General features: G+C 72.6%; 8 protein-coding genes and 3 pseudogenes (1 of these 11 cut by a window edge). All 11 read left to right on the top strand.

Annotation, left to right across the window (positions count from 1 at the left end):
* Positions 1-698 (top strand): annotated as a pseudogene (locus BFN33_RS46640) (AMP-binding protein); the annotation flags it as partial.
* Positions 699-709: 11 nt separating this feature from the next.
* Positions 710-7,024 carry an amino acid adenylation domain-containing protein gene (locus BFN33_RS55035; RefSeq protein ID WP_370743389.1) on the top strand — a complete coding sequence of 2,105 codons (6,315 nt, stop codon included), beginning with the start codon at positions 710-712 and terminating at the stop codon, positions 7,022-7,024.
* A gap of 7 nt (positions 7,025-7,031) precedes the next feature.
* Positions 7,032-11,846, top strand: a complete 4,815-nt coding sequence (locus BFN33_RS53765; RefSeq protein WP_256123058.1) for a non-ribosomal peptide synthetase — start codon at positions 7,032-7,034, stop codon at positions 11,844-11,846.
* Complete coding sequence (locus tag BFN33_RS46630) at positions 11,843-25,072, top strand: non-ribosomal peptide synthetase (RefSeq protein ID WP_069766299.1); 13,230 nt, start codon at positions 11,843-11,845, stop codon at positions 25,070-25,072. Before BFN33_RS53765 ends, BFN33_RS46630 begins: the two co-directional genes overlap by 4 nt.
* 41 nt (positions 25,073-25,113) lie before the next feature.
* A complete protein-coding gene (locus BFN33_RS46625) occupies positions 25,114-27,204 on the top strand; it encodes an amino acid adenylation domain-containing protein (protein ID WP_141758076.1) in 2,091 nt (696 codons plus the stop codon).
* Positions 27,113-27,852, top strand: a pseudogene (locus BFN33_RS55750) (condensation domain-containing protein); the annotation flags it as partial. The gene BFN33_RS46625 and the pseudogene BFN33_RS55750, both read left to right, overlap by 92 nt.
* A gap of 1 nt (position 27,853) precedes the next feature.
* Positions 27,854-28,562: pseudogene (locus tag BFN33_RS55745) on the top strand (condensation domain-containing protein); the annotation flags it as partial.
* 120 nt (positions 28,563-28,682) lie between these two features.
* On the top strand, positions 28,683-33,023 hold the full coding sequence (locus tag BFN33_RS55740) for an amino acid adenylation domain-containing protein (RefSeq protein ID WP_370743388.1): 4,341 nt from the start codon (positions 28,683-28,685) through the stop codon (positions 33,021-33,023).
* Positions 33,020-40,171, top strand: a complete 7,152-nt coding sequence (locus BFN33_RS46605; protein ID WP_069766294.1) for a non-ribosomal peptide synthetase — start codon at positions 33,020-33,022, stop codon at positions 40,169-40,171. The genes BFN33_RS55740 and BFN33_RS46605 overlap by 4 nt, the downstream gene beginning before the upstream one ends.
* Before the next feature lie 89 nt (positions 40,172-40,260).
* Positions 40,261-40,479 (top strand): MbtH family protein, encoded by a 219-nt coding sequence (locus BFN33_RS46600; protein WP_069766293.1) that lies wholly within the window; start codon positions 40,261-40,263, stop codon positions 40,477-40,479.
* Between the two features lie 106 nt (positions 40,480-40,585).
* Positions 40,586-42,608, top strand: partial view of a penicillin acylase family protein gene (locus BFN33_RS46595; protein WP_069766292.1) — the 5' portion only. Its footprint extends 419 nt past the window's final position; 2,023 of the gene's 2,442 nt are visible here — the first part of the coding sequence; its start codon is at positions 40,586-40,588; the stop codon falls past the right edge of the window.

Here is a 42,608-nt window from a genome sequence, read left to right as displayed (position 1 = left end):
TGCCTCGTCCTGGGCGGCGAGGCGCTCTTCGGCCCGGCGCTCGAGCGCTGGCGGGCTCGCCACCCGGACGCCGTGGTCTACAACGCATACGGCCCGACCGAGGCGACCGTCAACTGCCTCGACCACCGCATCCCGCCTGGCGCCCCCGTGCCCGACGGCGCCGTGCCGGTGGGTCGTCCCTTCCGCAACACGCGGGTGTTCGTGCTGGATGGTGCGTTGCGGCCGGTTCCGGTGGGTGTGGCGGGTGAGCGGATGTATCGCACGGGTGATGTGGTGCGGTGGTCTGCCGGTGGGGTGTTGGAGTTTGTGGGCCGGGTCGACGATCAGGTGAAGGTGCGGGGTTTCCGTGTCGAGCTGGGTGAGGTCGAGGCGGTGCTGGCGGCGCATGAGGCGGTCGCGCAGGGTGTGGTGGTGGTGCGGGAGGACCGGCCGGGGGATCGGCGGTTGGTTGCGTATGTGGTGGCTGACGGTCTGCTGGAGCCTTCGGGTTTGAGGGCTCATGTGGCCGTATCCCTGCCGGAGTACATGGTGCCGTCGGCGTTCGTCGTCCTCGACGCGTTGCCGTTGACGCCGAACGGGAAGCTGGATCGTGCGGCGTTGCCGGTTCCTTCCTATGAGTCGGGCGTGGTCTCGCGTGCTGCTCGTGATGCGCGGGAGGAGATCCTGTGCGGTCTGTTCGCGGAGGTGCTCGGGGTCGGNGGAGTACATGGTGCCGTCGGCGTTCGTCGTCCTCGACGCGTTGCCGTTGACGCCGAACGGGAAGCTGGATCGTGCGGCGTTGCCGGTTCCTTCCTATGAGTCGGGCGTGGTCTCGCGTGCTGCTCGTGATGCGCGGGAGGAGATCCTGTGCGGTCTGTTCGCGGAGGTGCTCGGGGTCGGGCGGGTCGGGATCGATGACGACTTCTTCGAGCTGGGCGGGCACTCCCTGCTCGCCACCCGCCTGGTCAGCCGCATCCGCACGGCACTGGACGCCGAGCTGACCATCCGTGAACTCTTCGACGCCCCCACCGTCGCCGGGCTCGCCGCCACCCTCGACCAGGCCGGCCGGGACACCGCGGCCCCGCGCGCCCCGCACCGCGTCCACCAGCGGCCGGAGCGCATCCCGGCCTCCTTCGCGCAGCATCGCTGGTGGTTCCTCGACCGCCTCGACGGAGCCAGCGCCACCTACAACATCCCCGCCGCCCTGGAGCTGTCCGGCACCCTCGACGTGCCCGCGCTGCGGGCCGCCCTGGCCGACGTGGTGGCCCGTCACGAGCCGCTGCGCACGGTCTTCGCGGAGGACGGGGACGGGCTGCGGCAGATCGTGCGCACCCCGGAAGCGGCACCGGTCGCCCTGGACGTGGTCGCCTGCGACGCAGGACACCTCGACGAGGAACTGGCTGCCGTCGTCCGCTACCGCTACGACCTCACGCGGGACACCCCGCTGCGCGCCCACCTGTTCACCTTCGCCGACGATCCGCGGCGGCACGTGCTGCTCCTGCTGCTGCATCATGTCGCGGGTGACGGCTGGTCGATGGACCGCCTGGTCCGCGACCTCGCCACCGCCTACACCGCACGGGCCGCGGGGACGGCGCCCGCATGGCCCGAACTCCCCCTGGACTACGTGGACTTCACTCTGTGGCAGCACCGCGTCATGGGATCCGAGAGCGACCCCGACAGCACCGTCGCGCGACAGCTGGCGTACTGGAAGGACGCCCTGGCCGGCATCCCGGACGTCCTGGAACTGCCCACGGACCGGCCCCGACCCGCCGTGGCCACCCACCGGGGAAAGCGCCTGGAGTTCAGTGTGCCCGCGGCTCTGCACGCCCGCGTGCGGGCGCTCGCCGAGGAGACCAGGACCAGTGTCTTCATGGTGGTCCAGGCCGCCCTGGGCGCACTGCTGACCCGGCTGGGCGCCGGCACCGACATCCCCATCGGCAGCCCCATAGCGGGCCGCGTCGACGGCTCGCTCGAAGACCTCGTCGGCGTGTTCGTCAACACCATCGTGTTGCGCACGGACACGTCGGGTGCCCCCGCCTTCCGTGAGCTGCTGGAACGGGTCCGGGCCACCGACGCCGCGGCGTACGCCCATCAGGACGTGCCCTTCGAGTCCCTGGTGGACGCCCTCAACCCGGATCGCTCGCTCTCCCGGCACCCCCTCTTCCAGGTGATGCTCAGCTACCAGAACACCTTCCGCCAGGACGGCATGGACGCCCTGGGCCGGATCCCCGGCATCGAGGCCGAACTGCTCGACACCGACACCGGGGGCGCCGAGTTCGACCTGTCGATCGACCTCGGTGAGCGCTTCGCACCGGACGGCACCGCGGCCGGCATGGACGGCGGGATCCGCTTCAGCAGCGACCTCTACGACCCGGACACCGCCATGCTCCTGGTCGAACGCCTGCTGCGGGTCCTCGACGCGGCCGTCGCCGACCCCTCCCGTTCGATCCGGGAGCTGGAGATCCTGGACGCCGCGGAACGGCGACGCACGCTCGTCGAGTGGAACGCCACCGACCGGCCCGTCCCGGACGCCACATGGCCCGACCTGTTCACCGCCCAGGCCCGCCGCACCCCTTCCGGCACCGCCGTCGAGTACCAGGGGGAAGAACTCGACTACGCCGCACTCGACGCCCGCTCCAACCGGCTGGCCCGCAGACTGATCGCCCTCGGCATCGGCCCCGAAAGCTTCGTGGCCCTGGCCGTACCCCGCTCGCTCGACCTCGCGGTGGCCGTGCTCGGGGTCCTCAAGTCGGGTGCCGCCTATGTGCCCGTCGACCCCGAGTACCCGCGCGAGCGCATCCGGCAGATCCTGACGGACGCCGCCCCCGCCGCCGTGGTCACCGTCTTGGCGGTGCGCGACCGGCTCCCCGCCGAGTCCACGGCCCCGCTGGTTCTCCTCGACGACCCAGCCGCACCGCCGACCGTGTACGACGACACCGAAGTGACCGACGCTGAACGCACCCGGCCCCTGCTGCCTGCCCATCCGGCCTACGTCATCCACACCTCCGGCTCCACCGGCCGCCCCAAGGGCGTCGTGGTGTCGCACACCGGGATCGCCTCGCTCGCGGCCACGCAGATCACGGGCTTCGGCGTCGACGCCACGAGCCGGGTGCTCCAGTTCGCCTCGGTGAGCTTCGACGCGTCGGTGTCCGAGTTCTGCATGGCGTGGCTCGCGGGCGCCACCCTGGTGATCGCGGCACCCGAGGAGCGCGCCGCGGGCGAGCCGTTGGAGCGGCTGCTCACCGAGCGCCGCATCAGCCACGCCACGATCCCGCCCGCCGCTCTCGGCCTGATGTCCCCCGACGCGGTCCCGGCGGGCCTCACCGTCATCCTCGCCGGCGAGGCGACGGCACCGGATCTGGTGGCGCGCTGGGCGGACCGCCACCGGCTCTTCAACGCCTACGGTCCCAGCGAGACCACCGTCGACGCGGCCTTCCACCCCTGCCGTCCCGGCGCGACAGAAACCGTTCCGATCGGCCGCCCGTCCGTCAACACCCGGGTGTTCGTGCTCGACGAGGCGCTGCGGCCGGTGCCGGCCGGCGTGGCGGGCGAGCTGTACGTCACGGGAGCGGGCCTGGCCCGCGGCTATCTGAGCCGGCCGGGTCTCACGGCCGAGCGCTTCGTCGCCGATCCCTTCGGCAACACCGGGGAGCGCATGTACCGCACCGGCGACCTGGTGCGCTGGACGCGCGGCGGCGTCCTGGAGTTCGTCGGCCGGACCGACGGCCAGGTCAAGATCCGCGGCTTCCGTATCGAGCTGGGCGAGGTCGAGTCCGTGCTCGCCGGGCACCGGGCGGTGGCGCAGTGCGCCGTCGTCGTACGGGAGGACCGCCCCGGCGACCGTCGCCTGGTCGCCTACGTCGTCCCGAATGGCGAACCGGCCGGGACCACCACCCTGCGCGCCCACCTGGCCGCCGCACTGCCCGAGTACATGGTTCCCGCCGCCTTCGTGACGCTGGATGCCCTGCCGGTCTCGCTGAGCGGAAAGCTGGACCGGGCCGCCCTCCCCGAGCCGGAGCACGAGGGCGAGCAGCGTGGCCGCGGCCCGCGCGACCCCCGCGAGGAGATCCTCTGCGAGCTGTTCGCCGAAGTCCTCGGCATCGCCCGGGTCGGCATCGACGAGAGCTTCTTCGACCTGGGCGGCCACTCGCTCCTCGGCACCGCCCTCGCATCCCGGATCCGCTCCGCCTTCGGCGCGGAGATCACCATCCGCCAGCTCTTCAAGACCCCCACCGTGGCCGGACTCTCCGCCGTCCTCGGCGAGGCAGGCACCGCGGGGCCCGTACGCACCGCGGTGACCGCCACCGGCCGGCCCGACCGGATCCCGCTGTCCTTCGGACAGCAGCGCCTGTGGTTCCTGCACCGCCTCGAAGGACCGAGCGACACCTACAACATCCCGCTCGCGCTGCGGTTCACCGGCGGCCTCGACCCCGACGCGCTGCGCGCGGCCCTCGCCGACACCGCCGACCGGCACGAGGTCCTTCGCACCCGTTTCTCCGAGGACGACGACGGCGCCCACCAGGTCCTGCTGGACGGCCCGTCCGCGCACGCCGAGCTCAGCGTGGTGGCGACCACCGGGGACCGCCTGGAGGAGCAGCTGCGGGAGGCGGCGCGCCGCCCCTTCGACCTGTCGACCGAAGTTCCCTGGCGCGCCTTCCTGTTCACCCTGCCCGGCGGGCACAGCGTGCTGCTGTTCGTGGTCCACCACATCGCCGGTGACGGCTGGTCCCTGCCGGTGCTGGTCCGCGACGTTGCCACGGCGTACGACGCCCGACGGGCCGGGCTCACCCCCGGACGGCCGCCGCTGCCGGTCCAGTACGCCGACTACGCGCTCTGGCAGCGCCGCGAACTCGGCTCCGAGGACGACCCGCGGAGCTTGGCCGCCCGTCAACTCGACCATTGGACCCAGACCCTGCGCGGTCTCCCGGAGGAACTCGACCTGCCCTACGACCACCCGCGGCCGGCCACGGCCACCTACCGGGGCGACCGGATCACCTTCGACATCCCCTCCGACGTGCACGAGCGCATCGTCAAGGTCGCCCGGGACTGCGGTGCCAGCACCTTCATGGTGGTGCAGGCGGCGCTCGCGGTACTCCTCTCGCGGCTCGGCGCGGGCGACGACATCCCGCTCGGCACCCCGGTCGCGGGGCGCACCGACGAGGCGGTGGAGGACCTGGTCGGGTTCTTCGTCAACTCCGTCGTGCTGCGCACGGACGTGTCCGGCGACCCCGCCTTCGACGCACTCGTGGCCAGGGTGCGCGAGACGGACCTGGCGGCCTACGCCCATGCCGACCTGCCGTTCGAGCGGCTGGTGGAGGTGCTCAGGCCCCGGCGCTCGCAGAGCCGGCACCCGCTGTTCCAGACCATGCTGACCTTCGACACGACCGAGGACCGGGTGGCCGACGGGAGAGTGAGCGAACTCTTCGGCGCCGACGCCGAGTTCTGGCCCGTGGACGCCCCGGTCGCCAAGTTCGACCTGCTCTTCGGCTTCGCCGAGCGCAGATCCGCCCAGGGCGCGGCGGCCGGGCTGCGCGGCGCGCTGCTCTACAGCACCGACCTCTTCGACCCCGGCACCGCCCATGCGATGACGACCCGGCTGGTGCGCCTGCTCGACCTGCTGACCGCCGCCCCGCAGCGACCCGTCTCGGCCGCCGGGATCCTGGCGCCCGCCGAGCACCGCCTCCTGGGGGAGTGGAACGACACCGCACACCCCGTGCCGGACACCACCCTCGCCGCCCTCTTCGCCGAGCAGACGGCCCGCACCCCGGACGCCGTAGCCGTCGTCTTCGAGGACCAGGTGCTGACCTACGCCGAACTCGACGCCCGGGCGGGCCGGCTGGCGCACTGGCTGCGGGATCGGGGCGCCGGGCCCGAGAGCGTGATCGCAGTGACGCTGCCCCGCGGCCTGGATCTGGTCGTCGCCCTGCTGGGTGTGCTGAGATCGGGCGCCGCCTATCTGCCCGTGGACCCCGGCTATCCTCCGGAGCGCGTCGCCTTCATGCTCGACGACGCCGCCCCGCTGCTGACCCTCGACCGACTTCCCGACACCGCCGGTCTCCCCGTCGCGCAGTCACCGCAGTCGCTGCGCCCGCACCACCCCGCGTACGTCATCTACACCTCGGGTTCCACCGGCCGTCCCAAGGGCGTCGTCGTTCCGCACCGCGGGATCGTCAACCGGCTGTTGTGGATGCAGGACACGTATCGCCTCGGCGCCGACGACCGGGTGCTGCAGAAGACCCCGGCCTCCTTCGACGTGTCTGTCTGGGAGTTCTTCTGGCCGCTGATCACGGGCGCCGGCCTGGTGGTGGCGCGACCCGAGGGCCACAAGGACCCCGCGTATCTCGCCGAGCTCATCCGGCGCGAGCGGGTCACCACCGCGCACTTCGTGCCGTCCATGCTGGCGGCGTTCCTGGCCGAGCCCACTTCGGCGGACTGCGCCCCGCTGCGCCGGGTGATCTGCAGCGGCGAGGAACTGCCGACGAGCCTGGCCCGTCGCTTCTCCAGCTCGCTCGACGCGGAGCTGCACAACCTCTACGGCCCGACCGAGGCGTCGGTGGACGTCACGGCCTGGCCCTGGTCCGCGGACAACGGCCGGTCCGGCGTACCGATCGGCCGCCCCGTGTGGAACACCACGGCCCACGTGCTCGACAGCACGCTGCGGCCGGTTCCGGTGGGTGTGCCGGGTGAACTCTGCCTGGGTGGCATCCAGTTGGCGCGTGGGTATCTGCGGCGGCCGGGGTTGACGGCGGAGCGGTTTGTGGCGGATCCGTTCGGGGGTGCGGGTGAGCGGATGTATCGCACGGGTGATGTGGTGCGGTGGTCTGCCGGTGGGGTGTTGGAGTTTGTGGGCCGGGTCGACGATCAGGTGAAGGTGCGGGGTTTCCGTGTCGAGCTGGGTGAGGTCGAGGCGGTGCTGGCGGCGCATGAGGCGGTCGCGCAGGGTGTGGTGGTGGTGCGGGAGGACCGGCCGGGGGATCGGCGGTTGGTTGCCGTTGACGCCGAACGGGAAGCTGGATCGTGCGGCGTTGCCGGTTCCTTCCTATGAGTCGGGCGTGGTCTCGCGTGCTGCTCGTGATGCGCGGGAGGAGATCCTGTGCGGTCTGTTCGCGGAGGTGCTCGGGGTCGGGCGGGTCGGGATCGATGACGACTTCTTCGAGCTGGGCGGGCACTCCCTGCTCGCCACCCGCCTGGTCAGTCGGGTGCGTTCCACGTTCGGGTGCGAGTTGTCGGTGCGGGGACTCTTCGACGCCCCGACCGTCGCCGGCATCGCCACCGCCCTCGACCGGTCGACCGGTCCCGTACGCGCAGGGTTGCGCAGGGCCGAGCCGCGCCCGGAACGCATCCCGCTCTCCCCGGCTCAGCGGCGCCTGTGGTTCCTGGACCGGCTCCACGGCCCGAGCCCCGTGTACCACATCCCGGCCGGTCTGCGCCTGACCGGCTCCCTCGACGTCGCCGCGCTGCGGGCCGCCCTGGCTGATGTGGCGGAGCGGCACGAGGCACTGCGGACGGTCTTCGCGGAGGACGAGGACGGCCCGTACCAGGTCGTGCTCGACCACACCGCGGCCCGTCCGGACCTCAGCCCGGTCCTCTCCGGCGAGGACCTCCTCGACCGGCAGCTCCAGGAGGCCGCGCGGCGGCCCTTCGACCTGACCGCGGAAGCACCCTGGCGCGCCCGGCTGTTCGTGCTCGCCCCCGACGAGCACGTCCTGCTCCTCGTGATGCACCACATCGCGGGCGACGGCTGGTCCATGCCACGGCTGGCCCGCGATCTGACGCTCGCCTACACCGCCCGGTGCGAGGGGGAGGCGCCCGAGTGGGCGCCGCTGCCGGTGCAGTACGCGGACTACACCCTGTGGCAGCGCGAGATCCTCGGCTCGGAGAGCGACCCGGAGAGTGCCGTGTCGCGTCAACTCGGCTACTGGATGGAGCAGTTGCGGGACCTCCCCGAGGAGCTGGAGCTGCCGGCCGACCGTCCGCGTCCGGCCGTCGCCTCCTACCACGGCGGTGAGGTGACGGTGGTGCAGGCGGCGTTGGCGGTGTTGTTGACGCGGTTGGGTGCGGGGACGGATGTTCCGGTGGGCACGCCGATCGCCGGTCGTACGGACGAGGCCCTGGACGATCTGGTCGGCTTCTTCGTCAACACGCTGGTGCTGCGGACGGACACCTCCGGTGACCCGAGCTTCGCCGAGCTGGTGGAGCGGGTGCGGGAGACGGATCTGGCGGCCTACGCCCACCAGGACGTCCCCTTCGAACGCCTCGTGGACGTGCTCGCTCCGGAGCGTTCGCTGGCCCGTCATCCGCTCTTCCAGGTCGCCCTCTCCTTCGACGCAGCGGACCAGCAGGCCGCCCTGGAGACCCTCGGACAGCTGCCAGGACTCGATCTCGCCCACCACCGGGTGGGTGTCGGCGCCGCGAAGTTCGACCTCTCGTTCGCCTTCCTGGAGCAGCGGGACGCCGCCGGAGCACCCGCGGGCATGCGTACCACGCTCGCCTACCGCACCGACCTGTTCGACCACGCCACGGCCGGAGCGCTCACCGAACGGCTCGTGCGTCTCCTCGACGTCCTGACCGAGCGTCCCGAGGAGCGGATCGGCGCACCCAGTCTTCTGGACGAGGCCGAACGCCACCGGGTCCTGACGGCGTGGAACGACACCCGGCGCCCGGTTGCCGCCGCCACCGTGCCCGACCTGTTCGAGGAGCAGGTGGCCCGCACCCCCGCGGCGATCGCCCTGGAGGACGGCGAACTCAGCCTCACCTACAACGAGTTGAACAAGCGGGCCAACCGCCTGGCGCACCGTCTGATCGCCGACGGCATCGGACCGGAGGACCTGGTCGCGGTGCGGATGCCCCGGGGGGCCGACACGGTCGTCGCCGTCCTGGGCGTGCAAAAGGCCGGCGCCGCGTATCTGCCCCTCGACCCGGAACTGCCCCCGGCCCGCGTCCGGTCACTGCTCGCCGACACGCGGCCGGCCCTCGTCCTGGACGAACTGCCCCCGCAGGAAGAGGGGGACTCGGACCGCAACGCACGTGACACGAACCCGGGTGACGCGGACCGGAGGCGGCCGCTGAGGCTGGAACACCCGGCCTACGTCATCCACACCTCGGGCTCGACCGGGACGCCCAAGGCGGTCCTCACCACGCACGCCGGCGCGGCGAGCCTCGCCACCCTGGCACCCGGACACGGGATCGGCCCCGGTCACCGGATCCTGCACTTCGCCTCGTTCAGCTTCGACGTCTCCGTCCTGGAGATGTGGACCGCGCTGTTCACCGGCGCCACGCTGGTCCTGGCCCCGGCTGACGCCCGTACCCCCGGAGCGCCGCTCACCGACTTCCTCGCCGAGCGGTGCATCGACTTCGCCAAGCTGCCCGCGTCCGTGGTCGCGGCGCTGCCCCCGGAGGCGGAACTGCCCGTGTGCCTGACCACCCTGGTGGTCGGCGGTGAGCGGAGCAGTGCCGACACCGTGCGCCGCCATGCGCGGGGCCGGGCCGTGATCAACGCCTACGGACCCACCGAGTACACCGTGAACGCGGTGGTCAGCGCCCCCCTGACGGGGGTGGGCACGGTACCCATCGGCCGGCCGCTGGCCAACGTGCGCACCTACGTGCTGGCCCCCGATCTGACCCCGGTCCCGGTCGGCGTGCCCGGTGAACTGCACCTCGCGGGGCCCGGCCTCGCCCGCGGCTACCTGGGCCGCCCCGCGACCACCGCCGAACGGTTCGTCGCCTGCCCCTTCGGCGCACCGGGCGAGCGCATGTACCGCACCGGCGACCTGGTGCGGTGGCGCTCGGACGGCACCCTGGAGTACCTGGGCCGTACCGACGACCAGATCAAACTGCGCGGGTTCCGGATCGAACCGGGCGAGGTCGAGGCAGCCCTGACCCGACTGCCCGACGTGGCGCAGGCCCGGGTCGTGGTCCGCGAGGACCGGCCGGGCGACCGGCGCCTGGTGGCCTACCTGGTGGGCGACGCCGCGGTGGAGCCCGCCGCACTGCGCAGCGCGCTGGCGGCCACCCTGCCCGACTACCTGGTGCCCGCCGCCTTCGTGCGCCTGCCGGTCCTTCCACTCACCCGCAACGGAAAGCTCGACCGGACCGCCCTGCCCGCGCCGGACTACGGAGCCGGGTCCACCGGACGGGCCCCGCGCACGGACGCCGAGGAGTTGCTGTGCGGACTCTTCGCCGAGGTGCTCGGCCTCGAAGAGGTGGGTGCCGACGACGAGTTCTTCACCCTGGGCGGGGACAGCATCATGTCCATCCAGCTGGTCAGCCGGGCGCGCCGCGCGGGCCTGGTCCTGTCGGTGCGGGACATCTTCGCCCACCGCACCCCCGCCGCCCTGGCCCTGGTTGCCACCGCGGACGAACACACGGAGGCCGAGACCGAGGACGGACTGGGCGTCGTGCCGCTCACCCCGGTGATGCGGTCGTTCGCGGAACGGGGCGGCCCCGTGGACCACTTCAGCCAGTCCCATGTGCTGCGGGTGCCCGCGCAACTGGAGCACCGACACCTCGTCGCGGCACTGCAGGCCGTACTCGACCACCATGACGCGCTCCGCGCCCGGCTGAGCACCGACGGCCCCGAGTGGCAGCTGGAGATCCCGGCCCCGGGTTCGGTGTCCGCCGAGCACTGCCTGCGCCGGGTGGACGCCGAAGCGGTGACCGACGAGGCATACGCGCTGCTCCTGGTTGCCGAGGGAACCGCGGCCAGGCGGGAACTCGCCCCCCGGGACGGGCAGATGCTTCGGGCGGTCTGGTTCGACCGCGGGCCCTCGCGGTCCGGCAGGCTGCTGCTCGTCGCCCATCACCTCGTCGTCGACGGAGTCTCCTGGCGCATCCTGCTGCCGGACCTCGCCGAGGCCTGGCAGGCCGTGTCCGAGGGCGGCACGCCCCGGCTGCAGCCGGTGGGGACCTCCCTGCGCGGCTGGGCGCTCGGGCTGCGCGCCCGGGCCGGCACACCGGAACGCGAGGTCGAACTGCCCCTGTGGACCGACACCCTGGGCCGGGACGAGGCCCCGCTCGGCGCCCGGCGGCTCGACCCGACGCGGGACACGCACGCCACCGCGGGCCGGGTCACCGTGACGGTGCCGAGTGCGGTGACCAAGGCGGTCCTCGGCTCGGTCCCCGCCGCCTACCAGGCGGGTGTGGACGACGTCCTGCTGGCCGCCTTCGTGCTCGCCCTCACCGAGTCGCTGCGCGGCTCCACCGTCCTTGTGGATCTGGAGGGCCACGGCCGCGAGGAGGACACGGTCGGCGGCGCCGACCTCTCCCGAACCGTCGGCTGGTTCACGAACGCCTATCCGGTACGGCTCGACGCGGGAACCCTGGACCGTGCCGACGCGTGGGCCGGCGGGGCCGCCGCCGGCCGACTGCTCAAGACGGTCAAGGAACAGTTGCGCGGCTACCCCGACCACGGGATGGGCTACGGCCTGCTGCGCCACCTCAACCTCGGCACGGCAGCCGTTCTGGAGGCGTTGCCGCGTCCCGAGATCGGCTTCAACTACCTTGGCCGGTACCGCGTCGGGGGCTCTGAGCAGACCGACTGGACCATCGAGACGGGCGTGGCCACCGGGCCCGAACACGACCCGGCGATGCCGCTGTCGCACGTACTGGAGCTCAACGCCGCCACCAAGGACGCTCCCGAGGGCGCCGAACTGGTCGCCACCTGGACCTTCGCGGAACGGCTGCTCCCGCCCGACGACGTGCGGGAGCTGGCACGGGCGTGGGTCCGGGCCCTGGAAGCCCTCGTCACCCATGCCGAGCACCCCGACGCGGGCGGACTGAGCCCCTCCGACGTGGCTCTGTCCTCGATCGGCCAGAGCGAGATCGACGACTTCGAACAGGAACTGCAAGAGGAGTGGGGAACGCTGTGAGCCGAGCACAGACGACCATCGAGGACATCCTGCCGCTCACTCCGTTGCAGGAGGGTCTGCTCTTCCACCACGTCTACGACGAGTCCGGCACCGATGTGTACACCGGCCAGGTCGTCTTCGACCTGGCGGACCCGCTGGACGCGGACACGCTGCGCGCGGCCTGCGCGGCCCTGCTCGACCGGCACACCACCCTGCGCACCTGCTTCCGGCAGCGCAAGTCAGGCGAGTGGGCCCAGCTCGTCCTGCGCAGCGTCCCGCTCGCCTGGCACCAGGAGGACCTCGCCGGCCTGGACCCGGCAGCCCGCGAAGAGGCCGCCGGACGCATCGTCGAGGCCGACCGGCTCAAGAGGTTCGACCCGGCGGTCCCGCCCCTGTGGCGGTTGACCCTGATCGGCCTCGGCGAGGGCCGCCACCGCTTCGTCCTGACGTTCCACCACACGCTCGTCGACGGCTGGTCGCTGCCCGTCCTCGTACGCGAGCTGATCGCCCTGTACGCCGCGGGTGGCGACCCGTCCGTCCTGCCCGCCGCGCGCCCCTACCGCGACTACGCGGTCTGGCTGACCGCGCAGGACCGGGCCGCGGCGGCGGACGCATGGCGGGACGCGCTCGCGGACGTCACGGAACCCACACTGGTGGCGCCCGGCGCGCCCCGCGCCCCGGTGATCCCGGAGCGTGTGCCCGGCGAACTCCCGGAGGCGGACACACAGCGGCTGACCGCCTGGGCCCGGGGCGCCGGACTGACGCTCAACACGGTGGTCCAGGGCGCCTGGGCACTGCTCCTCGCCCAGCTGACCGGCAAGGACGACATCGTCACCGGCACCACCGTGTCCGGACGCCCGCCCGAGGTCGACGGCATCGAGTCGATGGTCGGCATGATGATCAACACCGTGCCGCTCCGGGTGCGGGTCCGCCCCGCGGAGACGCTCGCCGGCCTCCTCGCCCGGATCCAGGACGAGCAGTCCAGGATGCTGCCCCACCAGCACCTCGGTCTCGCCGAGATCCAGTCGCTGGTCACCGCCCCAGGCGGCGGCGAACTCTTCGACAGCCTCTATGCGTTCCAGAACTACCCCTCCAGCGGTGCGGGCCGCGACAGCCTCGGGGACACGCTGCGGATCTCCTCGGTGCGCACCCAGGACGCCGCCCACTACCCCCTGACCCTGGTGGTCGGCCCGGGCCGCACCTTGCGCTTCCACTTCGACCACCGCCCCGACGTCCTGCCGCGCTCCCGCGTCCAGGCCCTCGCCGAGGCGTTCACGCGCCTGCTCGCCGCCCTCCCCGACCGGGCCGACCTCCCCGTCGGCCGCCTCGGCCTCCTGGACGCCGTCGAGCGGGAGCGGTTGCTCGCCCTGGGCGCGGGGCAGGAGGGACCGGCCGAGGAGGCCACCCTGGTGGGCCTGTTCGGGGAGCAGGTGCGGAGTCGTCCGGACGCGGTGGCCGTGGTGAGCGGAAGCGAGGCCCTGACGTATGCGGAGCTCGACGCCCGCGCGGGCCGCCTCGCGCACTGGCTGACGGCGCGGGGCGCCGGCCCGGAGACCTTCGTGGCACTGGCCCTGCCGCGCGGCGTGGACCTGGTCGTCGCCGTGCTGGGCGTCCTGAAGTCCGGCGCCGCCTACGTGCCCATCGACCCGGACCACCCCCGTGACCGGGTGGCGTTCATGCTGGAGGACTCCCGCCCCGCGCTGGTGCTCGACGCCCTGCCCCCCGAGGTCACGGACGCCGCCGCACCCGTGGCCGAAGCGTCGGACGGCCTGCGTCCCGACCACCCCGCGTACGTGATCTACACCTCCGGTTCGACGGGCCGCCCCAAGGGCGTCGTGGTGCCGCACCGGAACGTGGTGCGGCTCTTCTCGGCGACCCGCCACTGGTTCGGCTTCGGGTCCGACGACATCTGGACGCTCTTCCACTCGTACGGATTCGACTTCTCGGTCTGGGAGCTGTTCGGGGCGCTGCTGCACGGCGGACGCCTCGTCGTCGTCCCGTACGAAGTGAGCCGCTCCCCCGAACGCTTCCTGCGGCTGCTCGTCGACGAACGCGTCACCGTCCTCAATCAGACCCCCTCCGCCTTCTACCAGCTCATGCAGGCAGACGCCGAGAACCCGGAACTCGGCCGTGAACTCGCGCTGCGTCACGTGGTGTTCGGCGGTGAGGCGCTGGAACTCGCCCGGCTGGAGGAGTGGTACACCCGGCACCCGGACGACGCGCCCGTCCTGGTCAACATGTACGGCATCACCGAGACGACGGTGCACGTCACGCACCTCGCGCTGGACGGGGAGACCGTGGCCGGACGGCCCGCGAGCCTCGTCGGCGCCGGCATCCCGGACCTGCGGGTCCGCGTGCTCGACAGCTCCCTGCGGCCCACACCGGCCGGCGTCACCGGTGAGCTGTACGTCGCCGGTGCCGGACTCGCCCGCGGCTACCTGGGCCGTCCCGGGCTGACCGCCGAGCGCTTCGTCGCCGACCCCTACGGCCCCGCGGGCGCCCGGGTCTACCGCACCGGCGACCTCGCCCGCTGGAACGCCGAGGGGGGTCTGGAATACCTCGGCCGCGCCGACGATCAGGTGAAGGTCCGCGGGTTCCGTATCGAACTCGGCGAGATCGAGGCCGTCCTCGCCGCACATCCGGCCGTCGCCCAGTGCGCCGTCGTGGTCCGTGAGGACCGGGCAGGCGACCGCCGGATCGTGGCGTACACCGTGCCCTCGGACCCGCCCGCGGACGCCTCCGCCCTGCGGGAACACGCAGCGGCCGAACTCCCCGACTACATGGTGCCGGCCGCGTTCGTGTGGCTGGACGCCCTGCCGTTGACCGGCAACGGCAAACTCGACCGCCGCGCCCTGCCCGAGCCGGAGCAGTCCCCGTCCACCACGGTCCGCGGTCCGCGTACCCCGCGTGAGGAGATCCTCTGCGGTCTCTTCGCCGAGGTGCTGGGCCGAGCCACGGTGGGGATCGACGAGAACTTCTTCGAGCTGGGCGGCCACTCGCTGCTGGCCACCCGGCTCGCGAGCCGGGTCCGAGCCGTGCTCGACGTCCAGCTCTCGGTGCAGCAACTGTTCGACGCGCCGACCGTCGCGGGGCTGGCGGCCGCCCTGGACGCGGGCGCCGGGAGTGCCCGTTCCCGGCTGACGGCCGGGGCGCGGCCGGAGCGGCTGCCCCTCTCCTTCGGCCAGCAACGGCTGTGGTTCCTCAACCGCTTCCAGGCTGCGGACGCCACGTACAACATCCCGGTCGTGCTCCGGCTGGACGGCCCGGTCGACCCGGCCGCGCTGCGGGCCGCGCTGGACGACGTAGTGTCCCGCCACGAGTCGGTGCGCACCGTCTTCGTGGAGGACGAGACCGGGCCCCGGCAGAGCGTGCTCGACCCGGCGGCGGCCGAACCCGAGTTCCACCACATCCAGGCCGGTGACGAGGAGGCGGCGGCACTCGTCGCCGGTCTCACCGGACGCGGCTTCGACGTCTCCCGGGACGTCCCCGTGCGCGTCGCTCTGCTCAGCCATGCCCACGACCGCCACACCCTGGTGGTCGTGGTGCACCACATCGCCGCCGACGGCTGGTCCCTGCCCGTCCTCGTCCGCGACCTGGCCACTGCCTACGCCGCGCGCCGCGCGGGCGGCGCACCCGCCTGGTCCCCGTTACCCGTGCAGTACGCCGACTTCGCCCTGTGGCAGCGCCGCGAACTCGGCGCGCCGGACGACGGGGAGAGCCTGCTCGCCCGCCAACTGGAGTACTGGCGCGCCGCACTCGCCGACCTCCCCGAGGAACTGGCCCTGCCCACCGACCGGCCCCGCACCGCGGGCACCGCGCACCGCGGCGAGCGCGTCGAGTTCGACGTGCCGGCCGCCCTGCACCAGCGCGTGTCGGACATCGCCCGCTCCCACAACACCAGCGTCTTCATGGTCGTCCAGGCCGCGCTCGCCGTGCTCCTGTCCCGCCTGGGCGCCGGGCAGGACATCCCGATCGGGGCCCCGGTCGCCGGGCGCACCGACGAGGCCGTGGAAGACCTGGTCGGCTTCTTCGTCAACAACCTCGTCCTGCGCACCGACCTGTCGGGCAACCCGACGTTCGCCCAGCTCCTCGGCCGGGTCCGGGAGACGGACCTGGCCGCGTACACGCACCAGGACGTGCCGTTCGAGCTCCTGGTGGAGGACCTCAACCCGCAGCGGTCACTGGCCCGCCACCCGCTGTTCCAGGTGCTGCTCACCGTGGAGACCGCGGACCACCAGGACGTTCCCGACGCTGTCGGTGAACTCTTCGGCGTCCGGGTCTCGCCCGCCGTCGCCGAGGCCGGCGCGGCCAAGTTCGACCTGCTCTTCGGCTTCGGCGAACGCCGTACAAAGGACGGGGCGCCCGCCGGGATGCGTGGCTCCCTGCTGTTCGACACCGATCTGTTCGACCGGACGACCGCCGATGCCATGGCAGGCCGGATGGTACGGCTGCTCGACGCGCTGACCGCCGAGCCGCGGCAGCACGTCGCGGACGTCGAGATCCTCGACCCCGGTGAGCGCGTACGGGTGCTGACCGAGTGGAACGACACGCGACAGCCCGCGCCCACCCCCTTGACCGCACGGTTCGCCCGCGCGGTGCAGGAGACCCCGGACGCCACCGCCCTCGTCGCGGGGGACGAGGAGCTCTCGTACGCGGCCCTCGACGCGCGGGCGGAGCGGCTCGCCCAGCTGCTGCGGGCACACGGAGCCGGACCCGACACCCTCGTCGCCGTCGCACTGCCGCGCACGGCGGATCTCGTGGTGGCGCTGCTCGCCGTCCTCAAGTCCGGTGCCGCCTATGTACCGATCGACCCCGACTACCCCGAGGACCGCATCGCCTGGGTCCTGGCGGACGCGGACCCCGCGCTGCTGCTCACCACCCGCGCGGCGGGCTTCGCGTCCGCCGGTACGGGGATCCGCCGCATCGACCTGGACGCCGAGGAGACCCGCGCCGCGCTCGCGGTCCTCCCCGACGGCGAGCTCCCCGCCGTGCACGGCGCGCACGCCGCCTACGTCATCTACACCTCCGGGTCGACCGGCCGCCCCAAGGGCGTGACGGTCACCCGTGCCGCCCTCGACAACTTCCTCGCCACCATGCAGGACCGGTTCGCGCTCACCGCCGCCGATCGGCTGCTCGCGGTCACCACGGTCGGTTTTGACATCGCGGGTCTGGAGCTCTACCTCCCCCTCACGGCGGGCGCGGCCGTGGTGCTCGCCGGTCCCGAACAGGTCCGGGACCCGGGCGCCCTGTGCGCGGAGGCCGAGCGGACCGGTACGACGGTGCTGCAGGCCACCCCCGGACTGTGGCGGGCACTCGCCGAGCAGGGCGGTGCCTCCCTCACCGGGGTCAGGGTCCTGGTCGGCGGCGAGGCGCTGCCCGCGGACCTGGCCCGTCTCCTGCTGGACCGAGGCAACTCCGTCACCAACCTGTACGGTCCCACCGAGACCACCATCTGGTCGACGGCGGCAGAACTGACCACCGGCACCACGGTCCCCGGACCGGTCCCCGCCTCGGCCGCGTCTTCCATCGGGCGGCCCATCGGCAACACCCGCGTCTTCGTGCTCGACGAGCGGCTGCGTCCCGTGCCCGTGGGGGTGCCGGGCGAGCTCTTCATCGCTGGTGACGGTCTCGCGCGCGGCTACCTGGGCCGCCCCGGTCTGTCCGCGGAGCGTTTCGTCGCCTGTCCGTTCGACACCCTCGGATCCCGGATGTACCGCACCGGGGACGTGGTGCGCTGGCGGGCCACGGGCGAGCTGGAGTTCCTGGGCCGTGCCGACCAGCAGGTAAAGGTGCGCGGCTTCCGCATCGAGCCCGGGGAGGTGGAGACGGCCCTGGCCGCCCACCCCGGCGTCGACCGGTGCGTGGTGACGGCCCGCCCGGACGGCTCCGGCAGCACCAGGCTGGTGGCGTACACCGTCGCGGCCGACGCGCAGTCGCCGACCGCGGGCGAGCTCCGTGACCACCTGGCGGGGCTGCTGCCCGCGTACATGGTGCCCTCGGCCTTCGTCCCGCTCGACGCCCTGCCGCTGACCCCGAACGGCAAACTCGACCGCAAGGCGCTGCCCGAGCCCGAGTTCGGCTCGGCCGGCGCCCGCCGGGAGCCGCGCGGGCCCCGCGAGGCGCTCCTGTGCGGCCTGTTCACCGAGGTGCTCGGCGTCGAACGCGTAGGCATCGACGACGACTTCTTCGACCTGGGCGGGCACTCCCTGCTCGCCGCACGACTGGCCGGGCGGATCCGCGGGGCTCTCGGTATCGAGCTGAGCCTGCGCGAGCTGTTCGAAGCGCCGACGGTGGCCGGGATCTCCGCGGTACTGGAACGCAGCCATCCCGAGGTGGACGGCCGCCCCGCCGCCGCCATCGCGCTCACCCCGGCCCAGCGGCGGCTGTGGTTCCTGCACCAGTTGCAGGGCGAGAGCTCGCTCTACAACGTCCCCACCGCCGTGCGCCTGTCGGGCCCCGTCGACGCCGAGGCCCTGGGCCGGGCGCTGACCGACGTGGCCGAACGCCACGAGGTGTTGCGCACCGTCTTCGCCGAGGACCGGCACGGCCCGTACCGCACTCCGCTTGACGCCGCACCGGACCTGCTGGAGGTGACGGACACCTCCGAGGAGGCGCTGACCGAGCGCCTTGAGGAGGCCGCCCGCCGTCCCTTCGACCTGACCGCGGGCCCCGCCTTCCGCGCCCTGCTGATGCGGACCGCCGACCACGACAGCGTGCTTCTTCTGGTGACCCACCGCATCACGGGCGACACCCTCACGGCTGCCGGAACGGCCCGCGACCTCGCCGCCGCCTACGCGGCCCGCCGTGCGGGCCGGGCACCGTGCTGGAGTGCTCCGCTTGCCGCCGCCCGGCCCGGCACGAGCGGTACCGACACGGAACTCACGTACTGGCAATCCCAGTTGGCCGATCTGCCGGAGGAACTGGAGCTGCCCTTCGACCGGCCGAGGCCGGCCGTCGCGGGATACGGCGGCGACCACGTGGAGTTCACCGCCGAGGGCGAACTGCACACCGCGCTCACCGACCTGGGGCGCTCCCACGACACCGGCCTCCGCACGGTCCTGCACGCCGCCCTCGCCGCCCTGCTCACGGGCCTCGGCGCGGGCACGGACATCCCGGTGGGTGTCCCGGCAGCCGACGTCGTCGACGAACTCACCGACGCGCCCGATCCGGTCGCGGACACCCTCGTCCTGCGCACGGACACCTCCGGGCGCCTCGACTTCGCCGCTCTCCTCGACCGGGTGCGGGACACCGCCCGGGCCGCGGCGGGCCGGGCGAACGTGTCCTTCGACCGCCTTGTGGACCACCTCGACCCGGCGCGCTCACTCGCCCGGCACCCGCTCTTCCAGGTGCAGCTCTCGCGCGCCCGGCGGCAGTTCACCGACGCTCTCGACGGCCTGGGCACGTACGACGGACGGCCCGCCCCGACCGCGAGCGCCGTCGACGTGTCCACCGGCACTTGCCGCTACGACCTGCAGCTCACCTTTGACGAGCGGACCGGCCCCGAAGGCGACCCGGCCGGGCTGCTGCTCCGCCTGGACTTCAGTACCGAGCTGTTCGACCGCACCACGGCCGCACGGCTCGGCGAGAGGCTGCTCCGGCTGCTGCGGACGTGCGCCGAGCGACCCGACCTGCCGCTGCACCGCATCGAGATGCTCACGGCCGCCGAACGGCACCTGCTCCTCGAACAGCTCGGCCGCGACGCGACGACCGCACCGGCACCTGACCTCGTGGCGCGCTTCGAGCACCGCGCCGCGCTGACCCCCGACGCGCCTGCGGTCGCCCACCACGGCACCGTGCTGACGTATCGGGAACTGAACGAGCGGGCCAACCGGATCGCCCGTCATCTGCTCGCCCAGGGCCTGCGCCCCGAGCGGTACGCCGCGCTGGCCCTGCCCCGGACCCCCGACCTGTGGGCCGCGGTGCTCGGCGTGCTGAAGACCGGCGCCGGCTATCTGCCGGTGGACCTGTCCTATCCGGCGGACCGCATCGCGTACATCTTCGACGACGCCCGGCCCGGGCTCGTGCTCACCGACACGGCGTCGATGCCCGCACTTCCGGCCACCGGTGCCCGCACCCTGGTCCTCGACGACCCCGCCGTGCGCAGCGCGCTCGACGCGCTCCCCGCCCACGACCCGGACGACGGCGAACGACACGTACCGGTACTTCCCGCTCACCCCGCCTACCTCGTCTACACCTCGGGCTCCACCGGCCGTCCCAAGGGCGTCGTGGTCCCGCGCGCCGGCCTGTCGAACGTGCTGACGGCGCTGGACGCCCGGTTCCGGCTCGGCCCCGGTGACCGCCAACTCGCCGTCGCCCCGGTCGGATTCGACATGGCGGGTCCCGAACTGTTCCTCCCGCTGCTGTGCGGCGCCACCGTCGTCCTCCCCGACCAGGACACCGTCCGGGACCCCGCGGCACTCCTCGCGGCCATCGGCGACGAGGACATCACCGTCCTCCAGGCCACCCCGAGCCTGTGGCACGCCCTGCTCACCGAGGACACCACCGGGACCCTCGGCGGGCTGCGCGCCTTCGTCGGCGCCGAGGCGCTCCCCACCGCGCTGGCCCAGGAACTGCGCGGCCGGGTGCGGGAGTTGACCAACCTCTACGGACCCACCGAGACCACCATCTGGTCGACGTCCTGGCAGGTGCCCGAGAGCGTCACCGCACCGGCCATCGGCCGGCCCCTGGACAACACCCGCGTGTACGTCCTCGACGATCTGCTGCGCCCCGTTCCTCCCGGAGTCCGCGGCGAGCTGTGCATCGCCGGCGACGGCGTGGTCCGCGGCTACGCGGGCCGCGCCGGGCTGACGGCCGAACGTTTCGTGGCGGACCCGTTCGGGCCTGCCGGCTCCCGCATGTACCGCACGGGTGACGTCGTGCGCTGGAACGCCGAGGGACAGCTGGAGTTCGTCGGCCGCGCCGACCACCAGGTCAAGGTGCGCGGATTCCGCATCGAACTCGGCGAGATCGAGACCCGCCTCGCCGCCCATCCGGACGTCTCCGCCTGCGTCGTCGTCGTACGGGAGGACCGCACCGGAGACCGGCGCTTGGTCGGCTACGTGGTACCGCACGGGGAGCCGGCCCCGACCGCCGCCCTGCGCACCCACCTCGCCGAGACCTTGCCCGCGTACATGGTCCCCTCCGCGCTGGTGACCCTCGACGCGCTGCCGCTCACCCCCAACGGCAAGCTCGACCGCAAGGCGCTGCCGGCCCCGGTGTACGAGGCCGGCTCCGCCTCCCGGGCCCCCGGGACCCCTCGTGAAGAGGTGCTGTGCCGGCTGTTCGCGGAGGTGCTCGGCGTCGAGCGGGTCGGCGTCGACGACGGCTTCTTCGAACTGGGCGGCCACTCCCTGCTCGCCACCCGCCTGGTCAGCCGCATCCGCACGGCACTGGACATCGAACTGTCCGTTCGCGAGCTGTTCGAGGCGCCGACCGTGGCCGACCTCGGCACTGTCCTCGACCAGGCCTCGGCCGCCCGGGCGGGGGTCCGCCGGGTCGCACCGCGCCCTGAGCGGATACCGGTCTCGTACGTGCAGCAGCGACTGTGGTTCGTGAACCGGGTCGAGGGAACCCGCGCGACCTACAACGTCCCGCTATCCCTGCGCCTGACAGGGACGCTCGACCGGGCCGCCCTGACCGAGGCGATCAGCGACGTCGTAGCCCGCCACGAACCGCTGCGCACCGTCTTCGGCGAGGACGGAGAGGGCCCGTACCAGAAGATCCTGGACGCCGAGAACGTCCGCCCGGCACTCACCGAGGTACCGGTCACCGAAGAGGAACTGGCGGCCCGCCGTGACCAAGCGGCCGGGCACGTCTTCGACCTGGCCGCCGAACCTCCGGTCCGCGCCTGGCTGTTCACCCTTGGCGCGGACGACCAGATGCTGCTCCTGCTGCTGCACCACATCGCGGCGGATGGCTGGTCGATGCCGGTCCTGGTGCGGGATCTGGCCACCGCCTACGCCGCCCGCCGTGCGGGCCGCGCCCCGCAGTGGGAGCCGCTGCCCGTCGACTACGCCGACTACACGCTCTGGCAGCGCGCCATGCTGGACGCCGAGGACGGCCCGGCGGCCCGCCAACTCGCCCACTGGACCGCACAACTCGCGGACCTGCCCACCGAACTGCCTCTGCCCACCGACCGCCCCCGCCCGGCTGTCCCCTCCTACGACGGCGGACGCGTCGCCTTCGAGATCCCGGCCGAGATCCACAACGCGCTCAGCCGACTGGCCAGGGAGCGGCGAGCCAGCCTCTTCATGGTCGTGCAGGCGGCCGTCGCCGCGCTGCTGACCCGGATCGGCGGCGGCACGGACATCCCCATCGGCTCGCCGGTCGCCGGCCGCACGGACGAAGCGCTGGACTCCCTCGTGGGACTGTTCATCAACACGCTCGTGTTGCGCACCGACACCTCCTCGAACCCGTCCTTCACCGAGCTCGTCGACCGAGTGCGGGACACCGACCTCGCTGCCTACGCCCATCAGGACGTGCCCTTCGAGCGACTCGTCGAGGTGCTCAATCCCGAGCGTGCCCTGGCCCGGCACCCGCTCTTCCAGGTCGTCCTGACCGTCGACAGCTCCGACCAGCAGGCTGCCACGGACGAGGTGGCCGACCTGCTCGGTCTCACCATCACGCCGGGCACGACCGAGACCGGCGTCGCCCGCACCGACCTGCTCTTCGGCTTCGGGGAACAGTTCGGTGCGGACGGCGCACCGGCCGGCCTGCGCGGAGCGCTGCTCTACAGCAGCGACCTCTTCGACCGGGCCACGGCACAGTCCATGGCCGACCGGCTCGGCCGGCTGCTGGCCGCGGCCGCCGAGCGACCCACCGCTCGCATCGGCGAGTACGACATCCTGGAGGCGGCCGAACGGCACCGGTTGCTCACCGAGTGGAACGGACCCGTCGATCGGGTCCCGGCCGCCACCGTGCTCGACCGGTTCGCCGAGCAGGTCCGGCGGACCCCCGCCGCGCCGGCCGTGGAGACCGGCTCCGAGGTGCTCTCGTACGCCGAACTCGACCGGCGCTCCGACCGGCTGGCGCACCGGCTGATCGAACGGGGCGCGGGCCCGGAGGTGTTCGTCGCGCTCGCGCTGCCCCGCTCCGCGGAGATCGTCGTCGCCGTCCTCGCGGTGCTGAAGTCCGGCGCCGCCTACCTGCCCGTCGACCCCGAATATCCCGCCGAGCGCATCGCGTTCATGCTGGCCGACGCCGGTCCCGCCCTGCTGCTCACCGACGCCGACACCATGGACCGGCTGCCCGAGTCCGGGGTGCCCCGGTTCCTCCTGGCGGAGCTGCTCGCCGAGGCCGCCGCACGGCTGGGGGAGGGTGCCCCGGTCACCGACGCCGACCGCGCCGCACCCCTGAACCCGGCCCATCCCGCGTACGTCATCTACACCTCGGGCTCCACCGGCCGTCCCAAGGGCGTCGTCGTCCAGCACGCCTCCGTCGACGCCTATCTGGCCTGGGCCAGGGACGCCTACCCCAGCCTCTCGGGGCGCGCGCTGCTGCATTCGCCGATCGCTTTCGACCTGACGGTGACCGCGCTGCTCGGCCCGCTCACCGCCGGAGGTTCGGTGCGCCCCGCGGCCCTGGAGGAGCGGTCCGCGAGTGAGCTGAGACCGGCCTTCCTGAAGGCGACGCCAAGCCATCTGCCGCTGCTCACCGCCCTGCCCGACACGCTGTCACCCAGCGGTGACCTGGTGGTGGGCGGCGAGGCGCTCGGCGGTGAGATCGTCCGGGCCTGGCGCGGTCGCAGCCCCGGCGCGACGGTCGTCAACGAGTACGGGCCCACCGAGGCGACCGTCGGCTGTGTGGTGGCCTTCGTCCGGCCGGAGGACGAGCCCCCCGCCGGGTCCCTCACGATCGGCAGGCCCGTCCGCAACATGCGCGCCTACGTGCTGGACGCCGCACTGCAGCCGGTGCCCCTGGGCGTTCCCGGCGAGCTCTATCTGGGCGGCGTGCAGCTGGCCCGCGGATACCTGGGGCGACCCGGGCTCACGGCCGAGCGCTTCGTGCCCGATCCGTACGGGCCGGCCGGGGAGCGGATGTACCGCACCGGCGACCTGGCCCGGTGGACCGCCGACGGGCGGCTCGACTTCCTGGGGCGGGTCGACGACCAGGTGAAGGTGCGGGGTTTCCGTGTCGAGCTGGGTGAGGTCGAGGCGGTGCTGGCGGCGCATGAGGCGGTCGCGCAGGGTGTGGTGGTGGTGCGGGAGGACCGGCCGGGGGATCGGCGGTTGGTGGCGTATGTGGTGGCCGACGGCCCGCTGGAGCCTTCCGGGTTGAGGGCTCATGTGGCCGTATCCCTGCCGGAGTACATGGTGCCGTCGGCCTTCGTCGTCCTCGACGCGCTGCCGTTGACGCCGAACGGCAAACTGGACCGGGGCGCCCTGCCGGCTCCCGATGCGGGGACCGGCGCGGTCTCCCGGACGCCTCGTGATCCCCGCGAGGAGATCCTCTGTGATCTGTTCGCGGAGGTGCTCGGGGTCGGGCGGGTCGGGATCGATGACGACTTCTTCGAACTCGGCGGGCACTCCCTGCTCGTCATCCAGCTGGCCGCCCGGATTCGTACCACTCTGCGCGCCGAGATCAGCATCCAGCAGCTCTTCGAGACCCCCACGGTCGCCGGGCTCGCCACCGTCCTCGACGGGGCGACCGGCGCGCGCACGGCGGTCACCGCGCGTCCCCGGCCGCCGCGCGTCGCGCTCTCCTTCGCGCAGGATCGGCTGTGGTTCCTCAACCGCGTCGAGGGAGCGGGTGACGCGTACAACCTGCCGTTCGCGCTGCGGCTTTCGGGGGAGCTGGTCGTGGCGGCGCTGGGGGCCGCGCTGACGGATGTGGTGGGGCGGCACGAGGTGCTGCGGACGGTGTTCGCGGAGGACGAGGACGGTCCGTATCAGGTGGTGCGCGATGCCGTCGGTGTGGACCTGGCGGTGGAGGCGGTGTCCGAGGAGGAGCTGACGGGCCGTCTGGAGAGCGAGGCACGGGGCGGCTTCGACCTGTCGGAGCAACTCCCGTTGCGTGCCTCGCTGTTCCGTCTCGGCGACCGGGAACATGTGCTGTTGCTGTTGATGCATCACATCACGGCCGACGGCTGGTCGGTGCCGGTGCTCTCGCGTGATCTGAGCGTCGCGTACGCGGCCCGGTGCGAGGGGGGCGCGCCCGAGTGGGCGCCGCTGCCGGTGCAGTACGCGGACTACACCCTGTGGCAGCGCGAGTTCCTCGGCTCGGAGAGCGACCCGGAGAGTGCCGTGTAAGGCTGTCCGCGGTCGCGCGGGAGCGGCGGGCGAGTGTGTTCATGGTGGTGCAGGCGGCGTTGGCGGTGTTGTTGACGCGGTTGGGTGCGGGGACGGATGTTCCGGTGGGCACGCCGATCGCCGGTCGTACGGACGAGGCCCTGGACGATCTGGTCGGCTTCTTCGTCAACACGCTGGTGCTGCGGACGGACACCTCCGGTGACCCGAGCTTCGCCGAGCTGGTGGAGCGGGTGCGGGAGACGGATCTGGCGGCCTACGCCCACCAGGACGTCCCCTTCGAACGCCTCGTGGAGGCGGTCAACCCGCAACGGTCCGCCGCCCGGCACCCGCTTTTCCAGGTGACGCTCGCCATGGGCCTCGGCGACCGGGGCCGGGACCCCGACGCTCTGCGTCTGACCGGCCTCACGGCGGCCGGAGTCCCGGTCGGGGACGCCACGGCCAAGGTCGACCTCGGTTTCCATCTGCAGGACCTGCACCGCGCGCCGACGCCGGGCGGTCTTCTCGGAGCGCTGGAATACAGCGCTGATCTGTTCGACCGTACGACAGCCGAGTCGCTGGTCCACCGGTTCACGAGGCTGCTCGACGCCGTCGCGGCAGCACCGCTGCGGCCGATCGGCGAACTCGACGTACTGGACCCCGGTGAACGCAACCGGCTGCTCGTCGAGTGGAACGACACCGACGACGACACCCCGTCGCGCACCCTGCCGGCCCTGTTCGAGGAGCAGGCCGCGCGCACCCCACGGGCCATCGCGGTCGAATCCGGCGACATACGGCTCTCCTACCAGGAGCTGAACAGCCGCGCCAACCGACTGGCCCACCATCTGATCGGCCTGGGCATCGGCCCGGAGAGCCTGGTGGCCCTCGGGGCGGAGCGGTCGGAGCAGTGGATCGTGGCCATGCTCGCGATCCTCAAGGCGGGCGCCGCCTATCTGCCGCTCGACCCGTCCTACCCGGCCGACCGCATCGCCTACATGCTCGACGACGCGCGCCCCGCTCTCGTCCTCACGCAGCAGACCACGGCGACTGCTATTGCCGGGCGGTCCGGCTCATCCGGTCCGGACCGGACGCTGCTCCTGGACGCCGCCGAAACCATCACCGCCCTGGCCGTTGCCGCCGACACGAACCCGACCGACGAAGAGCGCACGGCGCCGCTCGGTGTCGACCACCCGGCCTACGTCATCTACACCTCGGGCTCCACCGGCCGCCCCAAGGGCGTGGTCGTCCCGCACACCGGTGTGGCCTCCGTGATGGCGGAGCACATCCGCCGCGCCGGACTCGACAGCGGAAGCAGAGCCCTGCAGGTCCTCTCGCCGAACTTCGACGCGGCGGTCGCGGACATGGCGCAGACCCTGCTCTCCGGAGCCACCCTCGTACTCGTCCCCCTCGGGGAACGCCCGACGGGCGAGGAACTGGGCGAGCTGATCACGGCCGGCGGCATCACCCACCTGATGCTCCCGCCGCCCGTACTCGCCACGGTTCCGGCGGACCAGGTGCCCACCGTCCGCTCGGTCGTCACCGGCGGGGAGGCCTTCACCAAGGAACTGGCGCAGCGCTGGACCGAGGGCGGCCGCCGCGTGATCGACGCGTACGGCCCGACCGAGGCGACCGTCACGGCGACCATGAGCGAGCCCCTCGCGCACGGGGATACCCCGTACATCGGGCGGCCGATCGCGAACACGCGGGTGTTCGTGCTGGATGGTGCGTTGCGGCCGGTTCCGGTGGGTGTGGCGGGTGAGTTGTACGTCGCGGGTGTGGGGTTGGCCCGCGGATACCTGGGGCGACCCGGGCTCACGGCCGAGCGTTTCGTGCCCGATCCGTTCGGGGGTGCGGGTGAGCGGATGTATCGCACGGGTGATGTGGTGCGGTGGTCTGCCGGTGGGGTGTTGGAGTTTGTGGGCCGGGTCGACGATCAGGTGAAGGTGCGGGGTTTCCGTGTCGAGCTGGGTGAGGTCGAGGCGGTGCTGGCGGCGCATGAGGCGGTCGCGCAGGGTGTGGTGGTGGTGCGGGAGGACCGGCCGGGGGATCGGCGGTTGGTTGCGTATGTGGTGGCTGACGGTCTGCTGGAGCCTTCGGGTGCCGTTGACGCCGAACGGGAAGCTGGATCGTGCGGCGTTGCCGGTTCCTTCCTATGAGTCGGGCGTGGTCTCGCGTGCTGCTCGTGATGCGCGGGAGGAGATCCTGTGCGGTCTGTTCGCGGAGGTGCTCGGGGTCGGGCGGGTCGGGATCGATGACGACTTCTTCGAGCTGGGCGGGCACTCCCTGCTCGCCACCCGCCTGGTCAGTCGGGTGCGTTCCACGTTCGGGTGCGAGTTGTCGGTGCGGGGGCTCTTCGACGCCCCGACCGTCGCCGGCATCGCCACCGCCCTCGACCAGGCCGTCGACGGACGCACTCGGGTGACGCCCGCCGTCTCCCGTCCGGAGAAACTGCCCCTGTCGTACGGGCAGCGCCGACTGTGGTTCACCAACCGCGTCGAGGGAGCGGGTGACGCGTACAACCTGCCGTTCGCGCTGCGGCTTTCGGGGGAGTTGGACGTGGCGGCGCTGGGGGCCGCGCTGACGGATGTGGTGGGGCGGCACGAGGTGCTGCGGACGGTGTTCGCGGAGGACGAGGACGGTCCGTATCAGGTGGTGCGCGATGCCGTCGGTGTGGACCTGGCGGTGGAGGCGGTGTCCGAGGAGGAGCTGACGGGCCGTCTGGAGAGCGAGGCACGGGGCGGCTTCGACCTGTCGGAGCAACTCCCGTTGCGTGCCTCGCTGTTCCGTCTCGGCGACCGGGAACANAGCGCCGACTGTGGTTCACCAACCGCGTCGAGGGAGCGGGTGACGCGTACAACCTGCCGTTCGCGCTGCGGCTTTCGGGGGAGYTGGACGTGGCGGCGCTGGGGGCCGCGCTGACGGATGTGGTGGGGCGGCACGAGGTGCTGCGGACGGTGTTCGCGGAGGACGAGGACGGTCCGTATCAGGTGGTGCGCGATGCCGTCGGTGTGGACCTGGCGGTGGAGGCGGTGTCCGAGGAGGAGCTGACGGGCCGTCTGGAGAGCGAGGCACGGGGCGGCTTCGACCTGTCGGAGCAACTCCCGTTGCGTGCCTCGCTGTTCCGTCTCGGCGACCGGGAACATGTGCTGTTGCTGGTGATGCATCACATCACGGCCGACGGCTGGTCGGTGCCGGTGCTCTCGCGTGATCTGAGCGTCGCGTACGCGGCCCGGTGCGAGGGGGGCGCGCCCGAGTGGGCGCCGCTGCCGGTGCAGTACGCGGACTACACCCTGTGGCAGCGCGAGTTCCTCGGCTCGGAGAGCGACCCGGAGAGTGCCGTGTCGCGTCAACTCGGCTACTGGATGGAGCAGTTGCGGGACCTCCCCGAGGAGCTGGAGCTGCCGGCCGACCGTCCGCGTCCGGCCGTCGCCTCCTACCGGGGCGGGACCGTCGAGTTCACCGTCCCGCAGGAGACCGCCGAAAGGCTGTCCGCGGTCGCGCGGGAGCGGCGGGCNAGGAGCTGACGGGCCGTCTGGAGAGCGAGGCACGGGGCGGCTTCGACCTGTCGGAGCAACTCCCGTTGCGTGCCTCGCTGTTCCGTCTCGGCGACCGGGAACATGTGCTGTTGCTGTTGATGCATCACATCACGGCCGACGGCTGGTCGGTGCCGGTGCTCTCGCGTGATCTGAGCGTCGCGTACGCGGCCCGGTGCGAGGGGGGCGCGCCCGAGTGGGCGCCGCTGCCGGTGCAGTACGCGGACTACACCCTGTGGCAGCGCGAGTTCCTCGGCTCGGAGAGCGACCCGGAGAGTGCCGTGTCGCGTCAACTCGGCTACTGGATGGAGCAGTTGCGGGACCTCCCCGAGGAGCTGGAGCTGCCGGCCGACCGTCCGCGTCCGGCCGTCGCCTCCTACCGGGGCGGGACCGTCGAGTTCACCGTCCCGCAGGAGACCGCCGAAAGGCTGACGGCCTTCGCACGGCGGCATCGCGTCAGCACGTTCATGGTGCTGCACGCCGCGGTCACCGCCCTGCTCTCCCGGCTCGGAGCCGGTACCGACATCCCGGTCGGCACCCCGATCGCCGGCCGCACCGACGACGCCCTCGACGATCTCGTCGGCTTCTTCGTCAACACGCTGGTCCTGCGCACTGATCTCTCCGGGCGGCCGACCTTCGCCGAACTGGTGGAGCGGGTGCGGGAGACGGACCTGGCGGCCTACGCCCACCAGGACATCCCCTTCGAACGCCTCGTGGACGCCGTCAGTCCGCAACGGTCCCTCACCCGTCACCCGCTCTTCCAGGTGATGCTGTCGGTCGCGGGCGCCGGCCGTGCCCCGGACGGCGAACCGGCCGCGTTCGCCAAACTCACCGCGGCCTCCCAGCCGGTGGGAACCGGAGCTGCCGCGTTCGACCTGCTCTTCGGCTTCGGGGAACAGCGTGACGAGAACGGGGACCCGGCAGGGCTGTCCGCCCTCCTGGAGTACAGCGCCGATCTCTTCGACGCCGAGACGGCCCGGTCGGTCACCGAGCGGTTCCAGCGGCTGCTCGCCGCGGTGCTGGCCGACCCCGACCAGCCGCTGGACCGCATCGACGTCCTGGACCCGCGGGAGCGGCACCGGCTGATCGAGGAGTGGAACGACACCGCGTGCGAACTGCCGCAGGGCACTTGGGCCGAGCTCTTCGAAGCCCAAGTGGCACGCACCCCCGACCACCCGGCCGTGGTGGACGGCGACACCGCGCTGACGTACGCCCGGTTGAACGAGCGGGCCAACCGCTTCGCGCACCGGCTCATCGCGCTCGGCGTGCGGCCCGAGCAGTTCGTCGCCGTCGCCCTGCCGCGCACCGCGGACCTGGTGGTGGCCCTGCTCGGCCTCCTCAAGGCGGGCGCCGCCTATCTGCCCATCGACCCCAACTACCCCGCCGACCGCCTGGAGTTCATGCTGACCGACGCCAGGCCGGACCTGCTGGTGACCACCTGCGCACTGGCCGGGCGGCTGCCGCACACCGACGCCCCCCGACTGGTCGTCGACGACCCGGCGACCGCGCACGCCCTGCTCCAGGAGCCGGTCACCGATCCCACTGATCAGGACCGGAACGCTCCGTCGCACCCGACACAGCTCGCCTACGCGATCTACACCTCGGGCTCCACCGGCCGCCCCAAGGGCGTGATGGTGCCGCACACCGGCCTCGCGAGCCTGGCGGTCGGCCACGCCGAGAAGTTCGGCCTGGACGCCGACAGCCGTCTGCTCCAGCTGGTCTCGCCCAACTTCGACGCCGCTATCGGTGACTTCGTGATGGCCCTGCTCACCGGAACCACCCTGGTACTCGGTCCGGTCGACGGTCACCCCGGCGGCGACGAACTGGCCGAACTGATCCGCCGGGACGGGATCACGCACGTGACGATCCCTCCGACCCTGCTCAGCACCCTCCACCCGGACGCCACGCCCAGCCTGCGCGGGGTACTGATGGGCGGCGAGTCGTTCTCCGCCGAGCTCGCGGCCCGGTGGGCGGGCGCCGGAGTGCGCGTCGTCAACGTCTACGGCGCCACCGAGTCCACCGTGCTCACCACCATGAGCGACCCGCTGCGCGGAGACACGGCCCCCGACGCCGGCCGGCCCATCCCCAACGACCGTCTCTACATCCTCGACAGCGGGTTCAACCCGGTGCCCGCGGGGGTGGTCGGCGAGGCGTACCTCGCGGGAGACGGAATCGGCCGCGGCTATCTGCGCCGGCCGGTGCTGACCGCCCAGCGGTTCGTCGCCGACCCGTTCGGCGGTCCCGGAGCCCGCATGTACCGCACCGGCGACCTGGTGCGCCGTAACGCCGCGGGCAACCTCGAGTTCGTCGGCCGGGCCGACGAACAGGTGAAGATCCGCGGTTTCCGGGTGGAACTCGGTGAGATCGAGGCGGTTCTCGCCGGCCACCCCGCCGTGTCCCAGTGCCTGGTCCTGGTCGACATCGACGCACACGGCAGCCGCCGCCTGGTGGCCTACGCGACGCCGGGCACAACGCAAGGGCACAGCGCCCCTGAGGAGCTGCGTCGGCATCTGGCCGCGAGTCTGCCCGACTACATGGTCCCCGCGGCTCTGGTCCCGCTCGACGCCTTCCCCCTGACGCCCAACGGGAAGATCGACCGCAAGGCACTGCCCGCCCCGGACTTCGAAGCCGCGACGACCGCTCGGGAACCGCGCGACGAGCGGGAGACGGCGCTGTGCTCCCTCTACCGCGAGGTCCTGGGGCTCGAACGGGTCGGCATCGACGACGACTTCTTCGCCCTGGGCGGCGACAGCATCATGTCCATCCAACTGGCGAGCCGCGCCCGCAGGGCGGGCCTGGTCGTCTCCGCGAAGGACGTCTTCGAACACCGCACCGTGGCCGCGCTCGCCGGCATCGCCGCCGAGACGGCCGACCAGGAGCAGGAGCAACAGGGGGAGGCCCTGGGCACCGGCGCCATGCCGCTGACGCCGATCATGCATCACTTCGCGGAACTCGGCGGCCCCTTCGCCCGGCTGAACCAGTGGCGGATGCTGCAGGCACCCGCCGGATGCGACGAGGAACGGCTGCGGGCGGTCATTCAGGCGCTGCTCGACCACCACGACGCCCTGCGCCTGCGGGTGACGAAGGAGCCGGACACGCCGGACGACGGCCCCGCGGCGGGCGCCGGCTGGCACATGGAGGTCCAGGAGCCCGGGGCGGTGCGGGCCGAGGACTGTGTACGGCGGGTGGACCTGCGGGGCCTGGAGGACCGGGCCGGACTGCACGCGATGGCCGACCACACCAGGGCGGCGCGCGAACGGCTCAGCCCGGAGCGCGGCCTGATGCTCCAGGTGGTCTGGTTCGACCGCGGCCCCGACCAGCCCGGCTTCGTCCTCGTGGACGCCCATCACCTCGCCGTCGACCCGGTGTCCTGGACGATTCTGCTGCCGGGATTCGCCGAGGCATGGCAGGACGTCACCGAGCAACGTGTGCCGCGGCTGCAACCGGTGGGCACCACCTTCGGCCAGTGGGCGCACCGGCTCACGAACTGGGCCCTGACTCCCGAGCGCGAGGCCGAACTCCCTTACTGGACCGAGCTGCTGAAGAGGGCGGAGCCCCTGCTGGAGCGGAGCGGACGGGACTGGGACGCCGAGACCAACGAGAACGCGCAGGTGGTCGCGGTCACCGTCCCGGCCGATGTCACCCGCGCGGTGCTCACCAGCGTCCCCGACGCGTTCTACGCGAGCGTCGACGACGTGCTGCTCGCCGCCCTGACGCTGGCCCTCGCCGAACGGCGCCACGGCAGCGGCACGGGCGTCCTGGTGGATGTCGAGTCGCACGGCCGTGAGGAGGAGGTCATCGCCGGTACGGACGTGTCCCGCACCATGGGCTGGTTCGCGGCCATGGCCCCGGTCCTCCTCGACGCCGGGAGCTACGACCTGACCGAGGCGATGGCCGGCGGCCCCGCGGCCGGCGAGGTGCTCCGGCAGATCAAGGAACGCCGTAGGTCGGCACCGGACCACGGGATGGGCTTCGGCGCCCTGCGCCACCTCAACCCCCGCACCGGACCCGAACTGGCGGCGCTGCCGCGACCGCAGATCGGCTTCAACTACCTCGGACGCGGTGGAGAGTCGGAGTCCCGCGGTTCCGGGGGCGGCGCCGGCGCCGGAACCGCGGGCGACTGGGCCGTCCGCGGCGACCTCATGGGCATCGGCGGCCAGGACGCGGCCATGCGCATGCCGCACGAACTGGAGATCGCCGTCGCCACCCGGGACCGGACCGAGGGCCCAGAGCTCCAGGCGCACTGGGTGTGGCCCAGCGGCCTGTTCGACGGGGCGGAGATACGTGCCCTCGCCGACGCCTGGATCCGGGCCCTGGGCGCGCTCGCCGACCACGCCGAACGCCCCGAGACGGGCGGCCACACCCCGTCGGACGTGGCGCTGTCGGAGCTGAACCAGAACGAGATCGACCTGTTGGAAGCCGAGTGGAGGATGACGAAATGAGCCAGTCGGGCCTGGAGGACATCCTGCCCCTGTCCCCGCTTCAGGAAGGAATGCTCTTCCACAGCGTCTACGACGCGACCGCGCCGGACGTCTACGCTGCCCAGCTCGTGGTGGACCTGGAGGGTCCCCTGGACCGGGACGCGCTGCGCGCCGCGGCGAGCGGACTGCTCGCCCGGCACGGCAATCTGCGCGCCGGCTTCCGTTACGAAGGACTCAGCCGCAGCGCGCAGATCGTGCCGCGTCAGGTCACCCTGCCCTGGCAGGACGTCGACCTGACCGAGACACCCGCGGCTGAGCGGGCCGCTGCCGCCGACCGCGTGGTGGAGCAGGAGCGCGGCCGCCGTTTCGACCTGGCCGAGCCGCCGCTGCTGCGCTGCACCCTGGTGCGGCAGGGCGAGTCCAGCCACCGCTTCGTTCTGACGTTCCATCACATTCTGTTGGACGGCTGGTCGTTGCCGATCGTCTGGCGGGAACTCCTGGCGCTCTACGCCGGCAAGGGCGTGGCCAGGGGGCTGCCCGCGGTCCGCCCGTTCCGCGCGTACCTCTCCTGGCTGGCCGGCCAGGACCGCGCCGTCGCACAGGCCGCCTGGCGCGAGGTGCTCGCCGGGACGGACGGCCCGACCCTCGTCGCACCGGGGATCGGCGACATACCCGTCACCCCGGGCCAGCTTCACACCGAACTGTCCGCCGAGCAGACGGCCGCGCTCACCGCGTGGGGCCGGGAGCGGGGCATCACCCTCAACACCCTGGTGCAGGGAGCCTGGGCGCTCGTGCTGGCCGGCATCACCGGCCGAGCCGACGTCACCACCGGCATCACCGTCTCCGGCCGGCCCTCCGAGGTCGACGGCATCGAGGGCATGGTGGGCCTCTTCATCAACACCGTGCCCCTGCGGGTCGTGTTGCGTGCCGCAGAGCCGGTGGCGGACTACCTGCGACGCCTGCAGGACGAGCAGACCCGCATGATGGCCCATCACCACATCGGCCTTGCCGAGATCCAGGCGGAGTCCGGCCTCGACGGGCGCAAACAGCTCTTCGACACCCTCGTGGTCTTCGAGAACTACCCCTCCGGCGGCCAGAGCGGCGGCAGTACGCCGGGCAGCGGTAGCGGGCTGCGCGTGACCCGGGTCGCCGGACACGACGCCACGCACTATCCGCTGGCACTGATCGCCGGTCCCGGAGAGACTCTCTCACTCCGCCTCGACCACCGCCCCGACGCCTTCGGAACCGACGCCGCCCAGGCGGTCCTCGACCGGGTCGTCCAGGTCCTCGCGGCCATCCCCGACATCACCGACGTACCGGTCGGCAGACTCGAGCTCCTCCTGCCCGGCGAGCGCCAGCGGCTGCTGGAATGGGGAGCGGGGGAGGAGCCCGTGGCCGAGACCGCCACGTTGGCGGGCCTGTTCGAGGAGCGCGTACGACGGGATCCGGACGCCGTGGCCGTGGTGTGCGGGGACGAGAGCCTGTCGTACGCGGAGCTGGACGCGCGGGCGGGCCGGTTGGCGCACTGGCTCGTGGAGCGGGGCGCGGGCCCGGAGTCGTTCGTGGCGCTGGCGCTGCCGCGGGGACTCGACCTCGTGGTGGCCGTGCTGGGGGTGCTGAAGTCGGGCGCCGCGTATGTGCCGATCGATCCGGACCATCCGGAGGACCGGGTGGCGTTCATGCTTTCGGACGCCCGGCCGGCCTGGGTGGTGGACCGGCTGCCGTCGGTGGTGACGGACACCGCCGCTCCGGTGGCCAAGGCGCCGACCGGACTGCGGCCCGAGCATCCGGCGTACGCCATCTACACCTCGGGGTCGACGGGGCGCCCGAAGGGTGTGGTGATTCCGCACCAGAACGTGGTGCGTCTCTTCTCGCAGACCCGACACTGGTTCGACTTCGGGCCCGACGACGTGTGGACCCTGTTCCACTCGTACGGGTTCGACTTCTCGGTGTGGGAGTTGTGGGGTGCGCTGCTGCACGGCGGCCGGCTGGTGGTGGTCCCCTACGACGTCAGCCGCGCTCCGGACCGGTTCCTTCGGCTGCTCGCCGATGAGCGGGTGACGGTCCTGAACCAGACCCCCTCCGCCTTCTACCAATTGATGCAGGCCGACCGGGAAAACCCGGAAACGGGACGCGAGTTGGCGTTGCGATACGTGGTGTTCGGTGGCGAGGCCCTGGAGGCGGGGCGGCTGCGGGAGTGGTTCGCGCGCCACCCGGATGACGCTCCGGTGCTGGTGAACATGTACGGGATCACCGAGACGACGGTGCATGTCACGCATCACGCGCTGGACGCGGCCCGGGTGGCGGGGCAGCCGCCCGGTCTGGTGGGCACCGGTATTCCGGATCTGCGAGTGCGGGTGCTGGACGGTTTCCTGCGGCCCGTGCCGGTGGGTGTGACGGGTGAGTTGTACGTGGCGGGTGCGGGGCTGGCCCGGGGGTATCTGGGCCGGCCGGGGCTGACCTCGGAGCGGTTCGTGGCCGACCCGTACGGCCCGGTCGGCAGTCGTGTCTATCGCACCGGTGACCTGGCCCGCTGGAACGAACACGGCGTGCTGGAGTATCTGGGCCGCGCCGACGACCAGGTGAAGGTACGCGGTTTCCGGATCGAGCTGGGAGAGATCGAGGCGGTGCTCGCCGCGCACTCGGGGGTGGCCCAGTGCGCGGTGACGGTGCGGGAGGACCGTGCCGGGGACCAGCGGATCGTGGCCTACACGGTGCCGTCCGAGACGCCCGCCGACGCGGCCGGGCTGCGGGAGCACGCGGCCTCGGAGCTGCCGGAGTACATGGTGCCGGCCGCGTTCGTGAGCCTGGACGCGCTGCCGCTGACCGCCAACGGCAAGCTCGACCGGCGCGCCCTGCCCGCCCCGGTCTACGAGGCGGGCGCGGGCAGCCGTGCCCCACGCGATCCCCGTGAGGAGATCCTCTGCGGTCTGTTCGCCGAGGTACTCGGCGTCGAACGGCCGGGCATCGACGACGATTTCTTCGAACTGGGCGGGCACTCCCTGCTCGCCACCCGGCTCGCCGGCCGTATCCGTACCGCGCTGGGCGTGGAGCTGTCCGTCCGCGATCTGTTCGAGGCGCCCACCGTCGCCGCTCTGTCGGTCCACCTCGACCACGCGGCGCGCTCGGCGCGTCCCGGCGTGCGCCGCGTCGATCCGAGCCCGAGCCGCGTGCCGCTGTCCTACGCCCAGCAGCGACTGTGGTTCCTCAACAAGGTGGAGGGCGCCAACCCGACGTACAACATTCCGGCCGCACTCCACCTGTCCGGGCCGTTCGACCCGGATGCGCTGCGGGCGGCGCTGGCCGATGTGGCCGGGCGCCACGAGGCCTTGCGCACCGTCTTCGCGGAGGACGCCGAGGGCCCGTACCAGCGTGTCCTCGACGGGGACACGGCCCGGCCCGAGCTGATGGTCGAGGCGGTCACCGAAGCCGGCCTCGACGCCCGCGTCGCGGCCGCCGCCAGGCACCGTTTCGACCTCGACTCCGAAGTGCCCTGGCGGGCCTGGCTGTTCGAGTGCGGGGACGACGAACGCGTCCTGCTCCTGCTGATGCATCACATCGCCGGCGACGGCTGGTCCATGCCGCTGCTGGTCCGGGACCTCACGTCCGCCTACGCCGCGCGTGCCACCGGCGGTGTTCCGCGGTGGGCCCCGCTGCCCGTGCAGTATGCCGACTACACGCTCTGGCAGCGCGAAGCCCTCGGCACCGAGGACGACCCGGACTCGCCGATGTACCGGCAACTCGCCTACTGGACAGGCACCTTGGCCGATCTTCCGGAGGAACTCGCGTTGCCCGCGGACCGGCTGCGCCCCACCGTGTCCACCCACCGCGGAGGCACCGTCGAGTTCGAGGTCCCGGCCGCCCTGCACACAGGCCTGGAACGGCTCGCCCGCGACACCAGGACCACCCCCTTCATGGTGATCCAGGCGGCGCTCGCCGTCCTCCTCGGCCACCTCGGCGCCGGCCACGACATCCCCATCGGCACCCCGATCGCCGGGCGCACCGACGACACGCTCGGTGAACTGGTCGGCTTCTTCGTCAACTCGCTGGTGCTGCGCACCGACACCTCGGGCGACCCGGCCTTCGCCGCGCTCCTGGCCCGGGTGCGGGAGACCGACCTCGCCGCCTACGCCCACCAGGACGTGCCCTTCGACCGGCTCGTGGAGGTGCTCAACCCGAGCCGGTCACTGGCTCGCCACCCGCTGTATCAAGTGCAGCTGTCCTACGACAACAACGACCAGGCGTCCGCGGCGGCCGGTGTCCCCCTGCCGGGGCTGGCCGCGTCCCGCCGCTCCGTGGGCATCGACGCCGCCAAGTTCGACCTCGTCTTCTCCTTCGCCGAACAGTTCCGCGGCTCGGACGGCACGAGGCTGCTCACCGCCTCGGTCGGCTACAGCGCCGATCTGTTCGACGAGGAGACCGTGCGGGGCATGGCCGACCGGCTGCTGCGGATCCTCGAAGCCGTGACCGCCGACCCCACGCGCAAGATAGGGCAGCTCGACGTGTTGCGGCCGCGGGAACGGCAGCAGGTACTGGAGGGGTGGAACGCCACCCACAGCCCCGTGGCCTGGCGCAGCCTGCCGCGGCTCTTCGAGGAGCAGGCGGCTCGTACGCCCGACCGGACGGCCGTGGTCGATGGCGACAGGCGGCTGAGCTACGCCGAACTCAACGTCGCGGCCAACCGGCTGGCCCGTGACCTCATGGCCCGCCGGATCGGCCCCGAGGACCGGGTGGCGGTGGCGCTGCCCCGCTCCCTGGAACTGATCACCGCCGTCTGGGCGGTGTTCAAGGCGGGGGCCACCTACGTACCGGTCGATCCGGCCTACCCGGCCGAGCGCATCGTGTACATGCTCGACGACTCCGCACCGAACGTCGTCGTCACCAACACCGCCGTCGCCGCCGCGCTGCCCGAACGGCACCGGGGCCGGACCACTCTGATCACCGACGACCCGGTCGTCGCCCGCCGGATCGCCTCGCGTGCCGGGGCCGACATCGCCGCGCACGAACGGCCCGTACCCCTGCTGCCCGACCACCCTCTGTACGTCATCTACACCTCCGGCTCCACCGGCCGGCCCAAGCCCGTGCAGATGCGTGCCGCGGGCATCCTCAACCTGGTCACCTGGCAGGATCCCGTCGTGCCGCGCACGGAGGGCAAGATCACCGCCCAGTACGCGCCGATCAGCTTCGACGGATCCGTACAGGAGATGTGCTCGGCCCTGCTGTACGGCAAGACGCTCGTCGCATGCCCCGAGGAGACCCGCAGGAACGCCGAGCAGCTCGTCACCTGGCTCGACCGCCACGCGGTACAGGAACTGTTCGCCCCCAACCTGGTGGTCGACGCCGTCTGCCGGGCTGCCGACGACCTCGGGCTCGAACTGCCCGCGCTGTGCGACGTCGTGCAGTCGGGAGAGGCTCTCGTCCCGAACGACACGATGCGCACCTTCTTCGCCCGCCCCGGACGGCGGCTGCACAACCAGTACGGCCCGTCCGAGACCCATGTGATGACGGGCCGGGTGCTGCCCGCCGACCCCGCCGAGTGGGCCGCCGCCCCGGACATCGGCGGTCCTGTCGCCAACGCCCGGACGTACGTGCTCGACGCGGCCTTGCGCCCGGTCGCTCCGGGTGTCACCGGTGAGCTGTACATCGCCGGAGCCGGACTGGCCCGCGGCTACCTGGGACGGCCAGGGGCGAGCGCCGAGCGGTTCGTGGCGTGCCCGTTCGGTGCCCCCGGGGAGCGGATGTACCGCACCGGTGACATGGTCCGCTGGAACCGGGACGGCCGGCTCGAGTACGCCGGCCGCGCCGACCAGCAAGTCAAGATCCGCGGCTTCCGCGTGGAACCCGGCGAGATCGAGGCGGTGCTGAGCCGGCACCCGTCGGTGGCTCGCGCAGCCGTGGTGGCCCGCACGGACGGGCCGGGCCGGCGCCTGGTGGCGTACGTGGTTCCGGCGGGCGCGGCCCCGGCGGACCCCGCCGAACTCCGCACCCACCTGGGCCGGAGCCTGCCCGACTACATGGTGCCGGCGTCCTTCGTCCCGCTGGCGGAGTTGCCGCTCACCCCCAACGGGAAGCTCGACCGGCGGGCGCTGCCCGATCCCGACGCCGACCGCGGCGAGGACCAGGGGCCGCGCACCCCCGAGGAGCAGATCCTCAGCGGGCTCTTCGCCGAGTTGCTGGGGCTGGCCGGCGTCGCCGTGGACGACGACTTCTTCCAGCTCGGCGGGCATTCCTTCCTCGCCACCCAGCTCGTGAAGCGGATCCGCGCCACCTTCGGCGTCGACCTGTCGGTGCGCAGTGTCTTCGAGGAACCCACGGTGGCCGGGCTGGCCCGGGAGATCGCCTCCGACGTCACCAGAGACCCGTTCACGCCCCTGCTGCCGCTGCGGCCAAGGGGCAGCCGACCGCCCCTCTTCTGCATCCACCCTGGCTCCGGCACAAGCTGGAGCTACGCGGGACTGCTCAGCCACCTGGACCCGGACCAGCCGCTGTACGGACTGCAGGCCCGCGGGCTGAGCGACCCGGACGCGCTGCCTTCCTCGATCGCCGAACTGGCCGACGACTACGTGGCGACCATCCGCGAGGTACAGCCCTCGGGTCCGTACCGGCTGCTCGGCTGGTCCTTCGGCGGGCTCGCCGCGCACGCCGTCGCCACCCGCCTGGAGCGCCTCGGCGAGGAGGTCGGCCTGCTGGCCGTCGTCGACGCCTACCCGCCGGTGGCGGGCCTGGCGGCACCGGACGTCTCCGAGCACGAGCTGCTCGCCGGCTCCCTGCTGCCCGGCTTCGCCTTCCACCCCGACGAGCTGCGGGACGACATCGACGGTCTCGTGGCACGGTACGCCCGCCATCTGGAGCGCGTGAACCACCCCCTGGCGGCTTTGGGCGAGCGTGGCCTCAAGGGCGTGATGCGGGTGTACGCGGCCAACGACCGCCTGATGGGCACCTTCGAACCGGCCGTCTTCAGCGGCGACCTGACGTTCTTCGGCGCCCTGCGCGAGACCCCCGGGGCGGTGCTCGACGAGGAGGTCCGCGGCTCCATGACCGTCGACGCCTGGCGGCCGCTGACCGCCGGGACCGTCCACCACCACGACATCGACGCCACCCACGGCGCGATGCTCTCCGACCCCGAGGCGCTCGCCGCCATCGGAAAGGCGCTGCGTGGCGCCCTGTGAAACCGGGCGGTGGCTCCACCGCCCGCAGCACCGCCGTACGGCACCCGACCAGTAACCGAAGCAGTAACCGAAGCAGGAGGACATCCACGATGAGCAGCAACCCGTTCGAGGACAACGACGGCACCTACCTCGTTCTCGTCAACGACGAGGGCCAGTACTCCCTGTGGCCCGCGTTCGCCGAGGTGCCGAACGGCTGGAGCGTCGAACTGGCCGAGACCGACCGCCAGTCCGCGCTGGACCACATCAACGAGAACTGGACCGACATGCGCCCCAAGAGCCTGATAGCGGCGATGGAGGGTGCGGCCTGACACGGGATCACCACAGCAGTCACCGGGTGCCGCCCGCCGGGAACGGCGGGCGGCCGCGGCCGCCGTGCGGCACCGCACGGCGTGACCAGAGAGGTTTCCCCAGCCCATGGCTTACCCGAGAACACCCCTGGCGGCCCGGGTCCGCACGGCGGTCGTCGGCCTGCTCGCCCTTGCCGCCGCGGCCGTGCCCGGCACCCTGCCCGCCTCGGCCGACCAGGGCACCCGCTCCTCGGACGTGGTCATCCGCTACACCGAGTACGGCATTCCGCACATCCAGGCGTCCGACTACCGCGGACTGGGACTGGGCTACGGCTTTGCGGCCGCCAAGGACAACATCTGTCTGCTCGCCGACACCTACATGACGGTACGGGGCGAACGCTCGTTCTACCTCGGTGCCGACTCCGCCGCCAACCCCGCTCTGGGCGCGGCCTCCGACAGCCTCACCAGCGACCTCTACTTCCGCGGCGTCGAGGAGAGCGGAGTGGTGCGGCGGCTCGCCCGCAGCGCGCCGCCCACCGGCCCCGAGCCCGAGGTCGCCCAGCTCGTCCGCGGTTACGTCGCCGGCTACAACCGCTATCTGCGCGAGACGGGCCCGGACGGCATCACCGACCCTGCCTGCCGGGGCGCCGACTGGGTACGGCCCATCACCGAACTCGACGTCTACCGTCATGTGCACGCGATCGCCACCGTCTCCGGCAGCGGCAGCGCCATCGACGGAATCGTCGGCGCGCAGCCCCCCACGGGATCGGCCGCGATCCTCGGCACCACCGGGAGCCCGTCCGCCGCCCGCATGATCAGTGAGCTGCGGGCGACCCGGCAGGACCAGGGCCTCGGCAGCAACGCGATCGGCGTAGGGGAGAGCGGATCGACCGACGGCGGCAGTGTGCTGTTGGGCAATCCCCACTACCCCTGGCAGGGCGCCCGCCGCTTCTGGCAGAGCCAGCTCACCATCCCCGGCAAGCTGAACGTCTCCGGTGCCTCCCTGCTCGGCCTGCCCGTCGTCGCCATAGGCCACAACGAGAACGTCGCCTGGAGCCACACGGTGGCCACCGCCGCCACGTTCGGACTCCATGAAGTCGCCGTCGTACCCGGCGATCCGACCAGTTACCTCGTCGACGGCAAGGCCGAGCGCATGCGCTCGGAAGAGGTCTCCGTCCGGGTGCGCGGGGACGACGGCACGACCGGAACCGTGGAACGGACCCTGTGGTCCACCCGTTACGGGCCCGTCGTCAACGCCGGTCCCGGAGTGCCGCTGCCCTGGGGAACGACTGCCTACTCGCTCGACGATCCCAACACCGGGAACCTGCGGCTGCTCAACAGTTGGTTGGGCCTGGACCGCGCGAAGGACACCGACGGCGTGCGCGGCGCTCTCACCCGCACCCAGGGGCTGCCCTGGATCAACACCGTGGCCACGGACCGCCGCGGACGTGCGCTTTACGCCGATCTGCAGGTCGTCCCGCACGTCACCGACGACCTCGCGCAGCGGTGCAGCACCCCGCTGGGCCGACAGGTCTTCCCGGCCGCCGGCATCCCCATCCTCGACGGCTCCCGCAGCGAGTGCGCCTGGGGCAGCGACCCGGGAGCTGTGCAGCCCGGCATCCTCGGCCCCTCGGCACTGCCGACCCAGACCCGTGACGACTACGTCGCCAACGCCAACGACAGCCCCTGGCTCGCCAACCCCCTCTCTCCGCTGACCGGTTACCCGCGCGTGGTCGGGGACACGGGCACCCCGCGATCCGCCCGGACCCGGGAGGCCATCACGGCGACCGAGCGGAGACTGGCCGGCACGGACGCCCTGTCCGGCACGGGTTTCTCGCTGCGCACCATGCAGCAGACGCTGTTCAGCGACCACAGCCAGGTCGCCGCGCTCATCGGGCAGGACTCCGTCCGGATGTGCCGTGCCTTCCCCGACGGGCGGGCCCCGTCGGCCGGGGGACCGGTCGACGTGACCGACGGCTGCACGGCGCTGGCCGCCTGGGACGGCACCTACGGCGCGGACAGCAGAGGCTCGCTGCTCTTCGCGCGCTTCGTCGCCCGGCTGGCCTCGGTGCCCGGCGGGCCCTGGCGCACCCCGTTCGACCCGGCCGACCCCGTGGGCACCCCGAGGGGACTGACCTACGAACGGGCCG

The organism is Streptomyces sp. LUP47B, from assembly GCF_001746295.1.
In the GTDB taxonomy this organism is placed as follows: domain Bacteria; phylum Actinomycetota; class Actinomycetes; order Streptomycetales; family Streptomycetaceae; genus Streptomyces.
The sequence above is the reverse complement of the archived record's forward strand: the minus strand, read 5'-3'. Positions and strand labels throughout refer to the sequence as shown.

Coding starts and splice junctions, on each gene's coding strand:
- BFN33_RS46600 (WP_069766293.1), top strand. CDS start 40,261: ATGAGCAGCAACCCGTTCGAGGACAACGACGGCACCTACCTCGTTCTC.
- BFN33_RS46625 (WP_141758076.1), top strand. CDS start 25,114: ATGGTGGTGCAGGCGGCGTTGGCGGTGTTGTTGACGCGGTTGGGTGCG.
- BFN33_RS46605 (WP_069766294.1), top strand. CDS start 33,020: ATGAGCCAGTCGGGCCTGGAGGACATCCTGCCCCTGTCCCCGCTTCAG.
- BFN33_RS55740 (WP_370743388.1), top strand. CDS start 28,683: ATGCATCACATCACGGCCGACGGCTGGTCGGTGCCGGTGCTCTCGCGT.